We start from the raw sequence: 57671 nt of genomic DNA, 5'->3' as shown, positions 1-57671 counted from the left end.
GAAATTGTTTATGGTAATGAAGAACTCGAGTTTATTGATGCTCTACTGTATTCATTACAAATGAAGTTAGACCGTATCGTAAGTTGGGGTCAGCAAGCGATTGATCTTTGGATTGGTTATGACCGACATGTTCATAAGTTCATCCGTACCGCTATTGATATGGATAAGAACCGAGCATTTAGCCAGCGTTTACGTGATTCTGTTAAAGGTTACTTTGATGCACCTTGGTTACTGACTTATGCAGATGCTGCTCGTTTACGTGATATGCGTGATGAGGCACTGATGCTGCGTGATGATGAAGTAACCGGTATTGTTCCAGATGAAATGGAATACGAAGAATTAAGCGTGATCACAGATATTCTTGCAGAGCGTGTAGCAGAGATGCTTCAACATCATAAAGATACGGGCGAAGCGATTGAGTTAGGTACTATTCTTAAGAATTACCTAGCGACATACCCACATTCTCAGCACTTTGATCTTGCCCGCCTAGTGGTAGATCAAGCGGTGCGCCTCGGTTATTCAGAAGCCGATTTCCAAGCCGTTCAACCTGATTGGCAATCTATTAACGAATTCGGTGCGAAGGTACAAGCAAATGTCATTGACAAATATTGAAGAATTTATGCCTGAGAAGTTAGCAAAAGCAATTGCTAATCCATTATTCCCAGAGCTAGACAGTTTATTACGTTCTGGTCGTCATATAGCCAGTGAAGATTTAGATAATCATGGACTACTGTGTGAATTTGAACATGAATTAGGCCTGTTTTATCAACGTTATAACGCTGAACTAGTAAAGGCACCTGAAGGTTTTTTCTATTTACGTCCACGTTCAACGTCTTTCATTGCGCGTAGCGTATTGGCTGAAATTGACATGCTTGTTGGTAAAGTATTGTGTTTCTTATACCTAAGTCCAGAGCGTTTGGCTCACGAAGGTATCTTTACCAACCAAGAATTGTTCGATGAACTACTCGTATTAGCTGACGAACAAAAGTTGATGAAGCTAGTAACAAACCGTGCTTCTGGTTCTGATTTAGATAAAGAAAAGCTGTTTGATAAAGTTCGTACTTCACTGCGCCGTTTAAAGCGTCTAGGTATGATCATTCAAGTGGGTGAGCAAGGTAAATTTCGTATAAGTGAAGCGGTTTTCCGTTTTGGTGCCGATGTACGTACAAGCGATGACATGAAAGAAGCACAATTACGTTTAATCCGTGATGGTGAAGCGGTAGTTGTTCATCAAGAAGAAGCAAGCCAATCTAGTTTGGATCTTGATATAGATAACAACGAAAAACCGGCTGAAGAGCAACATGAATTAGAATTGGAAGGTGATCTATGAGTATGGTTGAACGTGGTAAATATCAATCACTCACCATGGTTAACTGGAACGGCTTTTTTGCCCGTACTTTTGACATTGATAATCTAGTAACCACACTTTCTGGTGGTAACGGTGCGGGTAAGTCGACCACAATGGCGGCGTTCATTACTACGCTTATTCCTGACCAGTCACTACTGCATTTCCGTAACACAACAGAAGCGGGCAGCTCTCAAGCGTCTCGTGACAAAGGTCTACACGGTAAATTAAAGCCGGGTGCATGTTATGCAGCGCTAGACATTGTTAACTCTCGTAAGCAACGTGTACTTTTTGCTGTAAAATTACAGCAAGTAGCAGGTCGTGATAAGAAAGTAGACATCAAGCCATTCATTGTTGTTGGTTTACCAAGCCATGTAAAACCAACGGATTTAATGATTGAATCTGTTTCTGAAAATCAAGCTCGTGTTCGTCAAATCAATGACGTAAAAGACATTGTTTCACAGTACGAAGGCGTTCAATTTAAAGCGTTTAATTCAGTAACCGACTATCACGCTCAAATGTTTGATTACGGTGTATTACCGAAGAAACTTCGTAACACAAGCGATCGTTCTAAGTTCTATCGTTTAATCGAAGCTTCTTTATACGGTGGTATTTCAAGTGCGATCACGCGTTCTTTACGTGATTACTTATTGCCACAAAATGGTGGTGTTAAGAAAGCGTTCCAAGATATGGAAGCAGCACTACGTGAAAACCGTATGACATTAGAAGCGATTAAGACGACTCAGTCTGATCGTGATTTATTCAAACATTTAATCACAGAATCAACGAATTACGTTGCTTCAGATTACATGCGTCATGCTAATGATCGCCGTAATAAAGTAGAACAAACATTAACGCATCGTGTTGAGTTAATGAATGCGCAACGCAGCTTAGTGGATCTATCATCTGTATTAAATAATATGCAGAGTGAATTAGAGCTTCTTACTGAATCAGAATCAGGCCTTGAGCAAGATTACCAAGCAGCGTCAGATCATCTTCAATTAGTACAAACTGCGGTTCGTCAACAAGAGAAGATTGAACGTTACTCTGAAGATCTAGAAGAGCTAACAGAGCGTCTAGAAGAACAAGTGATGGTGGTGGAAGAAGCCGCAGAACAACTTGCAATGGCTGAAGAGCAAGCACTATTAACGGAAGAAGAAGTTGATAGTCTTAAAACACAGCTTGCTGATTACCAACAAGCGTTGGATATGCAGCAAACTCGTGCACTTCAATACCAACAAGCGGTTAAAGCACTTGAAAAAGCGCAGCAATTAACAGCAAATGAGTCGTTAACTCAAGATAATGCCATTGATCTTCAAAGCGAACTAAAAGCAAAAGAAGAACTTCAAACTACCGCATTACTTGCGATTAAGCATAAATTGGATCTTTCTTCTGCGGCAGTTCAACAGTTTGAACGCGGCTTAGCATTAGTAACTTCGATTGCAGGTCATGTTGAGCGCAGCGAAGCATCAGATAAAGCAAAAGCTTTAATTGAACAAGCTCGCCAGTTCAACAATATTGCAGAGCGTGCAGAGCAACTTAAAGCACAATACAAAGATCTTGAGCGTGCAGTTCGACTACAACGCCAAGCTCAAGAACTGGCCGAAGAATACGCAAAACGTTTTAATATCACGATTGATTCTGAATTGGTTCTTGAAGAAGAGCAAGCGCGTCATGAAGAGATGCTTGAAACGGTTCAAGAACAGCAAGAAAATATCGTTGATAAACGTTCAGAGCTAAAACGCCAAGAACAACAACATCGTTCAGAAGCACACCGTTTAGAGTCTATTGCACCTAAATGGATTGCTGCGAATGACGCACTGCACAAACTGAATGATCAATGTGGTGTTGAACTGGAAGATAGCCAAATGGTTATTAGCCAAATGCAAGAAACGCTAGAAAATGAGCGTGTATTGTCGACAAACAAAGATCGCCTAGCTGCTCGTAAAGAAGAGTTAGAATCTGAAATTGAGCGTCTAGCAGCCCCTGGTGGTAGTGGTGATGCACGTCTTAAAGGTCTTGCTGATACACTAGGTGGTGTACTGCTTTCTGAGATTTATGACGATATTACGTTAAGTGATGCGCCATACTTCAGCTCACTTTACGGCCCTGCACGTCATGCTATTGTTGTTTCTGATTTATCAGGCATTAAAGATAAACTGGTTGATCTTGAAGATTGTCCGGATGATCTTTACATCATTGAAGGTGATATCGATGCGTTTGATGACAGCGTATTTGATGCAGATGAAATGGAGAATGCGGTTTGCGTTCATCTAAATGATCGCCAAATGCGTTATTCTCGTTTCCCTGAGCTACCATTGTTTGGTCGTGCAGCTCGTGAGCAACGTTTAGATACATTACGTGAAGAGCGTGAAATTGCCGTTGAAGAACACGCAAAAGCGGCATTTGATTCACAAAAACTTCAACGTTTATACCAAAGCTTTAATGGCTTCGTATCAACACACCTAGCAGTAGCGTTTGATGCTGATCCAGAAGTTGAATTGAAAAAAGCACGTGAGCAATTATCGCAAGCGAGCCGTCAGTTAACAGAATTAGTTGCGACAGAGCAGCAGCATAAATCACAAATTTTAGCGTCAAAAGAGGCATTGTCTCAATTAGCTAAAATTGCACCGCACATTAATGTTCTTGAAGATGAAACCATCACAGAGCGTTTTGAAGAGATCAGTGCTCAAGTTGAACAAGTATCAGAAGCCGAAAGTTTCCTACGTCAAAATGGCAAAGCGATTGCAGAGTTAGAAACACTGCAACGTGCGCTAGAAGTGGATCCTGAGCAATTTGATGCACTAAAAGCAGAGCATGAGCAAATCGATGCGCAGTTACAAAGCATTAAAGCCCAATTGTTTGCTATTTCTGATTTAGTAGAGCGTCGCCATCACTTCGGTTATGAAGATGCGGTTGCATTGCTTAATAAGAGCAGTGAACTAAACGAACAACTTAAAGCGAAATTAGTACAAGCAGAACAAGCGCGTACTAAAGCGAAAGAGCAACAAAAGCAATCACAAGCTCAAGCAAACCAATACAACCAAGTAATGGCTTCGCTTAAGAGTTCACATCAAGCGAAACAAGAAACGGTTCAAGAGTTTAAGCGTGAACTGCAAGAGTTTGGTGTTCATGCTGACCATAGTGCATTAGAGCGTGCTGAAGTTCGTAAGGGTGAATTGAACGAGCGTCTACACAGTTCTCGTGGCCGTAAGAGTGAGCTAGAAAAAGGCATCACATCAAACGAGCTTGAGATTAAAGGTTTAGTTAAGCAATCTCGTAAAGTTGAAAAACTGTACAAAGAGCTGCGTACGTTTGTAGTTAACGCAAAAGCGGGCTGGTGTTCAGTTCTACGCTTAGCTCGTGAGAATGATGTAGAACGTCGTCTACATAAACGTGAGCTTGCGTACTTAAGTGCAGAAGAACTGCGTTCAATGTCAGATAAATCGTTAGGTGCGCTTCGTCTAGCAGTTGCAGATAACGAAGACCTACGTGATTCGCTGCGTGCTTCTGAAGATACAAGCAAACCAGAGCGTAAGGTTCTATTCTACATTGCGGTTTATCAGCATCTTCGTGAGCGTATTCGCCAAGATATCATTCATACTGATGATCCGGTTGAAGCCATTGAAGAGATGGAAACTGAGCTTGGTCGTCTGACTGAAGAGCTAACTTCTCGTGAAAACCGTTTAGCGTTGAGCTCTGAAAGTGTTGCGAACATTATTCGTAAGACCATTCAGCGTGAGCAAAACCGTATTCGTATGTTGAACCAAGGTTTATCACAAATTGGTTTTGGTCAAGTAACGGGTGTTCGTCTAAATGTAGGTATTCGTGAAACTCACGCAACGCTACTAGCGGGTCTGTCTGAGCATCAAGCACAGCATCAAGACTTGTTTGGTAATCCTCGTTTTACGTTCTCAGAAGCAATTGCGAAACTGTTCCAACGAATTAACCCACATATAGATGTTGGCCAACGTTCACCACAAACACTAGGTGAAGAGTTACTGGATTACCGTAACTACCTTGAGCTAAACATTGAAGTAAACCGTGGTGCTGATGGTTGGTTACAAGCAGAATCAGGTGCACTATCAACTGGTGAAGCGATTGGTACAGGTCAAGCGATCTTATTAATGGTTATCCAAAGTTGGGAAGAAGAGTCTCGTCGTCTTCGTAGTAAAGACATTATGCCTTGTCGTCTATTATTCTTGGATGAAGCGGCACGTCTGGATGGGAAATCTATTGCGACGTTATTTGAATTGTGTGACCGTCTGGACATGCAGCTTCTTATCGCAGCACCAGAGAACATCAGCCCAGAGAAGGGGACAACTTATAAACTGGTTCGTAAGATCTTTAAAGATCGCGAGCACGTTCATGTGGTCGGTCTTAAAGGCTTCGGGCAAGAGTCGGCAGCAAGTCGTACTCAACAAACGCTAGAAGAAGCAGAGATTGCGGAATAGTGAGTTAAGTTTGTAAATAAATGGCAGTCAGAAATGGCTGCCATTTTTTATGCTTAATACCTAAGCAGTGATCAACTGCAGAAGTTATACTAACGGTTAGTAAATAAAATAAAGAAGAGGATATTATCAATGTGGCGAACAATTATTGTATTTTTAGCGTATTGGGTAATGGCGGCTCACTTTTTACGAGAAGGGAATGTGATTATTGTTTCTGCACTTGTAGCACTTCCTTTTACTCTGTTTTTGAATAAAGAATTTGTGTTTAGAATGCTACAAGCAGGTCTTGTTATTGGGGTCTTTGCTGTGTGGCTTCCTACTATCTACCACATCGCTGAATATCGCTTGGCAACTGAACAACCATGGGTAAGAATGGCATTGATCATGAGCACTGTTATTCTTTTTAACTTATTCTGTGTTTGGAATCTTAATACGTTAATTAAACAATTAGGGTATAAGAAATGACGGAAAATCATTTAGATAAAATGGATGGTCAGTTTGAAAATCCTTTAGTTTGGCCTTTGTTTGAAGTATTACAAGAAACAAATCAAGAATGGAAAGTTCATACGCTATCTTCGCATTTGATCGAAAAAGGCTTATTAACACAGCTTGATGAAAGCCCAGATAAAGACCTGTTTAAGCGTAATTTTTTGATCATGAATGCTCTGTATCAACTTCAAACTGAGTTGTATCCAGAGCAATGGTTGCAAGTCGAAGCCATGAACATACAGTTGTTCTCGGTGGCAGAAACAGAAGGGTCAATACAGGCAATTGATACGGTACATCCACTTCGAGAATATTATTTAGAGTGGACAAATTACCAAGTTGAAGAAGATGAGGTTAAACGCCTATTAAACGAGTTCTGGAGTAATTATCGTCGATATTTAGGCGGCTCTAGAGCTGTAGCATCAATGGATCGAATTCAAGCGTTGAAGCTGTTTGGTTTGTCAGAAAGTGCTACTGCTAAAGACATTAGAAAGCAATGGCGAAAATTGGCGATGAAGCATCACCCAGACAGAGCAAGCGGTGATGCGGATAAGTTCAGAGTGATGTGTGAAGCTTGGAACGTATTGCGTTAATATAATTACTTGTTTACGGTTTCATCAAATAGTAAACGTGCTCGCAGGCCTGGGTAATTATCACTTAGGCTTATTCTTCCATTGTGTATTTTCATAACGGTTTTAACTAGAGCAAGGCCTAAACCAAAACCATGCTCTGTTCGGCTAGGATCTAAACGCACTAATTGATCTAACGCTCGCTCTCTGTCTTTTGGTTTTATTCCCATACCATTATCAGCTACAACGACACCAAAGCAATCAACAATCACTTCAATTACCCCGCCTTCATGGGTATATTTAATCGCATTGTCGATGATATTAAACACAGCACGAAAAAGCAGGCTTGGGTTGGCGTATAAGGGGCAGGGCATCTCTATAGTCAAATATAACTTTTGTTGCTTATCTAATGCGGTAGGCTCTGCAAATTCGATAGCATCTTGAACAATTTTACTGAGTTCACACTGTTGTTTGTTAACAGGCGTTCCGCCATTTTCTAAGTGATATAACTCCATCATGCCATTGAAGGTATCAAGCAGAAGGGAGAAATCGGATTGAATATTTTCTAATTTATCCTGATGATAATCGCTTACGGTATTATCATATAAAAGATCTTCAATACGTAACTTAATGCGTCCCATTGGGGTTCTTAAATCGTGAGCAATATCTACGGTTAAGGATTTAAGTTTAGATTCACTCTGCTCCATTTGCTCTAGCATATTATTCAAATGCAAAGCCAGTAAATCAAATTCATTCATATCTGGCCCCACTTTTAAACGAACGTTACGCTCACCTAGCATCACTCGGTTCATGGTTTGATTAACAAGGTTTAATCGTTTAAGAATGTATACGGCAATTAGGATTGCGATTAAGCATAAAGCGATAAAGGGGAAAAAAGTACCCCAAATAACAGATGAATCTAATTGTTTTTTAAAGCTTAAGTAACGCTCTTGATCAATGCCAATAATTAATTCAGAACCATCAGGAAGCTCAACTGTCGTTGCCCTCATATTGGGTAAATCATTATAGGCTTGATATTGTTTTATTTGAGCAATAACAGGGTAGGACGTTGCCGACGTGTCCGTTGGTGAAGGACTAGCATGATTAGCAATATGGTAAATATAACGGTTACTTTCTTTGCTGTTATTAATGCTTTGCTGAACAGCTTCAATGCCTTCAGCACTTGCGATGGCTTGAAGTTGTGAAGTCTCGCCACGTAACCATTCATCAAGGTTTTGGCTATATAAATGCAAAGAGGTTGAATACAGTTGATACAGCAATAATGCCATCATTAAGAATAAGCCAATAGCAAACCAAATTAAGAGTTTTAAAATAGATGAACGATAGAGCTCATCACGCTTGTCTAATAACATAGCCAGCCCCACGTACCGTTTCAATCAGGTTTACTGCGCCACCGTGTTCTAGCTTTTTACGCAATTTAGCGATATGAACATCAATAACGTTGGTTTTAGGATCAAAATGATAATCCCAAGCAGCTTCAAACAATCGCATGCGAGAAACGACTTCATCGACATGCTCTACAAGAAAACGTAATAAAATAAACTCTTTATTCTGTAATGCGATAGGGACGTTGTTTATTGTGACCTTTTGAGAGCGAAGATTAATGGTTAGATTATTGATCTGTATTTCATTTAGCGTATTTTCTATTGGGCGGTTACGGCGCAAGATAATATTAATACGTGCTAGCAACTCTGCCAAAGCAAAAGGTTTAGTTAGATAGTCATCACTGCCCGCGGTCAAACCTTCAACACGCTGGTCTACGCTGTCTAGTGCGCTAAGAATAAGAACGGGTGTATTATTATCCGTCGCTCTAATTGCAGATAAGACCTTTAAACCATCAAGGTTAGGAAGCATGCGATCTAGCACAATTAACTGATATTCACAGCTGATGGCCATCATTAAGCCTTCTTTACCATCACCAGAACTATCCACAATAAAGCCTTCTTGCTCTAAAGCTTTAGCAATGAAATCTCGAGTGGTTTGATCGTCTTCTATAACCAGTATTTTCATAAATCTATCTCAACTATTTGATTAATTTAGTGTAACAAGAAAGAAGTGGAATTAGATAAATAAATAATGAAAAAGAGTTATTAAATGAAATAGGAATACATCATAAAGAGCCTTAAAGGGGGAAGAATTAAGACTCTTGAGTTGTACTCACATAACATCTGGTACGAATATTATGGAGGTTATACCAATTTAATTAAGCAATGGTTAGCTGCTTTATTAGTATGATATTAGGCTTTTAAAATTACTTTCATTTCTGCAGCAACTTTATCAACTTTTCCTAAGCCAATGATAACTTGTAAGCCACCTTTACCCATTGGAACCACACCCGCAGCACCAATTGATTTTAGTTTTGCGCTATCAGCAAGACCTGAATCTTTTACTGTTAAACGTAGGCGAGTAATACAGTTATCTACTTCTAGAATATTGTCTGCACCACCGATTGCTTCAATGTAGGCATTGGTTACATCTGTAATGTTCTCTTCTACTGAGTCATCTTTATTCATGTCTTCACCACGACCTGGAGTTAGGAAGTTAAACTTCTTAATCGCGAATCTAAAGATGGTGTAGTAAAGAACAAAGAATACAAGACCTTGTGGGATCAGCATGTACCATTTAACCGCTAATGGGTTTTGGCTTGATAGTACAAAGTCAACGAAACCTGCAGAGAAACCAAAACCAGCCATCCATTCCATGCTTGCCGCGATGAATAGAGATAGACCCGTTAAGATTGCATGAATTAGGTATAACCATGGAGCAAGGAACATGAAGCTGAATTCTAGCGGTTCAGTGATACCAGTAAAGAATGACGCCATTGCTGCTGCAAGCATGATAGAGAATACCGCAGCTTTATTGCGTTTTTCTGCACAGTGGTACATAGCAAGTGCAGCACCTGGTAGACCAAACATCATGATAGGGAAGAAACCAGCTTGGTACATGCCTGTTTGACCCGGAATACCAGTGCCGTTAGCAATAGACTGTGCGCCACCTAAGAAGTTTGGAATATCGTTAATACCAACAACATCAAACCAGAACACAGGGTAAAGCGCATGGTGCATACCAACACTTAACATTAAACGGTTAAAGAAACCAAATAGACCAGCACCTACGGCACCCATTGATTGAAGTTGAGTACCAAATGAGATTAGCGCATCAAAAATAGCAGGCCATACGTAAAGAAGTACGAATGACAAAGCCATACCAGCAATTGATGTCAAGATAGGAACAAGACGTTTACCACTAAAGAAAGCAAGTGCTTTTGGTAGCTCAACCGTAGAGTATTTGTTGTAAATTTCAGCAGAAATAATACCAACAATAATACCGATGAACTGGTTGTTGATTTTAGCGAACGCCGCAGGAACTTGATCCAAAGGGATATTTTCAAGCTGGGCTACAACCGCAGGAGAAAGAAGGGTAGTAACAACGGTAAAACAAATGAAACCAGCGAGTGCCGCCGAACCGTTTTTGTCTTTACTTAAACCAAACGCCACACCAATGGCAAATAGCATCGGCATCACATCAATGATAGCTCCCCCTGATTTAATTAAAAACGCAGCGAATACGCTGTTGGCACCCCAACCCGTTGGGTCCATCCAGTAACCAACACCCATTAATATCGCGGCAGCAGGAAGCGTAGCGACAGGAACCATCAGCGCTTTACCTACTTTTTGCATGTAACCTAATACATTCATATTGTATTCCTTAAAATTTAGTCTGTTATTTTTAAACTAAGAGAAGAATACAAAAGAGTGGGTTAACAAAAGATTGTGCCAACATTAACTATAGTTAATGTTGGCACTTTAAGAATCAAATTGTGAGTGAGATCTAATTAATTCGAGAAGTAAATTAACCCGGGTGCCCATCTACGCGTTTTGACCATAACATAGGAGCAAAATACCAAACAAATAAGCCAAATGCGATAGCCCAAAGAGCAGCAGTGATGTTGATTAACTCCATCATATATTGAGGAAACAAAATAACCCCAAATGAACGGATAAACGCCGCTAAGATGATTGCACTATAAGCCAGTCCCATAGAGGGACCTTTGTAGATTTCGCGGCCAGTATGTCCCATAGTCACGCGAGCTATCATAGCTAAAATAACGCCGCCTAATGCACCAATTGCAAATAAATGAATTCCTGTATGAGAGATAAAGTAATCGGTGCTTAAACCACGTAACAGTAAACTTAATGGGATACAAAGATAACCAGCATGAAGAGACCATACTAATGGTTCACTCAGTGTTTTATATCCTTTCCAACGGATCATTCGGATCAATTGAGCAATACCTGCAATGACCATTAAATATGGACTTACTTGCTCTGATGTTAAAGGGAAAAAGCTCAAAATAAACAGCATAGCTAATGGGATATTACATAACGCATCTAACCAAAGCATTGGTTGAGCTTTTTCAAACTGAAAGCGACGTGCAGTAAAGAAAGGAATAACGCGTGCGCCCATTACAGAAAGTAGCAGCGTAAACCACCAAAGCATGGATTCCCAAACCGCAGCAGAAGTAAATGGCGGCATGCCTTTAATTGTTGCGTAACTAGCGAAGTTCGCGGCAATTGCGACTAAAAATAACGGAATAAAGAAAAAGTTACGAACGCCTTTGGTTTTGATTACACGAAATCCAACTTCATAGGCAATAGCGAGCATGAACAGCGCTTCAATACTTGAAATTAACCAAAGTGGTGCTGAAGTCCAGAATAATACTCTTGGTAACAGCCATAATAAGACAATGAACCCGAGACGTTTATCTGAAGTTCCTTTAACACCTGTCCAATTCTGAACGGCACTTAACACAAAACCAGCAACAATCGCCATCGAAAAACCAAAAAGCATTTCATGCACGTGCCACCAAAGCGCAGGCACGTTTAGGTAGGTAGGTTGGCCTGTTTGAAATGCCCATACCCATACAGTGACAGCAATAATGGCATAGATACTACCTAATAAAAAAAATGGTCGAAATCCTAAACGGAGTATAGGTGGAATTCTTTCTTCGACAGCTTTATCTGTAATATTCATCATAAGATTTTCTCAATTCGTAAGGACAAAATAAGTATAACTGAAATAAAACCCAATAACATATATTTTTTATGCACGTTATATTTCGGGTGTATCTTTAGATTACACAATAGAGATTGTGATCTAATTGTTAAATTTTTAAGTCCTTTATCGACAAAGAGAGTACTTTAGTTAAGATGAACAGATAAAAATATAAATGGACGTATTCATGAGTCAGGAAATTTACTTTGGTACAGAGAACAAGTTTAGCTTTAAACGCAGTACTTTAAATGCAGTAACGCGTTTGCATCACTTATTAATTCCAAGTCACGCGAAGAAGATGGGGCGTAAATTACTATTAACCCCTGTAAGAACAAAACCAAAAAACTCTGAACCAGAAGGGTTAATAAAGAGTAAGTTGAACTCATCTGAAGGTGAACTTAGTCTTTATCAACTTGGCTCTGGTCCTACGTGGGTATTGGCTCATGGCTGGTCGGGGAATTCGAGTCAATTCTATCCATTAATGGAGCACATCGCTTCTCAAGGTTTTACCGCCGTTGCTTTTGATCACCCAGCTCATGGTGAGAGTGAGGGAAAACATGCTCATTTACCTGCGTTTATTGAAGGGTTAAATGCGATATTGGATTCTTGTGATGATGTGGTGGGTGTCGTCGCACATAGTATGGGAACGGCTGCGGTACTGGAATGTCATCATGTGAAGTTGGATAATGCACCTTTACTGCTAATTGCTCCAGTACTTAACTATACCGAGAATTTATTCCGTAGCATTGAGCGCTCTGGGTACTCTATTAAATTATTTAGAGCGATTGTTAGTGATATAGAAGATCAATATCAGCGTTCTATTGATAGTTTTAACCCGTATCAACGATTAACGCAAAGAGAAGCTCAGACGATTATCGTACATGATAAAGAGGATCGCTTTACCAGTTTTGACCTTTCAAAAACCGCATCAGAGCATATTAGACAGGTAGCCTTATATCCAACAACGGGCTTAGGTCATGGTCGCGTAATGGCGAGTGATGAGGCAAAGAGAGCGTTTGATGTATTAACTCAATAAGCTGTGAGATAAAACAGATGCATAGCAGGCGCAAATGCATCTGTTTTTTATTTATCTAAATAACAATCGACGCAGTGGTGTTCTATTGATCGCTAAAACAAACAAAGTAGATGCTCCAGCCGTTCCAAACACAATCACAAAATCTCTTAGTGCTAAAGTCAGTCCCATCATTCCGGTAATGTTTAAGAACACAACCACAAAGAGTAGGTGGCATACATAAATGCCAAGAACATGCTTGCTTAATGTGAAAGTGATAGGGTGATGGCCTAATGTCGGTTTGGATAACAATAGAAAAAACACGCCAATTCCAATTAACGGGGTACCGATTAAAAAGTCATGCAAGTTAAAAGGTACATCAAACTGAGTTAACCAATACGCCTCACTAAAGTGAATGGCAAAACCAGTCAGCAATAAGAGCGTAGCTTTAGTTGATGAAAGCGTGATTGCTCTTCTTCTTAATTCAAATCCAATGACTACCATTAAAGTGCTAAAGAAAGGGCCATTTCGAGTAAAAAACGGAGTCCAAACTTCAGTGAGTGTTTGATAGCTACCGCCAGCGAGGCCGTATACATATAAAATCACAGCGACAGGAACAAGCCATGTCGTTTTTTTAAAGTGAATTAATAACCCAATAATTGATACGGCGATAATGAGTGCAGGGATAAACCATAAGTGCACCATACCACCTTCAAATAAAGCGTTTAATGGGTTCTGTGTTAACCAATTCCAGTACCCCGAGCGCTCTGCTAGATAACCGCTTTCAGCAACCTTTTTCCAGTTAAAAGGCATTGCTAGGCATAAAGCACTCCATACTATCCAAATCTTAAATAACGGAGCAGAGTAAGACTGTATTGTTTTTAAAGGAGTCGCGGTTAATTTAGGTTGAATAAAATAACCGGATAAAATGAAAAAGAAAGGAACGGCAAAACGAGTGAATTGATTAAAAGCATAGCCAAAAACGGGAGTATCATCCATTAGCAGATACGTCATAAATACTTGTGAGTGCAAAGCAATAATCGCAAACATAGCAATAAGCCTTCCGAACTCTAAGCTTGCGATTTTTTGAGAGTTTTCCATTAAATGACATCCTTAATTTTTTGGGTAATCTAACAAGGACTTTTAACAAAATATATGCGTTAGATTAATTCGTGGAGCTTCTTGCACTGGATGTTTTCATAAATGGGAGAGCTTTCACATAAAATCGTTGACCTTCCCCCTAGGGGAGGCTTTAGTATTAGGTTAATTCTATATATAGGTGTATTTATAGTGCTTTCTTCTATTTCTAAATGGTTAGTGACAGGCGTTACGCTGATGGCTTTAGTGCTATCTAGCGTTGCTTACAGCTATCCAATGAAAATGGAAGGAATGACCTTGAATATGGCAATGCCTCAAAGTCAAATGTCGCCTATGAGTGACAGCATGCCTGAATGCCATTCACCAAAAGAGTCTCAAAGTAGTGACTTGGGATGTGATATGTCATCTATGTCGATGAATAATAATGACCATTGTTCAGAACAGGGTGATAACTGTTGTAAAACAATATGTACAGTAGCGGCTTATGCTTTACCAATTGGCTTGAATACTCAAATTAACTCATTAGCTTTTGCTATCAAATATGGTTTTTACAATGAACAACCCCGTTCATTATCATCTCCTTCCTTATATCGACCTCCAATAGCTTAATTCCAATTATATCTATTAAATCAATACGCTAAATAAGCTTTCTTATTTTCCGGTTTAATCATGGCACTGATCTGTCTTTACGATCATGCCGTTATTGGAATGTTTCCATGAAAAATACAGCACGTAAACACTTTACTAAAGTGTGGTTAGCCTCTGCGATCTCGTTAATGATTTCAAATCAAGTGATGGCAGAAAGTCAGCTAACACAACTTATCGAACAAGCACTCTCTTCTGATGCAAGTAGAGAGCAAATATACGCACAATCTCAAGCACTTCGATCTACAGGTATTGCGAGTTCAACGCTTGCCGATCCTACGCTAAAAGTCGGTTTTGGTGGTTTACCGGTGGACAGTTTTAAATTTGATGAAGACCCTATGACCAATATATCGGTCGGATTAATGCAAAAGTTTGGTCGAGGCTCAAGTTTAGACTTACAACAAAAGCAAACGGGGCAACAAGCCGATGTATTAGCAATGCAGGTTCAAGTTCGTGAGTTAGAAGTGGCAAATGCCATTACTCAACTTTGGATTGAGTTGGGATTCTTACAAAAAGCAGAAGCTATTTTACATGAGAATCGTCACCTACTGTCAGAGATGGAAACCTACATTAAGACCAATTATTCGATTGGTAAAAGTGAAAGTCAGGACTTGCTACAAGCTCAGCTTCAATTGAGTCGATTGGATGAAAAGTTGCAAACGAATCGTCAGTTGCAAGGCCGTATCTATGCACAACTCACAGAATGGTTGCCTAATTTATCCGAGCAAAAACCGCAAGGTATAAAAGCACTAGAGTGGTCGACATTGAATAAATTACTAAATTCAAAGGCAAATCAAGATACTGAATTTTATGACTTATTGAAGTCGAATCCAACAATAAAAATGAGTGAATTAGCGATAACCGCAACCAAAACCAAAGTGGATATTGCCGATGAATCTTATTCACCTCAATTTGGTGTAGAAGTAATGTATGCCTATCGTCAAGCGAATGGTATGGGTGGACAACCTGCGTCTGATTTGGTGAGTGCATATGTAACCATGGATATCCCGCTATTTACCGACAAACGTCAAGACCAAAACTATGCAGCTGCGCAATATCAAGTGGGCGCTGCAAAATCACAACGTGACGTATTACTTCGTCAAATGAACGCAAAAGTAAATTCGCTATTGGTTGATAAAAACAATCTTGAGCAGCGTCTTTCTCGTTATAACCATACTTTACTGCCCCAAGCAAAAGACAGAACCCAAGCCGTTGAACGTGGTTATGAAAATAATACCGCACAATTTAATGATGTGATTTCAGCAGCCAGTGATGAGTTGAGTATTGAACTAGAAAAACAACGTTTATTCAGTGATTTAGATAAAACATACAGTAACTTAGCTTTTTATCTAAATGGCTTTGATTATCACGTTTCTGCGCCACAACTTTCGCCATCAGAGCAGTAAGGAAGAGAAAATGAAACCAGTTAAAATAGCATTACTTTCAATCGTGATTGGTGGCGTTATTGGCGCTTCGGGTATGAGCTTGTACTCAGGGCATGATATGGCGGCTATGACGATGAATAACAGTTCAGAAGTCGGTGCTGAGAAAAGTGAGCCTTTATATTGGGTTGCTCCTATGGATGCAAATTATCGTCGAGATCAGCCAGGTAAATCCCCAATGGGAATGGATTTAGTGCCTGTTTATGCCGATGAAGGCCAAGGAGAGAAAGCACCAGCAGGAACGGTAACAATTGATCCAAGCGTGGTTAATAACCTTGGCGTAAAGAGTGCGTTTGTCGAGAAAACGATCTTGTCACCAAATATAGATACCGTCGGTTACATCACATTTGATGAAAGTAAATTATGGCAAGTCAACGTGCGTGCGGCGGGTTGGGTTGAGAAACTGAATATCAACGCGATTGGCGAAAAAGTAAATAAAGGCGATGTATTATTTACGCTTTACTCTCCAGAGCTAGTGAAAGCACAAGAAGAATTATTAAACGCGTATCGCACTGGCCGCAAAGGGTTAGTTAAAGGCGCAAGAGAGCGATTGCATTCTTTTGGTGTTGATAAAGCTCAAATTAATTCTATTGTTAGAAGTGGTAAAGCGAATAAAAACATAGAGATAAAAGCAACATCTAGTGGTGTTATTGCAAGTCTGAATATTCGTGAAGGAGGGTATTTATCGCCTTCTCAAGTTGTGATAAGCGCGGGGCCTTTAGAAGAGGTTTGGGTAGATGCAGAAGTTTTTGAGCGTCAGGCACATTGGTTATCGTCAGGCAATAAAGCGGTAATGACACTTGATGCTGTCCCTGGAAAAAAATGGGAAGGCGAAGTTGATTACGTTTATCCGATTTTAGATCCAAAAACACGAACCATGCGTATGCGCTTAAAATTTGATAACCAAGATGGTGCATTAAAGCCCAACATGTTCGCAAACATTACAATTCATCCTAAAACAAAAGAGGAAGTATTGACGATTCCTCGCCAAGCGGTAATACGTTCAAATGGTATGGAACGTGTTGTATTAGATGAAGGAGAAGGTAAATATCGTTCAGTTCGCATCATTGCAGGCCGTGAAGCTGAGAATAAAGTTGAAATCCTTAAGGGATTGAAAGAAAACGATAAAGTAGTTACATCAGCTCAATTCTTATTAGATTCTGAATCAAGTAAAACGGCAGAACTAAGTCGAATTAATGGACCAGAAAACAGTGTTTGGATCTCTGGGAATATCACCATGCTTATGGCTGATTTTGGTATGGTAACCTTTGCTCATAAACCCGTATCACAATGGGATTGGAAAGCGGGTGAAATGAATTTTTCGGTCGATAAAGAGATTGATTTAGTTTCTTTTCGTGAAGGTGAAGCGGTTCAGTTTCTAGTTCAAAAGATAAATGATGAATACCAACTGCTTGAGATAGAGAAAGAAGGGGAATTATTATGATCCCTGCCATTATCCGTTGGTCGATAAAAAATCGATTTTTAGTGTTGGTTGCGACGTTCGCCTTAGTCGTAGCAGGGATTTACAGTGTAAAGAATACGCCAGTAGATGCTCTGCCTGATCTTTCTGATGTACAGGTGATCATCAAAACAAGTTACCCAGGACAAGCACCACAAGTGGTGGAAGATCAGGTTACCTATCCGTTAACGACAGCCATGCTTGCGGTTCCGGGAGCTGAAACCGTTCGCGGCTATTCCTTCTTTGGTGACTCGTATGTTTATATTATTTTTAATGATGATACCGACATGTACTGGGCACGTTCGCGTGTTTTAGAGTACTTAAGTCAAGTCGCACCTAAGTTACCAGCAGAAGCAAAACCGACATTAGGTCCAGATGCGACAGGTGTGGGTTGGGTTTACAGTTATGTTTTACAAGATAAAACAGGAAAACATGATCTCGCTGAATTACGTAGTTTGCAGGATTGGTTCTTAAAGTATGAATTACAAACCGTTGATGGCGTATCGGAAGTCGCGACCGTTGGCGGAATGGTCAAGCAATATCAGGTTGAAATTGATCCTGATAAATTACGAGCTTATAACCTAACACTACAACAAATTAATAAAGCGATTAAAGACGGAAATCAAGAAGCAGGCGCCTCCGTTATTGAAGTAGCAGAAGCTGAGCATATGGTTCGCACTTCAGGTTATTTAAGCAGTATTGAAGATATTCAGTCACTGCCATTAAAAGTAACAGATAAAGGAACGCCATTGCTGCTTGGCGATATTGCAGACATTAACCTTGGACCACAAATGCGCCGTGGGATCTCCGAATTTAACGGCGAGGGTGAAGCGGTTGGTGGTGTGATCGTGATGCGATTTGGTGAGAATGCCAGTGAAGTTATTGCTAACGTGAAAGAAAAGCTTGCTCAACTTCAGAAGGGATTACCAGAAGGCGTTGAAATAAAAGCGACTTATGATCGATCAACCTTAATAGATCACGCTGTAACTAACCTATGGGAAAAATTGGCAGAAGAATTTATTGTTGTTGCAATTGTTTGCGCTCTGTTTTTATTCCATATTCGCTCATCACTGGTTATTGCATTAAGTTTACCGGTTGGAATTTTAGCCGCATTCATCGTGATGCATTGGCAAGGTATTAATGCCAATATTATGTCGTTAGGTGGTATTGCGATTGCCATTGGTGCCATGGTTGATGGTGCAATTGTAATGATAGAAAACGTACATAAGCACATAGAGAAAACCCCATTAACAGATGAAAACCGTTGGCAAGTTATCGGTAAAGCTGCGGAAGAGGTGGGAACGCCATTATTTTTCTCATTACTTATCATTACGTTAAGTTTTGTTCCTGTCTTTGCGTTAGAAGGCCAAGAAGGAAAGATGTTCTCTCCATTAGCCTTTACAAAAACTTTTGCCATGGCAGCATCAGCAGGTTTGGCTATTACCTTAGTTCCAGTATTAATGGGCTATTTTGTTCGAGGAAAGATTCTACCTGAGCATAAGAATCCAATTAATAAAACATTAGTTGCATTATATCGCCCGCTACTTAATGTGAGTTTGCGTTTTCCTAAAACGGTTTTACTTGTTGCTATCGTACTTATGGGCTCTGCGTATTATCCGATCTCTAAAATGGGCAGTGAGTTTATTCCGCCATTGGATGAGGGCGATTTAATGTACATGCCAACAACCTATCCAGGGATCTCAATTGGTAAGGCGAGAGAGTTACTACAACAAACCAATAAACTGATTAAAACCGTTCCTGAAGTTGATACGGTGTGGGGAAAAATTGGTCGAGCGGAAACCGCGACTGATCCGGCACCATTGACCATGATAGAGACGGTTATTCAGTTCAAACCAAAAGATGAATGGCGTGACGGTGTCACAACTGAATCGATCAAGAACGAGCTAGACCAATTGATTCAATTTCCCGGAATTACGAACGCATGGGTAATGCCAATCAAAACGCGTATCGATATGCTGGCGACAGGGATTAAAACCCCAATAGGAATAAAGATAGCGGGGCCAGATCTTAAAGTTATAGAGAAGATCGGCGCAGAATTAGAACCTATTTTAAACGACATTCAAGGTACAACCTCTGTTTATGCAGAACGTGTAGCTGGTGGCCGTTATGTAACCATAGATATAAAACGTCGCCAAGCAGCCCGATATGGGTTGAATATTAAAGATATACAGCAAGTTATTTCAACCGCTGTTGGTGGCATGAATGTAGGTGAAACCATTGAAGGGTTAGAGCGTTATCCGATCAATGTTCGTTATCCACAGTCGTATCGAGATTCTGTCGTTAAACTGCAAAACTTACCGCTTATTACCGCTAATGGCGCTCGAATTGCGTTAGCTGATGTGGCTGATATTCGTTATGAAGACGGCCCGCCAATGATCAAAACAGAAAATGCACGACCGAATGGTTGGGTGTTTGCTGATATTGATGGTCGAGATTTGGGCTCTTATGTTCACGAAGCTCAGCAAGTCGTTCATGAGCAATTAGATTTACCTGCAGGCTATTCATTAGGTTGGTCTGGTCAATATGAATATATGGAACGAGCTAAAGAGCGCTTAACAACGGTAGTTCCCATTACGATTGGCATTATTATGCTGCTTCTCTATCTTAGTTTTAAGCAGGTCTCTGAAGTGTTAATTATCATGGGAACATTACCGTTAGCTATGGTTGGCGGCCTGTGGCTCATGCATATTTTAAACTTTAATTTCTCTATTGCTGTTGGGGTTGGCTTTATTGCTTTAGCCGGTGTTGCGGTTGAAATAGGCGTAATTATGTTGGTGTATTTAAATCAAGCATGGAATGAAAAACAGAATAATGCTTTTGAGAAAAACAACTTACCGACTCAACAAGACTTAACACAAGCGATTGGGGAGGGGGCGGGTTTACGTGTTCGTCCTATCATGATGACTGTGCTTACTGTAATTATTGGCCTAATTCCAATTATGTATGGCTCAGGTACGGGATCTGAAGTAATGCAACGAATTGCAGCGCCAATGATTGGTGGAATGGTATCAGCATTGTTACTGACATTAGTTGTTATTCCTGCCGTATTTAAACTCTGGAAACAGCGTCAGTGTCAAAGTGATCAAATATAGCACCAATTAACTTAACCTAAAAATATCAATGGCTTATTGTTCTAAGTAATAAGCCAATTAATAAATATCTAAAAAGGAAAAGAAAATGAAAAAGACAGTATTAGCAATTGCATTATCATTAGTAGCAAGCTTGGCAATGGCTGAGATGGACCACAGTAAAATGGATCATGGTTCAATGGATATGAAAGGGATGGACATGAATCAAATGGACCATTCAAAAATGAAAATGAAAGACATGGATATGAGTAAGATGGAAGGCATGTCTATGAAGGATATGAATGCAGTAGGTATGCCAGCAACAGGGATGAAACCAAACAAAGTCGTACACGTTATCTTATCTGATGATATGAAAATCACATTCAAAAAAGAAGTGAATATTGAACCAAACGATATCGTTCAATTTGTGATCATGAATACAGGTAAGATTGATCATGAGTTTGCGATTGGTAATGAAACTGAGCAGTTAGAACATCGCGAAATGATGAAAAAAATGACATCAGGCCACGCGCATGACAGTGGTAGCACAGTAACCGTTCAGCCTGGTAAAGCTAAGCAAATTACATGGCATTTCCATGGGGATAATCACGTAGAATTTGCGTGTAATATTCCAGGGCACGCAGAAGCTGGAATGGTAAAAAAAGTAACACTATAATACCAATCGGATAATATGAAAAAGCGGTAAGGTGGGTGGCCTTACCGCTTTAGTTATTTCACTTAAGATTTACTGTTTAAATTATAATTTAAAGAAGGATAACTGCTGTTTTTGTTCTTCTGCTAATCTTGATAGTTCAGAACTTGCACTCGCGCTCTGACTAATGCCTGTTACATTTTGATTTACAAGTTCCGACATATTAACCACATTACGGTTAATGTCTTGAGTGACTTGAGATTGCTCTTCAGCCGCGGTTGCAACTTGAGTATTCATATCATTAATTGCAGTGATTGATTCTGTGATTCCAACGAGAGCATCTCCTGCTTTTGCTGTTAATTCTTTATTTAGTTCTAACATATCAAGACTTGATTGCATACTGTCATTCGCTAACCCTGACTGTTCTTGAAGTGCTTCAATGATTGTTTGGATTTCTTGAGTTGATGATTGAGTTCGAGCTGCCAGTAAACGTACCTCATCAGCAACAACTGCAAAGCCACGACCAGATTCGCCAGCGCGAGCGGCTTCAATTGCAGCATTTAATGCAAGTAAGTTAGTTTGATCTGACACGCTACGAATTACTTCAACGACATTATTGATCTGCTCAGATTGTTCTTTTAAACGATTAACAACAACAGCGGCGTCTGTTAATGCTATGGCCATTTTATCACTTGCATCCGTACTTTGAGCAAAGATATCTAAGCCTGATTTTGCCAATTCATTTGTTGTTTGCGCTGTTTGATCCGCAGCAAGGGCATTATCACTTACATTATCAGCAGTACTTGATAGTTCATTAACAGCAGAGGCAACCTGTTCAATCTCTGACAGTTCTTTTTGAGAGTTTAACTCAGCTTCATTCATTACAGCGGCAAGTTCTGTTGATGCAGAAGCAACACTCTGGTTGATATTGTATAGTTCTTCAATCGTTGTTTGAAGCTGAATTACAGTAGTGTTAATGTCTTTACTTAATTGCGCAATTTCATTATCGCCATCAACATCAGTGCGAACGGTTAAGTTACCTTCTGCTAATTTACGGATAACTAATTGAAGTTTTTGGATAGGGAGAACGATAAGGTTAGATAACCACCAAGAGATAAGTAATGACAGAATGAAAACAGACATTACAACAGTAGCTACAGTGTTTTGTACTTGTATATTTTTATCGTAGCTTTCATTCATTACTATATCTGAAAATGAATTAACTTCTTGAGAGAGATTATTAATTGCTTCTATCATATTATCGCCGGTATTACGATATTGTGTTATTAATTCATTATAATTTTCGTTAACGTCAATGCCTTTTTCTTTTTGATTAAGATAATGAACCACTTTTTTAGAAAACATAGCATAGTCATTAATTCGGGAGTTAATTTGAATGACTTCGTCTACAAAGGTTTTTCTTGCCTTTAACTCATCCAGTAGAAAATTGACATTTTTAACTCCCTTTTCTAGTTTGCTTATAAATTGAGCTCGATGCTCAATATCATAGATAGCGTATACCGCCTCTATTCGTAATGAGTAAATTTCATCATCGATTTCTACTACTTTATCTTTATAAAACACAAATGACTTGGTGTTTGCATCTATTGTAGCTTGTTCTGATTTTAAATTTGACATCGCTACCCATAAAGAAATAAAGAGTGCGATTGCGGTAAAAGCAACTGGAAGTAATATTTGGAAACGAATTGATTTATTCTTAAGCGTAAATTGCATTTTTTAACCTCTAAAGTCTAATAAGTAAGCAAAGCTATTAGCTACTTAAATGTAGTTTGTTTATATTTTTATTTTTATATCTACATCGTATGTTTTTTCTATACATATAGAACGAGTGAATAATATATAGCGTGTCGCAATTATGAAACATATACTTTAGGGTGGTGAAGTTATTTTCTCTATTTGAGTTTATTTTACGGAAACAAACTTCACTTACAGGTCGAGTTTAAGCATTAAAGTCAAGATTAAAGGAGTAACAAATAGTTACATCTGGTCTGACCTTTTAGGGGGTAATGAAAAGGTTTAAATGAAATCAGATTTAGAAGGAGGAGAAATAAAGCGATAAGAAATACCCTTACCGCTTATTTTTAGAGGAAGATTACAATTTAAAGAATGCTAGTTGCTCTTTTTGTTGTTCTGCCAATTTAGATAATTCGTTACTTGCACTCGCGCTTTGGCTAATACCAGTTACGTTCTGATTTACAAGCTCAGACATATTCACCACATTACGGTTAATATCTTGAGTTACTTGAGATTGTTCTTCGGCAGCAGTAGCAACTTGAGTGTTCATATCATTAATTGCAGTAATTGATTCAGTGATGCTAACCAACGCATCACCCGCTTTTGCAGTTAACTCTTTGTTTAATTCAAGCTTATCGATACTTGTTTGCATACTATCATTTGCTAAACCTGACTGCTCTTGTAGTGATTCAATAATAGTTTGAATCTCTTTGGTTGATTCTTGAGTACGAGCAGCAAGCAGACGAACCTCATCAGCAACCACCGCAAATCCACGTCCTGATTCACCCGCACGAGCGGCTTCAATAGCAGCATTTAAGGCTAATAAGTTAGTTTGTTCTGAAACACCACGGATCACTTCAACCACATTATTGATCTGTTCTGATTGCTCTTTTAAGCGGTTAACAACAACTGCGGCATCAGTTAGCGAGTTTGCCATGTCTTCACTTGCTTGATTACTTTGAGTGAAAATATCCAATCCTGATTGAGCTAATTTAGTTGTATCACGTGCAGTTTGATCAGCTGATAGCGCATTATCACTTACGTTATCTGCAGTGCTTGAGAGCTCATTAACAGCAGAGGCAACTTGTTCAATTTCACTTAATTCTTTTTGTGAATTGGTTTCTGAATCCGTCATTACAGCAGCAAGCTCTGTTGATGCAGCAGCTACATCTTCACTGATGCGAGATAATGCTTCAACAGTAGTCTGTAATTGAATTGCAGTAGTGTTGATGTCTTTACTTAATACGGCAATTTCATTATCGCCATCAACGTCGGCACGAACGGTTAAATCCCCTTCAGCTAAGCGACGAATAGTTAATTGAATTTTTTTAATTGGGTTCACGATAAGGCCTGATAGCCACCATGCAGTGATCATCGATATAATAAAGACTGCTAAAATAGTTAACCCTGCTGTGATTTTAACCTGAGTGTTTTTCTCATAGCTTTCTTTCATTGCGATATCAGAAAACTCATTTACACGTTGAGAAAGGGCATTGATAGAAGAAACCATGCTATTACCAATATTACGATATTGTGAGATAAGAGCATCGTAACTTTGAGAAACGGCTTGGCCACTTTCTTTTTTATTTAGGTATCCAATAACTTTATGTGAAAACTGAACGTAGTTATTAATGTTAGTGCGAACTAGGTTAACTTCTTTAGCAAACGTTTTTCTTGCTTCTAACTCATCAAGTAATGCATTGATGTCATTCACTTTGTTTCGCAATTCAGTCGTGAATTTCTCACGACGTTCCGTATCGTAAATTGCATAAACAGCGCTTATACGTAGGGGGTAGACTTCATCATCCACTTTTGCAAGTTGGTCTTTATAGAAAACAAAGGAGTCAGTATTGCTTGCTATTATATCTTGTTCTTTTTCAAGGCTAGAGGCGGTAAAACCTAAAGAAATGAACAGCGCTAGTGCAGTAAGAATAACGGGTAGTAAAACTTGAATACGTATTGACGTATTTTTTAAAGAAAATTGCATTAAAGCCTCTTGAATTTGAGAAAGTGAGAAATTCCATTCATTAAGTCTCAAATTCTAGACTTTTGTCACACTTTTGTCGATGGTAAATGTAAATTAATATAATTAATATTGTCTTTAAATATGCATTTACCGGTTGCATTATTGTTTTAAGTAATAATATTGCTGGCAATAGAGGAAAGTTCCCTTAATTTTCTGCCATTTCGATTTCATAGATTTCATCAGCAATATCTTGTGTTTTTCGCTCAATAATCGTTTGAGCATCAGCCAATCCTTGATTATAAAAAACCGGACCCGCTTGCTTAATTATAAAATCCAATAAGAATTCACCATCAAATTGCCCCAGTTCAGTGTCTAGTTCTTGTTCAAAATAATCTTGGAACTTTTGTACAAGCTCATCACGTTTATTTTTAGGTATCGTTATTGTGCTCATGGTATTCCCTTAATTTTGATTGTCTGTTTGAATTTTATTAATCGCTTGATTATACATAACCCATGCAATGAGCCCAGCGAGAGTATTACCAACAAGTGCGCCCATAAAAATACCATGTAAGCCAAATAAACTTGAGCCTAGCCATATCATGGGTAAAAAACAGACGAATAAACGAAGGATTGAAATCGTCAATGCGCGCATAGACACACCAAGGGCGTTGCAGGTTGACACCATTAACATGCAGATACCTAAAGAGCCAAGGCTGACGGGTACCCATAATAGATAATGGTAAATAACATCAATGACATTGCTGTCGGTACTTAGCAGACTTGCGAGTGGCTTAGCAATGATAAACAGAAGAACTGCAAGGCCAATCTGCCAGCTGAGAACAAACTTAGCCGCGATTTTGATTAGCTTTTGAATCTCGTCGAACTGTTTAGCCCCTAACATTCTCCCAACCATTGGTGGAATTGACATAGTAAGTGCAAGTACGACAACAATAGAAAAAAATTCGATACGAGAGGCCATAGCCCAACCCGCAACGGCAGCTGCCCCAAAGCCGGCGATAATTTTTGTGGCCATCATAGAGGAGAGTGGTGGTAATAATTGACTCATCATTGCGGGTGCCATTACGGCATTTAATTCTTTAATGGATTGCAGGATATTAAGATCGTGCCATGAAAAAGAGATCCAATTACGCTTAAAAATAGGGGGCAAAATGATACAAAAACCAATAGTGAAAGAGACTATCGTTGCCCAAGCAGCACCGTTTAAGCCTAAGTTAAATTGAAAGATGAAAATAGGATCAAGGATCATATTTAGGATACTGGTCGCCATCATCATTAAGCCCGGTAGTTTAGTATCACCGTTGGCACGACACACACTGTAAGCAAAGTAGATCATAGCTCCTGCCCAGCAACTTGCTAACCATACTGGCCAATAACTATCGATTATGGGAAAGACACTGGTTTCTGCGCCTAGTAGATCAAGTAATAAACCTCGAGAGAACCAAATGAGCAGGCACATGATAAATACCATTGCGGCGCCCAGCGAGAGAACTAATCCGGCAAGTTGCTTGGCTTTTTTTATTTGTTGAGCGCCTAATACTCGTGCGATTACCGCAGTTGTCGCAATACCTAACCCGACTTGTAAACCAATAATGACCATCTGTAATGGCATGGTAAATCCCTGGGCAGCAAGAGGAAGTATGCCCAGTTGGCCGATAAAGGCACTATCGACAAGTTGAAAGCTCATTAAAGAAAGAACACCAAACGTCATTGGCCATGTCATATGAAAAAGTTGTTTTGAGAGAGAAGGACTTGGCATGATTAAAGGGTGCTCTAAAAGTATTGGTCGGCTATTGTACTGATTATAGAGCAAGACTCAAATGCATGAGTGAGAATAGAAGAAGCGTTTATGTCATAGCCGTATTTCTTAATCATAAATCAAGAAGCTACGGCTATATTTTTGAGGGATTTCTACGTTTTTAGATGCTAGGAAGTAAGGATTCAGGCATTAATGCATTGTATTTTGCTTCAAGTAATAAGGTATTAGCTTTAGCTATGTCTGGTGCAAAGTAGCGGTCTTTATCATAAAAATCGACACGTTCACGCAGCATGCTTTTGGCTTCTTCAATACGTTCTGAACTCTTATTTGGTGCTCTAAAGTCTAGACCTTGTGCAGATGCCAATAGCTCTACGGCTAATATTCCACGCGTATTTTCCGCCATATCCCCTAGGCGACGGCCAGCAAAAGTTGCCATTGATACGTGATCTTCTTGGTTGGCTGAGGTTGGTAAACTGTCGATAGAAGCAGGGTGAGCTAATGTTTTGTTTTCACTGGCTAGTGCAGCCGCGGTAACCTGAGCAATCATAAAACCTGAGTTTACACCGCCATTATCAACTAAAAATGGAGGAAGTTTACTTAATCCGCTGTCGATAAGAAGCGCCATTCTACGCTCTGATAAACTGCCTATTTCAGCAATGGCGAGAGCAAGGTTATCTGCTACCATAGCAACAGGTTCAGCATGGAAATTACCACCAGAGATAATATCACCATCATCAGCAAAGACTAATGGATTATCTGACACTGAGTTGGCTTCTACTTCTAGTGTGTCTGCCGAATTTCTTATCTGCTGTAAACAAGCACCCATCACTTGGGGTTGGCAGCGTAATGAATAGGGGTCTTGTACTCGTTCACAGCATTGATGAGAAAGACCAATCTCACTATTTTGACCTAATAAATGACGATAACCTAAAGCGGCATCCATTTGGCTGCGATGACCACGCACACGGTGAATTCGTGGATCAAACGGCTTACGGCTGCCAAGTGCGGCTTCTACAGACATGGCACCACATACGGTGGCTGCAGCATAAAGATCTTCAGCCGCAAATAAGCCTTCTAAAGCAAAGGCAGTAGAGGCCTGAGTTCCGTTGAGAAGTGCTAATCCTTCTTTTGGTGCGAGTGTTATTGGCTCTAATCCTGCTATTTCTAGGGCTTCTTGTCCTGAAATTACTTCGCCTTTATAACGAGCTTCACCTTCGCCTAGTAAAACGGTACTCATGTGCGCTAAAGGAGCAAGATCACCAGAAGCACCCACAGATCCTTTTTTAGGAATGCACGGATAAACCTCTGAATTGACCAATTGTATTAATGCATTAACGACGGATGGGCGAATACCAGAATAACCACGTGAAAGACTGTTTATTTTGAGTACAATCATTAAGCGTACGGTGGCATCATTCATGAACTCACCGATGCCAGCTGCATGGGAGAGAACAATACTACTCTGTAGAGTTTCTAAATCTTCTTCAGCAATTCGAGTGTTTGCCAACAGGCCAAAACCAGTGTTAATGCCATAGACGGTTTTATCTTCACGGATCACTTGAGCAACCACTTCGGCACTGGTCAGCATATCGGGCAATGCATCTGGACTTAATGACAGCTGAGTCGGTTGACGGCTCACTTCACGTAATTGTTTTAGAGATAACTTGCCTGGAATAATTTCTAATGAATACATAGTTCGTTTCTCGTTATGGTTGTGATACCAACTCGTGTCGCTAGGTTGGTATTCTTTATAATTATTTTGAATACAGAGTTTATTGCTACTTATTTTGGTTCAGATAGCATCGGTAAATCTAAGTTTTGCTTTTTGGCGCAATTAATCGCGATGTCATAACCCGCATCCGCATGACGCATGACGCCGGTGGCAGGATCATTATGAAGTACTCGACCAACACGTTCTGCCGCATCATCACTGCCATCACACACAATCACCATGCCTGAATGTTGAGAGAACCCCATACCCACACCACCGCCGTGATGCAGAGATACCCAAGTAGCGCCCGAAGCCGTATTTAATAGGGCATTTAATAGTGGCCAATCAGATACTGCGTCAGAGCCATCCATCATGCCTTCGGTTTCACGGTTTGGACTGGCAACCGAGCCTGAATCAAGATGATCTCGACCAATGACAATCGGTGCTTTTAGCTCTCCATTTTTTACCATTTCATTAAAGGCTTTACCGAGACGTGCACGATCTTTTAAACCAACCCAACAAATACGTGCAGGTAATCCTTGGAATTGAATACGTTCTCGAGCCATATCAAGCCAGTTGTGTAGATGTGGATTATCAGGAATGAGTTCTTTTACTTTTTGATCGGTCTTATAGATGTCTTCTGGATCGCCAGAAAGGGCAGCCCAACGGAAAGGACCAATCCCTTCACAGAATAGCGGACGAATATAAGCAGGTACAAAACCCGGAAAATCAAAGGCATTAGCGATACCTTCTTCTAAGGCCATTTGACGAATATTATTACCGTAATCGACAGTTGCAGAGCCTGTTTTTTGTAAATCCAGCATGGCTTGAACTTGAATTGCCATTGATTTTTTAGCCGCTGATACAACAACTGATTCATCTTTTAAACGCATTTCAGCAGCATGCTCCATTGACCAACCCTGAGGAAGATAGCCGTTGAGAGGATCGTGTGCAGAGGTTTGATCGGTTGTTACATCAGGCACAATGCCGCGTTGAACAATTTCTGCATAAACATCAGCGGCATTTCCCAGTAAACCTACTGAGATTGGTGTTGCTGTCTGCTTTGCATCCTCAATAATGGCAAGGGCTTCATCTAATGTGGTGGCTTTACGATCAACATACCCAGTACGGAGACGATAATCGATACGAGATTCATCACACTCTACCGCAAGCATTGAAAAGCCAGCCATGGTTGCCGCAAGCGGTTGTGCGCCACCCATACCTCCAAGTCCACCAGTAAGAACCCAACGCCCTTGAGCCTTGCCATCAAAATGTTGCTTTGCCATTGCAACAAAGGTTTCATAAGTCCCTTGAACGATGCCTTGAGAGCCAATGTAGATCCAACTGCCAGCCGTCATTTGACCGTACATCATCAAGCCTTGTTTATCGAGTTCGTTAAAGTGTTCCCAATTGGCCCAATGAGGAACCAAGTTGGAATTGGCAATTAACACGCGTGGGGCATTAGTGTGAGTTTTAAACACACCAACAGGCTTTCCTGATTGCACCATCAAGGTTTCATCGTCTTCAAGGCGAGTCAGCACTTCCACAATTTTGTCGTAGCATTGCCAATTTCGCGCAGCACGACCAATACCACCATACACAACCAGAGCATGAGGGTGCTCTGCTACATCAGGATGTAAGTTATTCATTAACATACGAAGTGGGGCTTCGGTTAGCCAAGATTTAGCGGTGAGTGTTGTACCTGTTGGGGCAATAATAGTACGAGTCTCATCCAATCTAGGGTTAGATGGCGATGCATGTGTCATTGTTGCTCTCCTTGCGAGTTAATAGATCTAAAAATAAAAGCATTACGCTTTCATTCCATGAGTAATAGTCCAAGCGAGCCTTGCTGCTAAGCGTGCTGTTTGATTATCAATATCAAAATTAGGGTTAAATTCAGCCATATCAGCTAAGAGTAATTTAGACTTACCGTGATGATTTTTAGCCTTTAAAATATGGCAGATTAGAGGCTCAATGATCTCAAGCGAAACACCACGAACAGCAGGTGCGCTCACTCCGGGAGCCGTTGATGCAGGGAAAACGTCGATATCTATCGTGAGATAAAGGTAGTCATTTTGGTCAATAAAATTGGATAACCCCTGTTGGATTATCGGAAAATTAGCGTGCGTCATTTCTGTATCATCAAAATAGAGTACACCCAGATCATCCGCTTTTTGGTAAAGGGCTTGAGTATTACTGCCTCGGTTTAATCCTAAGCAGGCGTAATTAAATGGCCACCCATTCGTTTTACAATATTGAGCGATTTGATGAAAAGGAGTGCCTGAGGTGCCAAGCTGCTGTTCTGATGATCCTTCAGATAAGTGTTCTTTTTGTGGTGGGTTTCGTAGATCAAAGTGCGCATCAAAGTTAATAATTCCAATGCGTGGTGGCGTTTTTTGTTGCTTTAATTCAGTGATATTTTTTAAATGACGCGCAATGCCTTGAAAAGAACCCCATGCAACTTCATGACCGCCACCAAAAACAATCACTTGGTTATGGTTAGAAAGGGCATGTTCAACACTATCACCAAGTTGATGTTGTGCTATTTCAAGTTCTGCATCATCACAGCAGACATCACCCCCATCAAAAATGGCTTTATTATGATGCCAAGCTAAATTGGTTAAGGCGCGTCGAATGATTTGAGGAGCAGAATAAGCACCAATACGACCTTTGTTACGATAAACACCTTCATCACAAGCAAAACCAAGCAACATGATCCCATCTGTGCTTGAACTCGTTGCTGCTGTAATTTTTTGATGCCAACGTAAACCGAGTTCACCATCTTCAAGATCGACTCTGCCTGTCCAACTTGCCATGTCGATTAAGGTATTATTTTTCATAAGTGTCCCTATTATAAAAAACGTTACCATCAACCACCCGTGCAATAAGATCGGGAACGCCTAATCGATAGGAGAGTTCAGCAGGAGAGTCCAATTGCCAAAGTGCAAAATCGGCATCCATACCCACTTCAATCGTTCCGCGTGAGGCTTGCAATCCAAGAGCTTGAGCAGCATTGCAAGTTACGCCCCGTAAGGATTCTTCAGGTGTTAATTTAAATAAAGTGCAAGCCATATTCATCATGGTTCGAAGTGAAGCTATAGGTGATGTACCGGGGTTGAAATCAGTGGCAATGGCCATGGGAACTTGATGTTTACGCAGTAATTCAATCGGTGGGAGTTTGGTTTCTCGCAAGAAATAAAAGGCACCAGGTAAAAGAGTTGCTACGGTATTATTCTGTGCTAATGCTTTGACCCCATCTTCATCAAGGTATTCAATATGATCAACCGAAGAGGCGCCCATTGAAGCGGCTAATGCACTGCCGCCAAGATTCGATAACTGCTCAGTATGGCCTTTGATTTTTAGACCGTGCTCTAATGCAGCATTGAATACCCGCTCACACTGTTTAACCGAAAACCCAATCCCTTCACAAAAGACATCAACATGATCCGCCAATTTTTGTTTGGCAACGTGAGGAATAACAGTGTCACAAATTAAGTGAATGTAATCATCAGGGCGATCTTTATATTCGGGAGGAAGGGCATGAGCAGCAAGCAGAGTGGCAGAGACTTTTATATCTGGTAATTCAGCAATGCGTTTGGCTACTCTAAGCATTTTGACTTCATCATCAAGCGTTAAGCCATAGCCTGATTTAATCTCAATGGTAGTGACGCCGTCACGTTTTAGGCCTTCTAAGCGTTGTAATGCTGAATGGTAAAGTTCATCTTCTGTTGCTTCGCGAGTGGCATAGACGGTAGATAAAATCCCACCCCCTTGTTTTGCTATTTCTTCGTAAGGTACACCTTGTAACCGTTGCTCAAACTCATTGGCTCTATTGCCAGCAAAGACGAGGTGGGTATGGCAATCAATTAAACCAGGAGTGACTAAAGCATTCGCACAATCAGTGACATCAGGATGACCATGTAAAATATCAGAGCATGACTTACCAACATATTCAATCTTGCCATTAGTCACACCAATCATTGCATTTTCGATTATTTGATAACCGTCATTCGTGTTGGGTTTATTAGTTTTTAATGTGACAAGATTCAGATTGGTAAAGACTCTATCCATGATGACAACCTCAATAGAATAAATATGTATATACAAATAAATAGTCTTTTTTGAAATAAAATACAAGATGGTATGTAATGAAGTTGTGATCAAAAATTAAATTCAGTTCTTTTAATGCCTAATTTTGAGGGTAAACCCAGTTTACCTCCAATATGCTTCTACGGCTGATGTGTCTTTTTGTGCGGTGTCATCAAGTGGCAATTTAATATTAATTTAATCGGTATATTAGGCCTAAATTAATTCAGAAAGAGTAATAAGAAATGTCACATCACTTTAAAGATTATCGCGCATCACTTGAACGTTCATTTGCACATTCAGTTTCATACCTAGAGTCTTTAGATGAGCGACCTGTAGCTAAAGAAGTTACATCGCAAGATTTACGTAATTTAATTGGAGGGGAATTACCACTTCACACATCTGCACCAGAGAAAGTGATTGATGAAATGGCGGCGGCCTTAGATGCAGGCCTTATTGCTTCTGGAGGCCCTCGCTTTTTTGGATATGCAATAGGTGGAACTTTTCCTGCATCGCTTGCTGCTGATTGGCTAGTAAGTGCTTGGGATCAAAATGTGCCATATTATGTATCAAGCCCTGCAATGGCAGTAGCTGAAGAGACAGCCGCTGAATGGATGGTTGAGTTGTTAGGGCTTACCAAAGGCTCTGCTGTTGGTTTTACATCAGGTGCTCAGGAGGCAATTTATACCTCATTGATTACCGCTCGAAACTCTCTTTTAGCTAAAGAAGATTGGGATGTTGCTACTAAAGGATTATATGGTTCTCCTCGCATTACGGTGGTAACAAGTGATCAGATACATTCAACAATCAAGCGTGCATTATCAATGATTGGCCTAGGTATTGAAGATATTATTAAGGTACCAACAGATAAGAACTTACGTATTATTCCTAGTGAATTAAGCCGTGTTTTAGCCGAATGTGATGGACCAACACTGGTTTGTGCACAGGCTGGTTGTATCGATTCTGGGGCTTTTGACCCGTTTGATGATATTGCGGATGCGGTTGCTAATCATCAAAATGCTTGGCTACATGTGGATGGCGCAATTGGTCTTTGGGCTGCGGCAAGTGATAAACAAAAACACTTATTAAAAGGTATTGAACGAGCAGATTCAATCGATACTGACGGACATAAATGGTTTAATATGCCATATGATTGCGGCATGGTCATTGTGAAAGATCCTGCAAAAATAACCTCAGCAATGGGGGGAAGCAACATGGGAGATTATCTAAATGACGCGATGGAAAAACCAGATAGAAATGCAATTAACTTTGGTATTTCGGCATCAAGACGTGCTCGTGGATTACCTGTATATGCTGCATTTAAATCGTTAGGCAAAGAAGGGATTGTTAAACATTTAGATAATTGCAGTGATTTAGCTAAGCATATGGCAGGGATTCTTTCAGAAGTTGAGGGAATTACTATTTTGAACGATGTAGTTTCTAACCGGTTTTCTGCTCAATTTGGTATTGGTGATGATGATTATAGAAATGCACTTACTGACCGTGTAGTACACCGTCTACAAGAGGAAGGGTATCTTTACCCATCGACTTCTGGCTATAAAGGATTGAAAACAATGCTATTCTCTGTACTTAATTACCATACATCAGAAGAGGATATTATTAAGTCGGCGGAAAAAATAATTCAAGCATATAATATTGAAAAAGCATTAATCTAGTTTAATAAAAAGCGCTGAGAAATTCAGCGTTTTTTAGTTTTAGCTTAGCCGTTAATCTGTTTATACTTTGCTACGAGAAGTTAGCTTATATCGGTCACCAGGATGATATAAAAGAGCAACGCTAATTAATTTATTTTCACTCCAAGTGCGTCTATTAAGTAATAAGCAAGGCGTTTTATTATCCATGCTTAAGAGCTTAGAAACATGATCATTTGGGATGATGGCTTCAACAGAATGTTCAATATCACTTAAAGGACAAATTTGGACTAAATATTCATTGGGTGTTTGAATACTAAAATCTTGTTTTAAATAATCGGTCACAAATAATGGATTAACCCAGCGTTCTTCTAATTGAATGGGAACGTCATTTTCGTAATGAACAATTTGAGTAAAATAGACCGCAGTTTCGTTACGAACTCCAATTTTTAGTGCAACATTATCTCTAGCAATAACTTCCTCTTTTTTTATTACTTTACTACTGTACTGATGACCTCGTTGACGCACCTCAACCGCGATATTGCGGATTTCCATTAATGGTGATTCGGCTTTTTTATGGCAAACAAAGGTTCCTAAGCGCGGTGTTCGTTTGAGTAGTCCATCAGTGACTAACTCTTTAATTGCTTTGTTTGCTGTCATGCGACTTACTGAAAACTCATCAGCTAGCTCTATTTCTGTAGGGATCTTATACCCGACAGGCCAAGTGCGTGTTTGAATTTTTTCATTAAGGTATTGCTTAATCTGTAGATAGCGTGGCTGTGACATAAGATTTACTTTTCAAATTGACTATACAAATAAAAGCAATTTTTAGACTAAGTTGCAAGGGCATTGCGCTTTATTTTATGTTTTATACGGAGTAGCTAACGATAAGTAGATGAAAACTAGAATTATCAAGAGTACACTTCAGGCCGTATAATTCTAAGAATAAAATGGTAAAAACAACATATGCACTTATTAGATAGATTGAGTATTCGTCTTTATCATGATGAAAGACTGAAACAATATGCAGGTGATCATGCCAGATCATTAGGTTGGAATTCGACTGAATCTCAATTTCTACGTTTTAAAACCATAGCTAAAGCCGTTAATTTTGATGGTAAACGTGTATTAGATTTAGGCTGTGGTTACGGTGATTTTAAAACCTTTCTTGATATGAGTTGCTGTGTAGAGTCTTATACCGGTGTTGATCAGCAGGGGAGTTTCATTAAACAAGCAAAAAAACATTTTGAGCATCAACATAATTGCGTGTTTATTAAAGGGGATTTTTCATCAACTACGTTGCCAACGGCAGATATTGTTGTGGCAAGTGGCTCTCTTAACTATCGTTCTCGTAACAAAACCTACCATGCAAAAGTAATTAGAACGATGTATGAGAAGGCAGAGGAGGCCGTTGTTTTTAATTTATTAAACCGTCATCATTTTAAAGAGACCAACTTACTCGAAGCGCATGATCCGCAGCAGGTTCTTAATTATTGTTTAAGCTTGTGCCCTAGTTGTGAACTGATAGATGACTATGCCGATGAAGATTTTACAATCGTCATGCGTAAATTAGGTTAAGTTAGGTTTATCGAAAATTAGAAACAAAAAATGGCGGATCAAAGTGATCCGCCATTTTTATTATATGATATTGAATTTTTAAGCTGATAAATGATTATTTAAAATCTAACAGTTCAACTTCAAAAATTAATACAGAGCCAGGTTGGATAGAGCCTGCTGAACGATTACCGTAAGCTAAATCGCTAGGGATAAAGAAACGCATCTTTTGGCCAACAACCATTAATTGAACACCTTCAGTCCAACCTTTGATTACTTGATTTAAACCAAACTCAATTGGTTCACCACGCTCAACAGAGCTGTCAAATACGTTTCCATCGATAGTTGTACCGTGGTAATGAACTTTAACTTTGCTTTTAGCTGTAGGGTGCTCTGTGCCTGTGCCTTCTTCAAGTACTAGGTATTGAAGACCAGAAGCGGTAGTTTGAACGCCTTCTTTTGTTGCATTTTCTGCTAAGAAAGCCTTCCCAAGTTCGATATTGGCTTTTGCTGCTTTTGGATTGTTTACAAAGTGCTGAAACAGCATGTAACCAAGAACGATAACAGCAATAGTGATGATAATTTTAGACACGTTATTTCCTTATATTGGTATTAAATCAATTATTTTTCTAGTAGGTAACGGATAGTTTCAGCGATTTTCTTAGGATCATCATGACCGCCAATTAATACGTTGTATTTACCGTTAACCACAAAAGTAGGAACAGAGCTAATACCTGATTGCTCAGAAAGCAGTTTAGCAGTATCTACCTTTTTAATAAGAATATCGCGTTGCTCTTCATTGAAATCGTATGGGCTAATTAGGCCGCGCGAGGTAAAGGCTTTAGAATATGCTTCTTGTTGCTCTGTTAATGTTGTGCCTTCACCCATTTGTGTTGCTGCGAATAAGTCTTCCATAAACGCATGATCGGGTGCGCCGTCTACTTGCATTTCTGCAGCGTAGTAGAACATAGCAGCAACATGTGCTGATTGGTTAAATGTGATGTGCATTTTACCAATGTCAGTACCTGCTTCTTGGCTAATTACAGGTAAGAAGTTTTCCATGTTACGGCAGTGACCGCAAGATAGGGCAAATACTTCAGTTACTGGTGCTAATGAGTCGTTTTGTAAAGTCGTTGAAAGTACTTCGTATTGAACGCCTTCTTTTGGCTCGTTAGTGTCACCACAAGCTGTCAGAAAAAGGGCAGAAGAAAGGACAAGCAATAATGGTTTGATGATAGATTTCATGTTGATTCTCATTGATTATGATTTCGAATGAAAATAGCATGAAATGAAGTAAGTAGAAATAAAATAGGACAACAAATGTTGTCCTATTTTGGTAAATATGTGTAAAGAATTTATATAATTAGACTTTACGCACTTGGATGATCATTCCCATTAGAGGATGGTCAATATAATGAGTTTCGCCACTTCGCATTTTACGTCTTTCTTCCATGCGATAAGATTTTAAAAATTCTTTAACTTCGGTTTCTGGTGTTACGTCTTCTAAGTGACCTAACTGAACATCCGCATTTGGATCTTCAATTGCTGTCGTTTCAGTAGACAGTTCTGCGGTTTCCGTGGTTGTTACTTCGTCAGAAGAAGTAGAGGTTGTTTCTGTAAGAACTTCTTTTTCTTCTTTTGGGGTGTTGACAATAAATTCGTGTTGACCAGGAACTTTAAGATCTAAAATGGTATTTACGTATAGGTAATGCTGAACGTAAACCTGCATTGTGCCATCTAATTCAAGAAGAGGACCTGAAGTTGACGCTGTTGTATCAGATTCAATAGTTTCCGATTCTTCAATAAGCGCAGGTTTTGGTGCGTCTAAAGGAACCAGTGATAAATCAGCGTTTGCATCTTCAATAGTTCGGCCATCAGCAACAAAGCGATCAGAAAAATCCTGACCTGCTTGAATGTGGAAAATAGGAGAACGAGATGAGCCTGAATCACCTTGGCGCCAAGCAACATGTACTAACGGTTTAAATCCAGCGTGATTTTGCAGTTTAGTATAAGCTTCATTTAGTTTGTAGTAACCAGAAGGAAGTAGTGACGCACCATTACTGCTCATCATTTTTTTATCGCGGTATGAGAAAGCACGCTCTAGGTTAATAGGGGCGAGAATATCAGGCCATGCTTCTTGGTAAGAAGATGGTTCAACATTGCGTTTAAAAATGATGACTTCAATGTCAAATTGACGAGCAAAAGAAGGCCAACTTGCTAGTAAAATCAACGCGTAAATTATTTTTTTCATTCAAACTCCAGTGAGATGGTTCTATAAAGTCTTAGTTATCCATAACCAAGACTAAACATTAGTATTTTCTTATTATGTAAATCTAATAGTTAGATTCTATTTTCGTAAAACAATTTGAGCAAGTCCATTACGTATTTAATTCGCACTTGTCTCTCAGTTAAGTCTTTTATAAATTTGACCTTAGTTGGACCATCAAGAGCAAAGCCTGTTGGATCTTTTTGCAATAATGACACAAGGAACATAGGGTTTATGTCAGCGGTAGGTTCAAATTCAATATAACCACCATTTCCATGCGCTTCTAATTTCTTCACTTTCAATGATGCTGCTAACATTTTAACTTCAGAAGTGACTAATAGTGTCTGAGTTGCTTCAGGTAATCCGCCAAAGCGGTCAATGATTTCTACTTTAAGCTCATCAAGTTCACCATTATTCGATACGCTAGCAATACGCTTATACAAAGATAATCGTGTGTTTACATCTGGAATGTAGTCTTCAGGAATTAATGAGGGTAGGCGAAGTTCAACTTCAGTTTGCTCACGAAGAAGATCATCCAATGATGGCTCTTTACCTTCTTTTAATGCTTCAACTGCTTGTTCTAGCATTTCCATATACAGAGTAAAACCAACAGATTGAATTTGACCACTTTGGCCATCACCCAATAATTCACCAGCTCCGCGGATTTCTAAATCGTGAGTTGCAAGAGTAAAGCCTGCACCTAAATCTTCCAGTGAGGCGATTGCATCTAAACGTTTTCTTGCATCTTTACTTAATGCTTTTGGATGTGGTGTCAGTAAATACGCATACGCTTGGTGGTGTGAACGGCCGACACGACCACGTAATTGGTGTAATTGTGCTAAACCGAGCTTATCAGCACGATCCATAATAATGGTGTTGGCAGTTGGAACATCAATACCGGTTTCAATAATCGTTGTACACACAAGAACATTGAAGCGTTGATGATAAAAATCACCCATGATACGTTCCAATTCTCGTTCACGCATTTGACCATGCGCTAAGGTAACTCGGGCTTCTGGGATCAGCTTTTCGATCTCTTCTGCTGCATTTTGAATTGTTTCAACATTATTATGTAGAACATAAACCTGGCCACCACGTTTGATCTCACGAAGAATCGCTTCTTTGATCACGTCATCCGCTTTTTCACGTACAAAGGTTTTAATCGCCAATCGACGAGCCGGTGGTGTTGCGATGATTGATAAATCACGCATGCCGCTCATTGCCATATTTAAGGTTCTTGGTATTGGCGTTGCGGTTAGCGTTAGAATATCTACGTCTGAACGCATCGCTTTTACTTTTTCTTTTTGACGGACACCAAAGCGATGCTCTTCATCCACAATTAGTAAGCCAAGATCTTCAAACTTGATGCTGTCTTGCAGTAATTTATGAGTACCGATTAAAATATCGACTTTACCTTCCGCTGTGGCAGCTAAAATCTCTTTTTGTTCTTTGGCTGACTTAAAGCGAGACAGTACTTCAACGCGAATAGGGAAGTTAGCAAAGCGATCTCGGAAATTCTCAAAATGCTGCTGAGCAAGTAGGGTTGTTGGTACTAATACCGCGACTTGCTTCTCATTATGCGTCGCTAAAAATGCAGCACGCATTGCAACTTCTGTCTTACCAAAACCCACATCACCACATACTAGGCGATCCATGGCTTTAGCTTGACACATATCCGACAACACATCGTTAATGGCGATTTCTTGGTCATGCGTTTCTTCAAACGGGAAACTGGCTCTAAAGTCGGCGTAAGCGTCGCGATCTTGTTTAAAAGAAAAACCCGGTTTAATCGCACGCTTTGCGTAAACATCAAGCAGTTCTGCTGCAACATCTCTTACTTTTTCTGCTGCTTTACGACGTGCTTTGCTCCATGCGTCACTGCCTAATTTACTGATTGGTGCAGTCTCATCTGCCCCTGCTGAATAGCGACTTATCAGGTTTAATGACGACACTGGAACGTATAATTTGGTTTCGTTTAGGTATTCCAACATCATGTATTCCGCTGGCATGTCACCAACATCTAATGTTTGAAGTCCCATATAACGACCAATACCGTGATCAACGTGAACCACTGGCTGACCAATTTTTAGTTCAGCGAGATTACGGATCAGTGTATTGCTGTTAATTGATTTATTGTCACCGCGGCGGCGGCGTTGTATTACTCGCTCACCTAATAAGTCACTTTCACAGATAAAGGCAACGCATGGATTTTGAAGAATAAAGCCTCGTTCAGCAGAACCAATCACTAACGTTGCTTTATTTTTATGGCCAACGGCGTCTTTCATTGAATCACAAATGGCAGGTTTTAATTTAATACGAGCTAATAATTCAAGAAGGGCTTCACGACGACCTTCAGATTCAACAGAGAAAATAACCTGACCACTGAATTTCTCATAAAACTGACGAAACTGTGCAAATGGTTCTTTATTTTGGTGCTGAATTGCAATTTCTGGCAGTTCTAATAAATCAGGATTAAAACGGCCGGCTTTTTCAATCTCAGGCTCTTTTGCCAGTTTTACACGCGGATATTGTTTGAATAAGCCAAACATATCAGAGGTATTTAACCAAAGTTCATTTACCGGCAACAGCGGACGAAGTGGGTCCACTCGACGTTGATCGTAACGGTACTCGGCATCGGCCAAGAAATCATTGGCTGATTTTTCTATATCACCAATAGTAACCAGTAATGTGTTATCTGGTAGGTAGTCGAACAACGTTTCGGTTTCATCAAAAAACAGTGGTTGCCAGTACTCAATACCTGCAGGCCAAGCACCTTTACTGATTTGCTGATAAACAGACTCTGGCTCACGGCGAGCATCAAAGCGTTGACGCCAGCGAATACGGAAATCTTCTATCGCGACATCATCGGTTGGGAATTCATGAGCAGGAAGCAGGTTTATAGATTTTACTTCTTCAATCGTACGTTGGTTTTCAGGATCAAACTGACGAATGGTGTCAATTTCATCATCGAAAAAATCAATACGGTAAGGGTGCGCATTACCCATTGGGAATAAATCAAGAATAGAACCACGGCTAGCATATTCACCATGACTCATGACTTGGTCAACGTGTAAGTAACCGGATTTTTCTAGCTGCAATTTTAGCTTATCAAACGATAGGCGATCACCTACCTTTACGACTAATGCGTGTTTGTGTAGGAAAGATTGCGGTGATTGACGTTGTAATAAGGTACTAACAGGAACAATTAGCGTCCCATCTTTTTGCTGAGGCAAATGATATAGGCGCGATAAACGGTCAGAAATAATGTCCTGATGCGGAGAAAAGCTGTCGTAAGGAAGGGTTTCCCAATCAGGAAAAACCTCTACTGAACGTTGGCTAAATTGGTTGATTTCATTTTGTAAACGAAATGCCAACTGCGGTTCAGTAACCGCAACCACGACAGGGCCAGTGTGTTGTTGCTCAATCTCTGCAATCGCAAGCGCTAGAGAAGAGCCCGTAAGATTACCAATTGAGCGTGTATCATTGGCTTTGGTTGGTAACGGTAATGACAGTAAGTTTTTTATAGGCATCAGGATATTCAGTTATTAGGTTAAGTTGCGTTCTTGAGCTCGAAGTTTAAGCACTTTCTGTTGTTGAAAGAGTGCGGCTTTGATTAATAAATCTTGGTCGATATCACGAAGTAGGTCGTAAGCCATTTCAATGAGGTAGCCAGTTTCTGTTTCTGTGCATTGAGTTACTTTAGCATAACAGTAAATTGCTGCTGGTGGATGCTCAAGAAAAAGTTTTACTTTGGCTTTTTGATCTATATTCAGTGCGTTTTTGCTTTCGAAAGTAAATTTACTCGCTCCAAAGCTTACGGTTTTTTGGCGATAAGCTTCATCGTCTTGTTGAATTAACAAATAAGACAGTAGTAGATTCAGTTTTTGATTTTGATTGTTTAAATAATTAGCAAGGCGTTTGCCATCATCTAACTTTAGAAAAGAAAGCTCATTCTCAGAAACATCGTCAAGTGAGCTGCATTCTTGAGCAACTCGAAATGGTGCAGGTATTTCACGTTCAAACGTTTCCATGTTTGGTAGTGCAGCATCGTTCGACAGAGGTTCAACATTGATGGTTAAATCGTAGTGAACCGAAAAGTATTCATTATGTGACATAAACGTCCCTCTATTATTATTTCTTGATTATGGCGAAGTCACTGGATATCAGCAAGTGTTTAATCGGTAACAATGATGAACAAAAGAGCAAAAAAAGGAATAAATACCAGTATTTTACGTGATAGACTGTATTCATTATTATAGCTTCAAAAAGCATGATTGAGAGAATTTATGTTTCATCCAGTATCAGTATTTATAGGGTTACGATATTTAAGAGGACGCTCTGGCGATAGATTCAGTCGTTTTATCTCTTACATGTCTACTGCGGGGATCACTATTGGGGTACTGTCCTTAGTGACGGTATTGTCTGTGATGAATGGGTTTGAAGGCCAATTAAAAGATAGAATTCTTGGCGTATTACCTCAAGCGGTAGTATCGACTATCGAAGGTCAGTTAACCCCTTTAGAAGACGATCGTAATTACGTAACAAGTTTGCCTCATGTTACTCAAGTCACGCCTGTGGTTCGTGGTGAAGCGATTATTCAAAGCGCAAAAGGGTTGAGCGCGGGTATGCTTGTTGGTATTGATCCTAATGAATATGACCCTATTGCTTATGAATTAATTTCAGGCAATGTGCGTCAACTTAAAGCCGGAGAATACGGTATTTTCCTTGGTTCAAAATTAGCGCGAGAGTTAAGCGTTCGTTATGGTGACACCGTACGTATTATGGTAACGAATGCAAGCCAATACACTCCACTAGGGCGTATTCCAAGTCAACGTAACTTTAAAGTTGTCGGTGTATTTAATACGGGATCTGATGTTGATGGCCAATTAATGGTTGCGAACATTCAAGATACCGCTCGTTTGATGAAATTGAAAAAAGGTAATATTACAGGGTGGCGCTTATTCTTTGAAGACCCATTTCAAGTGACAGAGTTAGCTAAATTACCGTTAGAAAAAAATATGACGTGGAGTGATTGGCGCGATCAACGCGGAGAGTTATTCCAAGCAGTAAAAATGGAAAAAAACATGATGGGCTTAATGCTTGGTCTTATTGTCGCTATTGCGGCGTTTAATATCATTTCCGCACTGATTATGGTGGTAATGGAAAAACAAGCCGAAGTTGCGATACTAAAAACACAGGGCATGACGAGTAACCAAGTACTCTCTATCTTTATGGTTCAAGGGGCAAGCAGTGGCGTTATTGGAGCCATTGTTGGTGGTACGTTAGGTGCATTATTTGCTAGTAATATTAATGTTATTCTTTCTACGCTTGGATTATCGTTATTTACTGTTGGTGGATCTTTGCCAGCACAGGTTGAACCATTACAAGTGTGCGTAGTCATTATTCTAGCAATTTTATTAAGTTTATTAGCGACCGTATTCCCATCTTATCGAGCAGCAGTCGTACAACCAGCAGAGGCATTAAGATATGAGTAATCCATTATTAATTTGTCAGGGTATTCGCAAGGTTTACCAAGAAGGCACGATGGAAACTGAAGTGCTTAAAGGGGTTGATTTTCAAATTAATGAAAGTGAATTAGTTGCCATTGTTGGTTCATCTGGTTCTGGTAAAAGTACATTACTGCACATTCTTGGCGCACTTGATGAGCCAACAGCAGGAACGGTACATTTTCAACAAAATGAACTGACAAAATTGAGTGCGAATAAGCAAGCAAAAATCCGTAATCAACATATTGGATTTGTGTATCAATTTCATCACCTTCTGTCTGACTTTAGCGCGTTAGAGAATGTGGCGATGCCGTTGTTAATTGGTGGTGTTCATAAGAAAGAAGCGGCACTACGTGCAACAGAATTACTTGAGAAAGTAGGTTTAGCTCATCGTATTGAACACCGTCCTTCAGAACTGTCAGGTGGTGAGCGTCAACGAGTGGCGATTGCTCGTGCGTTAGTCAACAAACCTGCTTTAGTGCTTGCTGATGAACCAACAGGTAACTTGGATCATAAAACCGCATTAGATATTTACAATTTAATGCGCGAACTGAATCAAGAGTCAGGTACTGCATTCTTAGTGGTCACACACGATAATGAATTGGCGGCTAAATTAGATAAACAACTAAGCATGCAAGATGGCCGCTTTATTACTGAAACGGTTCGCTCTACATTAAACAAAGAGCAGGAGGCGTAATGTTTTCACCGCTTTCTCTTTTTATTGGTGGCCGCTTTGCACGAGCTAAACAGCGCAACAAGATGGTGTCGTTTATTTCGATTTCATCCACGCTTGGTATTGCTATTGGTGTTGCAGTGATCATCATTGGTCTCTCTGCAATGAATGGTTTTGAGCGTGAATTACAAAATCGAGTGCTTTCGGTAATTCCACATGCTGAGCTTGAAGGGGTTAAAAACCCAGTATCTGATTGGCAAACCATGATGTTCCAAGCTAAGAAACACCCAAAGGTTACTGGTGCTGCACCCTATGTGCGATTTACCGCCTTACTTGAGCGAGGCAGTAAATTAAAAGCGGTTGAAGTTAGAGGTGTAGAGCCTTTATTAGAAGGGGCGGTTTCTAAGTTACCTGAGTATATTGATAACGAGGCATGGAAGGCGTTCGAAGCCAATAAACAAAGTGTTATCTTAGGCAAGGGCGTTGCGGATACATTAAATGTAAAGGTCGGAGATTGGATCACCGCGATGATCCCAGATGAAAATCCAAGTAAGCAGCTCCGCTCTCCAAAACGTCAACGCTTGCAAGTGGTTGGACTATTGTCTTTAGGTGGGCAGGTCGATCATGGTTTAGCGATTATTCCTCTAAAAGATGCGCAGCAGTATATTAATCTAGGTGACAGTGTCACAGGTGTATCATTACAAGTTAGTAGCGTTTTAGATGCTCAAAATATTGTCCGTGAGGTAGGGGGAACATTAACGGAATATGTTTACTTACGCAGCTGGGTTCAGAAATACGGTTACTTATACCGAGACATTCAATTGGTTCGTTCAATCATGTACCTTGTTATGGTGCTCGTTATTGGCGTGGCGTGTTTTAATATCGTATCAACTCTCATGATGGCAGTGAAAGATCGCTCTGGTGACATTGCTATTTTAAGAACCATGGGTGCAAATGACGGTTTAATTAAACGTATCTTTGTATGCCAAGGGATATTCTCAGGTGTGACAGGCAGTTTAGCTGGTTCAGCGTTAGGTTCATTTGTAGCACTAAACTTAACACCTATGATTAAAGGGTTAGAATCACTGATTGGTCATCAGTTTTTATCTGGTGATATTTATTTTGTTGATTTCTTACCCTCAGAGCTAGTTTGGAGTGATGTCGCTATTGTGACAGCGACGGCGATATTTTTAAGTGCTATCGCGACTTGGTATCCTGCAAGAAAGGCAAGTCAGTTACATCCTGCAGCGGTGTTGAGCTCTAAGTAACACCCACAGATAGATAGTTATATTCATCAGGCCCCTAACTAATTAGGGGCCTTTTTTATGTAAAGTAAAAATACCGACTATAATATATAAAATGTGAGTGTTTTATTGATATTAATAGATTGGGATAAAAAGAATACCCCCTTGTCTTTAGAGGTAATACTATGAATACAAATATTAATGGTAGAGTTCATGGTTATATTATTGGTGATGATATCCCTATAGATAATAAAGAAGGTCAGTTTATTCATGTTAATGATTATGAAGAATTAACATTATCAGAACCATCGATTTGTATATTATCTCTTTCTCCAGCTGCGCAAAATAAAGCCTTATTACATTTACATAGTAGGCAGTCTATTTGGAACTGCCAAGTCTACGTTCTGCAAGAGAGTACATTAAGTCCATATTTATCAGATGGAATTTTAGAACCTAATAAGGTTGTCGATAAGTGGGATATACATCAGGAAAAATTAGCCTTAATAAAAGAAGAACCGCTTGATAAATTACTTGCATGGCTGTGGCTAGGATCTCAACGACGATTGGCACCGCTTTGTCAGAGTGAAAGACAAGATCTATATTATTACCCGTTAATGCAATGCTATTCAGGAGAAGACAATAGCCCTTATACATATTTTCAGTTAGAGGAAAAACGAGGGTATTTAGATCGAGAAAAGACGATAGATAAAGTGAGGTTATGCTCCTATTGTCATAGTGGGCATTTAAACTATATTGAGACCTGTCCTGATTGCAAAAGCACTAATATCGAAGAAATGGTCTCTTTGCACTGTTTTACTTGTGGACATATAGCTGAAGAAAATCAATTTACGCAACAAGATAAACTCGCTTGTCCGAATTGTTTAACTCAATTACGCCATATTGGCGTTGATTATGATCGGCCTTTAGAACGATACAAATGTGAAGAATGCAAATTGCTATTTTCTGAATCAGTCGTACGCGCTCGCTGTTTATCTTGTTCTTTGGTTAATGAGACTAATGAATTAATCGCTCGAAAAATTAATCAATTTAGAGTAGGAGAACAAGTTAAAAGCTTAATGATGTATGGCCGAAGACCGTTAGAACAAGAGCTAAAATTAAATGGGCTCATAGATCAGAAATCGTTTCATAACTTATTAAGTTGGGTAAATAAGCTTGCGATAAGGCATCAACAGAGCCATTTATTGTTAGGAGTAAAGCTATCAGGCATTGAGGAATACTCTCAACAGTTTGGTGAAATAAAACGGCTGCAATTGATTGAAGAAATATCGAATCATTTTAATCGACTACTGCGCGATACAGATATTTGTTGTCATTATAGTTCTGAAATAATGTTGCTATTGATGCCAATGACTCCAATTGATTCTTACTCCATTATAGAAAGTAAAATTGCGAAAATAGCCAATGATATAGAGTCAGAATTGCTAACACTGAATGTGTATTTATGGCAACTGCCTAGTACTTCATTAAGCGATAATGCACCCTCTTGGTTAGCTCAGTTGATTAAGGGTAACTCGCATGAATGAATTTCAATATATTTTGCATACACTTACCGGAACGCTAGGGACTTATTTTGAATTAATTCTTACTTTTCTTCCTATCATGCTAGCTATTGAAGTCCCCTTGTTGCTTTTTGTATTTATTGGGGTGTTATTTTGGTCAAGAGAAGCAAGTAATACCTATTTAAGTTCAACACCATCAATGAGTTTTATTATTACCTGCTATGGAGAAGGTGATGAGATTACTAAGACGATTGATACCTTAGTTGAGCAAAGATATTTGGGTTTGATTGAAATTCTGATTGTGATTGATGGTGCAGAGCAGAATGTATCAACTTACCGTGCTGCTATTAAAGGGCAAAAACGTCATCACTTAAGAAAAGATAGAGCGATAAAAGTATTACCAAAATGGCAGCGTGGAGGAAGAGTATCTACATTGAATGCCGGTTTGTCTGAAGCTAAGTACGATCTGGTTGTTAATGTAGATGGTGATACCTCTTTTGATAATAATATGGCGTGTCAATTAGCCATGTCATTTTCGGATCCTAATGTCGTCGCTTGCGGTGGGGCGTTAAGAGTTCGAAATAGACAAGATAGTTTTTGGACAAGAATGCAGTCACTTGAGTACATGATGTCGATGCAAACAAGTAAAACAGGGATGGCAACGTGGGGCCTGCTTAATAATATATCAGGCGCATTTGGGGCATTCAAAAAACCAATGCTAAAACAAATAGGTGGATGGGATACGCATACCGCTGAAGATCTCGACCTTACTTTTCGCCTAAAGCAATATAAAAAACGCTATCCTGATATGCGACTTAATTTTTCTCCACAAGCAATTGGTCATACTGATGTCCCTTCAACGCTACACTCTTTACTGTTACAAAGGTTACGTTGGGATGGTGATTTGTTATTTCTGTACTTACGTAAGCACCGAAGAGGGTTAGATCCTAATTTATTAGGGTGGGGAAGCTTCTTATATATTTTAGTTTATGGGGTACTTCAAACTGTGTTGTTACCTCTAATTATGACACTTTTTAATGTCTATCTTTTTTTATTTTATCCGACAACAGTCGTACTCGCGGTATTAAGTTGTTTGTATGTCATTTATTTTTTGTTCATTTCACTTACCTTTATTGTCTATTTAGCATTAATTTCAGAAAGAGTAAAAGAAGATAGAGAGATGGTGCTTTGGCTATTTATCTATCCATTCTATGCATTGTTTATGAGAGTCGTTACCGCCTTTGCGATGATTAATGAAGTGGTTAGGAGGGGCCATGAAGAGTCAAGTATGGCTCCATGGTGGGTACTTAAACGAGGTAAAAGGTTTTAACGATTATGAAAGTTAAATTTTACTTAGAGAAAAACCAAAAACCGACGACAGAACATGGTATGAAGGTGGTATATGGTACCGCTAAACGAGGAGGGTATCGCTTTCGCTGGTATTTGATTTTAGCGATTATATTAAGTCCTATTTTTCTTATAATTTACACTTATGCTAAACAATATCTATTCATTACTGCTCCTGGAGTGATAACTACGGGGCCAGTAGTCATTACTGCGTCTCAAAATGGAATAGTTAAAAAGATAGCCGTAGACGAAAATGAATTTGTACTTGAGGAGCAATTGCTTATACAACTTAAAGCTCCCGTTTTAGAGGAAGAAGTTACTTTTGTTAAAGAGGAATTATTACGATTAAATGAGGCGAAAGAAGGAAGGGATGAAGAGGATTTATCACCTTACTACGCAGCAATTACGGCAGCTAAGCATAACTTACGAAAAGTCACTAAAATTAAATTGAATTACGACCAATATGCTCAGGAAGGAAAGGTTTCACAAGTAGACTATGCGGCTATTATTGGGATTTATAATACCTCACAGAGTTCATTAACAAGTGCCTACATAGCTTTGAATCAAGCTAAAATTGCTCAAAAACAAAGAGAGTTAGCTGGTGGTATTGCTCAAGTCACAAGAACATTAAACCAAAGTCTAACAACAAAAATGAACCAATTAGAAGCATTAGCAATTAAGGCTCCTTATATGGGGCTTGTTATCGATATTAATGCACTTGAAGGGCAGCGAGTAAGTATCGGAGACCCGCTTGTAACGATTTCTCCTGATGTAGCCCCATTTGTGATCAGTTATTTAGAGCCTAAGTATATAGACAAAGCCAAATTAGGAACCTTAGTGAGTGTTGTGCTTCCTAGTGGACAGAAAGTGAAAGCAAGGGTAGCGCAATCAATAGGATTAACGTCTAAGTTGCCAGCACAATTAGCCAAACCTTTTGAAGGAGCAAAGGCATTACTAAAGGTGAAAATTACCTTTTTAGGCGGGCTACTAGAGAGCGAATGGGTAGAAGGGATGCCAGTGGAGATTTATTTTTAATTTAGAATAAAAAATCGATAGATTATATAAATTGGGGATTTATACCCTTTTACTTTGTGTGGTTACTCTATTGTTCGGTTTTACCTATTGATATAATAATTAAAATTGATTAGAAATCCGTAAAGATTTTCTCTATTATACAGCTTACTTTGCTGTGTATCGGATAGAGAAATAATGACAATTTCGGACAACAATACCATCGTAATTTTTGGAGCTTCGGGGGATCTTACTTTCCGCAAGCTTATTCCTGCTTTGTATCATCTGTACGCGAGTAATCAACTTTCAGAATCTTTTTCAATCTTAGGCGTGAGCCGCTCTCAATATGACGATGAGACGTATCGTGAAAAGATGAAAAAATCACTGCAAGAGATGGAAAAAACAGATCCAGAAACGCTTATTGCATTTTGTGAGCATTTGCATTATCAAGCGGTAAATACCTCAGATGTTGATGATTACAGTAAACTGGCTGTTAAGTTAGACTTATTGGCTGACAAATACCAACTTGAGCAACAGAATACGCTTTTCTATCTAGCAACTCCGCCAAGCCTTTACGGTGTTATTCCAGCTTGCTTAGCAACTCATGGTCTTAACGATGAATCTAATGGCTGGAAGCGTCTGATTATTGAAAAACCATTCGGATATGATCTTGAATCAGCACAAAGCCTTGATAAAGAAATTCATAACCATTTTCAAGAACACCAAATTTACCGCATTGACCATTACCTAGGTAAAGAAACCGTTCAAAACCTACTTGTTCTTCGTTTTTCGAATGCGATGTTTGAACCGTTATGGAACCGTAATTTTATTGATTATGTTGAAATCACTGGTGCAGAATTCCTTGGTGTTGAAGAACGTGGTGGCTATTACGATGGTTCTGGAGCCGTTCGTGATATGTTCCAAAACCATTTGCTACAAGTATTAGCAATGGTAGGCATGGAACCACCGGCTCAAATTAACGCCGATTCGATTCGTGATGAAGTGGTTAAAGTTCTTCAATGTCTTAAACCGCTTGAAGAAGATGATTTGCGTAAAAACCTTGTGTTAGGTCAATACACGGCATCTGATGTACGTGGTCAACAGCTAGCGGGTTACCGTGAAGAACATGGTGTTTCCGATGATTCTCGAACAGAAACTTACATCGGTTTAAAAGCTTATATCAATAACTGGCGTTGGAATGGTGTTCCTTTCTATGTTCGTACTGGTAAGCGTTTACCGACTCGAGTAACAGAGATTGTTATTCACTTTAAACAAACACCACACCCAGTCTTTGGCCAGAATGCCCCTGAAAATAAATTGATTATCCGTATTCAACCGGATGAAGGCATCCAAATGAGCTTTGGCTTAAAAGAGCCGGGCGCAGGGTTTAAAGCAAAAGAAGTTAAGATGAACTTCTCATACGCAGACTTGCATGAAACTCAAATGCTTACGGCATACGAGCGTTTATTGCTTGATGCCTTAAATGGCGACGCAACGTTATTTGCTCGTACTGATGCAGTGGAAGCCTGTTGGAGATATGTGCAGCCTATTTTAGACTTCAAACAAGACCCTCAATCCTTATTTGGGTATGCGTGTGGTACGTGGGGACCACAAGAGGCCGATGAGCTGCTACAAAGAGATGATCGCGCATGGCGTTTCCCATGCAAAAATTTAACAGATACGGATTACTGCGAATTATGATCAATCACAAAATTTTTGCTACACCAGAATTGGTTGTTGAAAGCTTAGCAAATGAAATGAAATCGTACAGTGAGCAGGGCCAACCTGTTCATATCTCACTGTCTGGTGGCAGTACACCAAAAATGTTGTTTCAGCTATTAGCTCAAGCACTATATGCTGAAGGTATTCAATGGAATAACCTTCACTTTTGGTGGGGCGACGAACGTTGTGTTGCACCAGACGACGCTGAAAGCAATTTTGGTGAAGCGAATGAATTACTTTTTAGCAAAGTAAATTTACCAGTAGAAAACATCCACCGCATCCGTGGTGAAGATGAACCAAAAGCAGAAGCAGAGCGTTTTGCAAAAGAGATGGCAGATGTCATCCCAACTGAAAACGGTACTCCAGTATTCGATTGGATCCTGTTAGGTGTTGGTGCAGATGGTCACACAGCTTCACTATTCCCAGGTGCAACAGACTACCAAGATGAGAACTTATCTGTATTAGCTTCTCACCCAGAGTCTGGCCAAATCCGTGTTTCTAAAACAGCAAAAGTTTTAGAGGCAGCAAAACGAATCAGCTACCTAGTGCTTGGTGCAGGTAAGGTTGAAATCGTTAAAGAAATTCATACAACTCCTGCTTCAGAGTTGCCTTACCCGGCAGCGAAAATCCAGTCTAAGACTGGTGAAACAGAGTGGTTCCTAGATTCAAATGCAGCAAGTGCTATCGCGTAATCGCAGATAGCCGCAAGGAGATAAAATAATGAAAGGTGATATCGGTGTAATCGGCCTAGCAGTAATGGGTCAGAACCTTATCCTAAACATGAACGACCACGGCTTCAAAGTTGTGGCTCACAACCGTACTGCTGCTAAAGTAGACGAGTTCCTAGAAGGCCCTGCTAAAGGAACTAACATTGTTGGTGCTTACACTCTAGAAGAGCTAGTTGAAAAACTTGAAGCACCACGTAAAGTAATGCTTATGGTACGTGCTGGTGATGTTGTAGATACGTTTATCGATAAGCTTGTACCACTTCTAGACAAAGGTGACATCATCATTGATGGTGGTAACACTAACTTCCCAGACACAAACCGTCGTGTTGCTGCTCTTCGCGAGAAAGGCATTCACTTCATCGGTACGGGTGTTTCTGGTGGTGAAGAAGGCGCTCGTTTTGGTCCTTCTATCATGCCTGGTGGTTCTCCTGAAGCTTGGGAAGCGGTTAAGCCTATCTTCCAAGGTATCTCTGCGAAAACTGACGCGGGTGAGCCTTGTTGTGATTGGGTTGGTAACGACGGTGCAGGTCACTTCGTTAAGATGGTTCACAATGGCATCGAATACGGTGACATGCAACTTATCACTGAAGCATACCAGTTCATGAAAGATGGCCTAGGTATGAACCACGACGAAATGCAGGCTGTATTTGCAGAGTGGAACAAAACTGAGCTAGACAGCTACCTAGTTGAAATCACTGCTGACATCCTTGGCTACAAAGATGAAGACGGTGAAGCGCTAGTTGAGAAGATCCTAGACACTGCTGGCCAAAAAGGTACGGGCAAATGGACAGGTATCAACGCACTAGACATGGGTATCCCACTGACTCTAATCACTGAATCTGTATTCTCTCGTTGCCTATCTGCACTTAAAGATCAACGTGTTGAAGCTGAGAAACTGTTCGGCAAAACTGTAGCTCCAGTTGAAGGCGACAAGCAAGAGTGGGTTGATGCAATTCGTCAGGCTCTACTTGCTTCTAAGATCATCTCTTATGCTCAAGGTTTCATGCTAATGCGTGAAGCGTCGAACGAAAATGGCTGGGATCTAAATTACGGTAACGTTGCTCTAATGTGGCGTGGCGGTTGTATCATCCGTTCTGCATTCCTAGGTAACATTCGTGATGCTTATGAAGCAAACCCAGAGATCGCATTCTTAGGTTCAGATGCTTACTTCAAAGGTATCTTAGATAACTGCATGGGCGCTTGGCGTAAAGTTGCAGCTAAGTCTATGGAATCAGGCATCCCAATGCCATGTATGACTTCTGCACTAACGTTCCTAGACGGCTACACTACAGCTCGTCTTCCAGCGAACCTTCTACAAGCTCAACGTGACTACTTCGGTGCTCACACTTATGAGCGTACTGACCGTCCACGTGGTGAATTCTTCCACACAAACTGGACTGGTACAGGTGGTGACACAGCTTCTACAACTTATGACGTATAATCATAACGTTGATAGATAATAAAAAAGCCCTTAACTTATAATGAGTTAAGGGCTTTTTTTTATTTGAATGAAAGAGCTATTATTAAGATTGTTTGATAATTAAATAATGTGCTTTCTGCGGTATCTTTTTACACAGTAGCCACTAATAAAGCTGCCAATCGCAATCGTTAATGTAATCACTGGTGCAGCCATAAGAGCCATTGTGATGTATTTAGCTAATTTCTCAGGCAAGAATGAAAGTGAATAACCAAAGCCAGTTAATAGAAGAATCCAGATAATCGCACTCATCCAAGCAAAATAATGGAAGCGTGATGCTTTTTGCATTCTTAACCCCATCATTAACGGAAGAAGAGGGCGCACAACTGGAATAAAGCGAGCGACGAACAGTGCAATTAGACCATGCTTAGCAAGTAAGGAATCTACCGTTTGTAAACGATGAGCAGGAACCGCATTGATCCACTTTTGAATCATTGGGAACTTATGTAACCAACGGCCTTGAATAAAGGCAAGTTGACTACCTATCGCCGCCGCCATAATGAGACCAGCCACAATCACAGGGTAACTGATCACATTTGCTGCGGCCAGTGAACCTGCAAGGATTACTACACTGTCACAAGGAAGAGGTGCCGCAGGTATAAAGGCGCTTTCTAACCAAATAAATAAAATTAAACAAAAGTAAATCATCGTCATACTTGCTGGATTTTGTAGTACGGTGAAATCTTGTTGCCAAAGAGCCGTTAAAATCGAAACAAATGAGTCAAACATCGTCATTCTCCAGACGAAATTCAAGTAGTTAACTTGTTGAATAAGATACATGAGAATAAGGTAAGTGATTGATAAAGTCACTATAAAAATTCACTGTCATAAAAACTTCATGAAAAATTCATAAAACTATGTTTTAAGGTGTTTTCTTGCTTATGAAATGAGCGAAAAATCAGGTGTTATATAAATATTATTACCTCTTCTAAGAGGTGAAAGTGATAAATGGAGCAATAAAATTATAAACCATAGATTAAAATAGTTATTATTCAAATAATAAGGTTTTAGTTAATTATAATTTAGGTGGTGAAAATATAATAAATATGAGTTGTGAAAGTATATTTAAAAAAATATATTTTACCATCTATTGAGTTTTTATCTAACCCATTGTTTTATATGTTATTTATTCAAGTGTTGGGTTGTTTGAATTATGTTGTAAGATAAACGTTTGTTATAATTTGCTTGGTTTTTGGATTGATGTATATTTCTAGTGAAATCTAATTCTCACCACTTATACCTATAACTTATGGGAGAATTTTATTTATTAATTGCTTAGTTTCAATGGGTTACTTATTGAAATTAAGCACTGAACTATTATGTTAATGACTTATTTGGTATTTATTATGAATAAAATACACCTTGCTGCTTTAATTTTTGGTTTGTTTTCAGCTTCATCTTTAGCAAATATGACGCCTTATGTAGGTGTTAATTTAGGTATAGGGGGTATAGAGGCTCCTGATGCTGATATCGATGGAATGAACTATTCGCAAGAGTCGGGGAAGTTTGCTTGGGGGCTTAATTCGGGGGTTTTATTTAATACTGAAATGAATAATAAATTTCAGTATGGTGCTGAAGTTAGCTACTCATCATATGCAACAAATGAAACAAAAATTGAAAATCTAAAATTTGACTATGATGGTTATAACATCGCAGCTTTAGGTGTAACTAAATATAACTTTAATAAAAAGTGGAGTGTATTTGGAAAGGCGGGTGCAGCTTATACTGTTCAAGAGCTTTCAAGTAATGCGAGTAATTTTAATAAAAAAGAATCAAAAGTATTACCAAAAATTGCATTAGGAGGGGCATATAATGTGACTGATAATATGGCACTTAATGTAAGTTTTGAGCATGTTTTTGGTGATGATCTTGCTGAATTCACGAATAAGGCAAATCGTTATCAATTATCAGACTATACCAATGTTGGTTCTGTGACAACGATGTATATTGGTGCTAGTTATTCATTTTAGCATGCAGTAATTACTTATATGTTATAACCCATACATAGCAATATGTCGTTTATTTATGCCCTTCTTAAAGTAAAGGAGGGCATCGTTAAAGCCGCACTCATTGGCTTTGTAGTTTTTAAGTATGAAATTTGTATTATTAATTGTAATAGCCATACGCACAATTGCTTATTCTTTAGCCATTAATTGGTAGGTAATAACATTACAGTGTAACTTTTAATTATTATTGTTGCGTATGTGTATTTGTTTTGTGTTAGCTATGTGGCGGGGTTTTTATTATTCCCACTATGTTAACTTAGGCAAGTATAAGATGTTGACATTAAATGGAAATAAGTATATCTATACTTATTATTGACGAGGTACTTATTAAGTAAGGTTTTTATGCTTTTTAAACTTAATGAAATCTATTGGAACCCAAAAACTAAAAAACTGTATAATTCATTAGAAGATGCAAGAAATGATTTGAATGAATACGGCTCAACTACTCCTTTAGTATCAGATATACTTAATTTATTAATTAAGGAATACCCTTTAGTTTGTAATAACGAGTATATTAAAAATGAACTTTGGGGTACTCAGTGGATATCTAATGAAAGCATACCTCAATTAATAAAACGAACCAGAGTTGCAATCCGGGATTCAGAAAGAGAAGTTATTGAAAATGTGAAAGGAACGGGTTATAAGATTAACAATCTACAAGTAATTGATTATAAAGAAAAAGTTTTAGATGCTGAATGTGAAGTAATTAAAGATAATGTAGAAAAAGTTAAGTTGAAATCTGATGGTAATATCAAACAAAAACAATTTTCAATATTTTTGTTTTCAATTTTCGCATTTGTTTTTTCGATGTCATCACTAATTTATTGCATAGAGAAACATGTTTTTTATGAATTGGTCCCTTTAAGTGAAATAGTCGAAGTGAAAGGTTTTGATTTTATAAAGTTATCAGATAATAAGTACATTTTAAAAACGAAAAATCAGGAATGCGAATTCAATCTGACTAAAAAAATAGCTCGATGTAAAGTATGAGAAATAAAATATCAAAAATATTATTATTAATATCTGCCATTAACTTTCTAATTATAATAGTTTGGCATAATGTTTATAGGGTAGATCTTAGTGGAACCATTACGATTAATGATTATGTTAAGTACACTAGATATATAAAGTATTTAGATTCGGTAGAAGTGTTAACAACATATTCGAGTGATGACTGTTCTGTCTCTATAAGCAGTGACACAAGTGAGTTCGTTGTTAATTATGACTTATCTCAGGGGCAAGTTTATGCCCATGATGGCAGTAATTATTACATATTAAACATATATTCATTAGGAGACTATTGCTTTGTTACTTTACCTGCAGGAAGTAAAAGTTTAAAGAAAATCGGATTTTTTTGTACCCATAGCAATTAAAAGAAATAATCAATTAGTAATTTTTATATATAGACTGTTAATAAATCTTCATTTATAGGGAATGTAATTGTCTATAATTTGTCTTTCAAAGAAATTAATGTAAATTCTCCCCTGTATCGATGCGCTAAATCCATAGCTAGCATTATTGTGTAATTATACTTTTTGTTCAGGGTATTTTCTTGATTTCTAAATGTTCATTTTTATATCAACCAAAGATTCAACATGGGAATGTGATTGGCGCAGAAGCGTTGCTAAGGATCCCTGGCGTATCAAACATAGAAAACTATATTTCATTAATTACCAACAAGCCCTTGTTTGATTACTCTGTTATAAAGAAAGTACTATTGGAAAGACGTTCGTATTATGAATACCTTGGCATCAGCTTTCCAGTATCTATAAATATTTCAATTCAAAGTTTAGAATCTGACTTCTTTGTTGAAAAAGTCTCTAAACTTTTAGTGAACGAATCTGATATTACTTTTGAAATAACGGAAAATGATAACTATTTGTCATTAAATTGTGTGAAAAATGCGATGGGGAAATTTAAGTCTTTAGGCGTTAAATTCTCTCTCGATGACTTTGGGAAAGGGTTTTCTGACATTGAACATGTTTTAGCATTAGATTTAGATGAAATAAAAATAGATGGCTCTTTAGTTAAAAATATAGAGAATAACTTTTATCACTATAGACATCTTAAGTACATACTAGATGAACTGTCTGACATTCGTGATTTTCATATTGTCATAGAAAGAGTTGAAACTAATAAGCAATTAGATTTAATTGAGTCATATGGTAAAGAGTTATCATATCAAGGCTTTTTATTCTCCAAGCCAGTGAAAATATTTGACTTAAAAATCACTGGGAACCAAGGCGAAGTTGTAAAATCAATTGATGATAAGTTAGTTTTAGAGAAATTAGTTTATGATTTAATAAGAAATGATGACGATAAAATATGTGAGAGCATCATTAATG

At 39.1% G+C, this 57671-nt stretch carries 45 protein-coding genes (2 of these 45 running past the window's edge); 25 read left to right on the top strand and 20 right to left on the bottom strand.

Translation table 11 applies throughout. From position 1 onward, the window contains the following. From mukF to PVK63_RS13580, 5 genes are all read left to right on the top strand, one after another. A protein-coding gene (mukF, locus tag PVK63_RS13600; RefSeq protein ID WP_130048907.1) for a chromosome partition protein MukF crosses the window boundary here: on the top strand, positions 1-612 show its 3' portion. 726 nt of this gene lie to the left of the window's left edge; only the last 612 of its 1338 coding nucleotides appear in the window; its start codon lies beyond the left edge, outside the window; its stop codon occupies positions 610-612. Then, positions 593-1330 (top strand): chromosome partition protein MukE, encoded by a 738-nt coding sequence (mukE, locus tag PVK63_RS13595; RefSeq protein ID WP_130087530.1) that lies wholly within the window; start codon positions 593-595, stop codon positions 1328-1330. Before mukF ends, mukE begins: the two co-directional genes overlap by 20 nt. A gap of 2 nt (positions 1331-1332) precedes the next feature. Continuing rightward, positions 1333-5799, top strand: a complete 4467-nt coding sequence (mukB, locus tag PVK63_RS13590; RefSeq protein ID WP_130087658.1) for a chromosome partition protein MukB — start codon at positions 1333-1335, stop codon at positions 5797-5799. Positions 5800-5928: 129 nt separating this feature from the next. Beyond that, positions 5929-6261 (top strand): hypothetical protein, encoded by a 333-nt coding sequence (locus tag PVK63_RS13585; protein WP_130087532.1) that lies wholly within the window; start codon positions 5929-5931, stop codon positions 6259-6261. Then, entirely contained in the window at positions 6258-6875 is a 618-nt protein-coding gene (locus PVK63_RS13580) for a DNA-J related domain-containing protein (protein WP_130087534.1), read from the top strand. The genes PVK63_RS13585 and PVK63_RS13580 overlap by 4 nt, the downstream gene beginning before the upstream one ends. A gap of 5 nt (positions 6876-6880) precedes the next feature. On the opposite strand, the gene PVK63_RS13575 is transcribed toward PVK63_RS13580, so the two are convergent. The 4 genes from PVK63_RS13575 to PVK63_RS13560 form a co-directional block, all read right to left on the bottom strand. Continuing rightward, positions 6881-8224, bottom strand: coding sequence for a sensor histidine kinase (locus PVK63_RS13575; protein ID WP_130087536.1), 1344 nt, complete (start codon positions 8222-8224; stop codon positions 6881-6883). Further along, complete coding sequence (locus PVK63_RS13570) at positions 8205-8882, bottom strand: response regulator transcription factor (protein WP_130087538.1); 678 nt, start codon at positions 8880-8882, stop codon at positions 8205-8207. Before PVK63_RS13570 ends, PVK63_RS13575 begins: the two co-directional genes overlap by 20 nt. A gap of 227 nt (positions 8883-9109) precedes the next feature. Next, a complete protein-coding gene (nagE, locus tag PVK63_RS13565) occupies positions 9110-10570 on the bottom strand; it encodes an N-acetylglucosamine-specific PTS transporter subunit IIBC (protein ID WP_130087540.1) in 1461 nt (486 codons plus the stop codon). A gap of 154 nt (positions 10571-10724) precedes the next feature. Then, entirely contained in the window at positions 10725-11909 is a 1185-nt protein-coding gene (locus PVK63_RS13560; protein WP_130087542.1) for an NnrS family protein, read from the bottom strand. Between the two features lie 205 nt (positions 11910-12114). On the opposite strand from PVK63_RS13560, the gene PVK63_RS13555 reads away from it, so the two are divergent. Continuing rightward, entirely contained in the window at positions 12115-12963 is an 849-nt protein-coding gene (locus tag PVK63_RS13555) for an alpha/beta fold hydrolase (protein ID WP_130087544.1), read from the top strand. A 51-nt stretch (positions 12964-13014) separates the two neighbouring features. Here PVK63_RS13555 and PVK63_RS13550 read toward each other — a convergent pair whose 3' ends face one another. Continuing rightward, entirely contained in the window at positions 13015-14040 is a 1026-nt protein-coding gene (locus tag PVK63_RS13550; protein ID WP_130087546.1) for an acyltransferase, read from the bottom strand. Positions 14041-14229: 189 nt separating this feature from the next. Between PVK63_RS13550 and PVK63_RS13545 the strand changes: the two genes are divergently transcribed. The 5 genes from PVK63_RS13545 (at position 14230) to copI (ending at position 21348) form a co-directional block, all read left to right on the top strand. Next, positions 14230-14646 (top strand): hypothetical protein, encoded by a 417-nt coding sequence (locus PVK63_RS13545; protein WP_130087548.1) that lies wholly within the window; start codon positions 14230-14232, stop codon positions 14644-14646. Between the two features lie 107 nt (positions 14647-14753). Next, on the top strand, positions 14754-16088 hold the full coding sequence (locus tag PVK63_RS13540) for a TolC family protein (RefSeq protein WP_130087550.1): 1335 nt from the start codon (positions 14754-14756) through the stop codon (positions 16086-16088). 10 nt (positions 16089-16098) lie between these two features. Next, the gene (locus tag PVK63_RS13535; RefSeq protein WP_130087551.1) at positions 16099-17568 is read left to right on the top strand and encodes an efflux RND transporter periplasmic adaptor subunit; all 1470 of its coding nucleotides are present in this window, start codon (positions 16099-16101) and stop codon (positions 17566-17568) included. Next, a complete protein-coding gene (locus PVK63_RS13530; RefSeq protein WP_130087553.1) occupies positions 17565-20696 on the top strand; it encodes an efflux RND transporter permease subunit in 3132 nt (1043 codons plus the stop codon). The genes PVK63_RS13535 and PVK63_RS13530 overlap by 4 nt, the downstream gene beginning before the upstream one ends. 85 nt (positions 20697-20781) lie before the next feature. Further along, on the top strand, positions 20782-21348 hold the full coding sequence (gene copI, locus PVK63_RS13525; protein WP_130087555.1) for a copper-resistant cuproprotein CopI: 567 nt from the start codon (positions 20782-20784) through the stop codon (positions 21346-21348). Between the two features lie 81 nt (positions 21349-21429). Here copI and PVK63_RS13520 read toward each other — a convergent pair whose 3' ends face one another. The 8 genes from PVK63_RS13520 to hutI form a co-directional block, all read right to left on the bottom strand. Then, the gene (locus PVK63_RS13520) at positions 21430-23058 is read right to left on the bottom strand and encodes a methyl-accepting chemotaxis protein (protein WP_130087557.1); all 1629 of its coding nucleotides are present in this window, start codon (positions 23056-23058) and stop codon (positions 21430-21432) included. A 379-nt stretch (positions 23059-23437) separates the two neighbouring features. Continuing rightward, positions 23438-25066 (bottom strand): methyl-accepting chemotaxis protein, encoded by a 1629-nt coding sequence (locus tag PVK63_RS13515; RefSeq protein ID WP_274440563.1) that lies wholly within the window; start codon positions 25064-25066, stop codon positions 23438-23440. Between the two features lie 184 nt (positions 25067-25250). Continuing rightward, on the bottom strand, positions 25251-25496 hold the full coding sequence (locus PVK63_RS13510; protein WP_130045822.1) for a DUF2164 domain-containing protein: 246 nt from the start codon (positions 25494-25496) through the stop codon (positions 25251-25253). 9 nt (positions 25497-25505) lie between these two features. Beyond that, entirely contained in the window at positions 25506-26822 is a 1317-nt protein-coding gene (locus PVK63_RS13505) for an MATE family efflux transporter (protein ID WP_274440566.1), read from the bottom strand. 160 nt (positions 26823-26982) lie between these two features. Beyond that, complete coding sequence (gene hutH / locus PVK63_RS13500) at positions 26983-28515, bottom strand: histidine ammonia-lyase (RefSeq protein ID WP_274440568.1); 1533 nt, start codon at positions 28513-28515, stop codon at positions 26983-26985. Positions 28516-28604: 89 nt separating this feature from the next. Then, positions 28605-30299, bottom strand: coding sequence for a urocanate hydratase (gene hutU / locus PVK63_RS13495; RefSeq protein WP_130087567.1), 1695 nt, complete (start codon positions 30297-30299; stop codon positions 28605-28607). A gap of 42 nt (positions 30300-30341) precedes the next feature. Next, entirely contained in the window at positions 30342-31373 is a 1032-nt protein-coding gene (gene hutG, locus PVK63_RS13490; RefSeq protein WP_130087569.1) for a formimidoylglutamase, read from the bottom strand. Beyond that, positions 31363-32604, bottom strand: coding sequence for an imidazolonepropionase (gene hutI, locus PVK63_RS13485; protein ID WP_130087571.1), 1242 nt, complete (start codon positions 32602-32604; stop codon positions 31363-31365). Before hutI ends, hutG begins: the two co-directional genes overlap by 11 nt. Before the next feature lie 260 nt (positions 32605-32864). On the opposite strand from hutI, the gene PVK63_RS13480 reads away from it, so the two are divergent. Beyond that, positions 32865-34295, top strand: coding sequence for a pyridoxal phosphate-dependent decarboxylase family protein (locus PVK63_RS13480; RefSeq protein ID WP_130087573.1), 1431 nt, complete (start codon positions 32865-32867; stop codon positions 34293-34295). Positions 34296-34355: 60 nt separating this feature from the next. Here PVK63_RS13480 and hutC read toward each other — a convergent pair whose 3' ends face one another. After that, positions 34356-35057, bottom strand: coding sequence for a histidine utilization repressor (gene hutC, locus PVK63_RS13475; protein ID WP_130087575.1), 702 nt, complete (start codon positions 35055-35057; stop codon positions 34356-34358). Between the two features lie 180 nt (positions 35058-35237). Here hutC and PVK63_RS13470 point away from each other — a divergent pair, with 180 nt between their 5' ends. Beyond that, positions 35238-35849: a class I SAM-dependent methyltransferase gene (locus PVK63_RS13470; RefSeq protein WP_130087577.1), complete on the top strand. Its 612-nt coding sequence runs from the start codon at positions 35238-35240 to the stop codon at positions 35847-35849. Between the two features lie 94 nt (positions 35850-35943). Here PVK63_RS13470 and PVK63_RS13465 read toward each other — a convergent pair whose 3' ends face one another. The 5 genes from PVK63_RS13465 to PVK63_RS13445 form a co-directional block, all read right to left on the bottom strand. Next, positions 35944-36417 carry an FKBP-type peptidyl-prolyl cis-trans isomerase gene (locus tag PVK63_RS13465; RefSeq protein WP_130048149.1) on the bottom strand — a complete coding sequence of 158 codons (474 nt, stop codon included), beginning with the start codon at positions 36415-36417 and terminating at the stop codon, positions 35944-35946. Positions 36418-36446: 29 nt separating this feature from the next. After that, a complete protein-coding gene (locus PVK63_RS13460) occupies positions 36447-37070 on the bottom strand; it encodes a thiol:disulfide interchange protein DsbA/DsbL (protein WP_165371203.1) in 624 nt (207 codons plus the stop codon). Between the two features lie 118 nt (positions 37071-37188). After that, the gene (locus PVK63_RS13455; protein ID WP_130087581.1) at positions 37189-38076 is read right to left on the bottom strand and encodes a peptidoglycan binding protein CsiV; all 888 of its coding nucleotides are present in this window, start codon (positions 38074-38076) and stop codon (positions 37189-37191) included. An 89-nt stretch (positions 38077-38165) separates the two neighbouring features. After that, entirely contained in the window at positions 38166-41621 is a 3456-nt protein-coding gene (mfd, locus tag PVK63_RS13450) for a transcription-repair coupling factor (RefSeq protein ID WP_274440572.1), read from the bottom strand. A gap of 15 nt (positions 41622-41636) precedes the next feature. Beyond that, entirely contained in the window at positions 41637-42206 is a 570-nt protein-coding gene (locus PVK63_RS13445) for a PilZ domain-containing protein (RefSeq protein WP_130045833.1), read from the bottom strand. A 171-nt stretch (positions 42207-42377) separates the two neighbouring features. Between PVK63_RS13445 and lolC the strand changes: the two genes are divergently transcribed. From lolC to gnd, 9 genes are all read left to right on the top strand, one after another. Further along, positions 42378-43586: a lipoprotein-releasing ABC transporter permease subunit LolC gene (gene lolC / locus PVK63_RS13440; protein ID WP_274440574.1), complete on the top strand. Its 1209-nt coding sequence runs from the start codon at positions 42378-42380 to the stop codon at positions 43584-43586. After that, positions 43579-44295 carry a lipoprotein-releasing ABC transporter ATP-binding protein LolD gene (gene lolD / locus PVK63_RS13435; RefSeq protein WP_130048145.1) on the top strand — a complete coding sequence of 239 codons (717 nt, stop codon included), beginning with the start codon at positions 43579-43581 and terminating at the stop codon, positions 44293-44295. The genes lolC and lolD overlap by 8 nt, the downstream gene beginning before the upstream one ends. Beyond that, positions 44295-45539 carry a lipoprotein-releasing ABC transporter permease subunit LolE gene (gene lolE, locus PVK63_RS13430; protein WP_274440577.1) on the top strand — a complete coding sequence of 415 codons (1245 nt, stop codon included), beginning with the start codon at positions 44295-44297 and terminating at the stop codon, positions 45537-45539. The genes lolD and lolE overlap by 1 nt, the downstream gene beginning before the upstream one ends. Before the next feature lie 161 nt (positions 45540-45700). Next, the gene (locus tag PVK63_RS13425) at positions 45701-47059 is read left to right on the top strand and encodes a GGDEF domain-containing protein (RefSeq protein WP_130087589.1); all 1359 of its coding nucleotides are present in this window, start codon (positions 45701-45703) and stop codon (positions 47057-47059) included. Further along, positions 47052-48365: a glycosyltransferase family 2 protein gene (locus tag PVK63_RS13420; RefSeq protein ID WP_274440579.1), complete on the top strand. Its 1314-nt coding sequence runs from the start codon at positions 47052-47054 to the stop codon at positions 48363-48365. The genes PVK63_RS13425 and PVK63_RS13420 overlap by 8 nt, the downstream gene beginning before the upstream one ends. Positions 48366-48370: 5 nt before the next feature. Beyond that, complete coding sequence (locus PVK63_RS13415) at positions 48371-49417, top strand: HlyD family secretion protein (protein ID WP_274440580.1); 1047 nt, start codon at positions 48371-48373, stop codon at positions 49415-49417. 174 nt (positions 49418-49591) lie between these two features. Beyond that, on the top strand, positions 49592-51094 hold the full coding sequence (gene zwf, locus PVK63_RS13410; protein ID WP_274440581.1) for a glucose-6-phosphate dehydrogenase: 1503 nt from the start codon (positions 49592-49594) through the stop codon (positions 51092-51094). Then, positions 51091-51807, top strand: a complete 717-nt coding sequence (pgl, locus tag PVK63_RS13405) for a 6-phosphogluconolactonase (RefSeq protein ID WP_274440582.1) — start codon at positions 51091-51093, stop codon at positions 51805-51807. Before zwf ends, pgl begins: the two co-directional genes overlap by 4 nt. A gap of 28 nt (positions 51808-51835) precedes the next feature. After that, positions 51836-53284, top strand: coding sequence for a decarboxylating NADP(+)-dependent phosphogluconate dehydrogenase (gene gnd, locus PVK63_RS13400; protein ID WP_130048142.1), 1449 nt, complete (start codon positions 51836-51838; stop codon positions 53282-53284). Between the two features lie 99 nt (positions 53285-53383). On the opposite strand, the gene PVK63_RS13395 is transcribed toward gnd, so the two are convergent. Next, positions 53384-54049 carry a DedA family protein gene (locus PVK63_RS13395; RefSeq protein ID WP_130087593.1) on the bottom strand — a complete coding sequence of 222 codons (666 nt, stop codon included), beginning with the start codon at positions 54047-54049 and terminating at the stop codon, positions 53384-53386. A gap of 617 nt (positions 54050-54666) precedes the next feature. On the opposite strand from PVK63_RS13395, the gene PVK63_RS13390 reads away from it, so the two are divergent. From PVK63_RS13390 to PVK63_RS13380, 3 genes are all read left to right on the top strand, one after another. After that, complete coding sequence (locus PVK63_RS13390) at positions 54667-55290, top strand: outer membrane protein (protein WP_274440583.1); 624 nt, start codon at positions 54667-54669, stop codon at positions 55288-55290. A gap of 378 nt (positions 55291-55668) precedes the next feature. Further along, positions 55669-56316 (top strand): winged helix-turn-helix domain-containing protein, encoded by a 648-nt coding sequence (locus PVK63_RS13385; protein ID WP_130087595.1) that lies wholly within the window; start codon positions 55669-55671, stop codon positions 56314-56316. A 562-nt stretch (positions 56317-56878) separates the two neighbouring features. Then, on the top strand, positions 56879-57671 hold the beginning of the coding sequence (locus PVK63_RS13380; RefSeq protein WP_130048139.1) for a bifunctional diguanylate cyclase/phosphodiesterase. Its footprint extends 890 nt past the window's final position; 793 of the gene's 1683 nt are visible here — the first part of the coding sequence; it begins with the start codon at positions 56879-56881; its stop codon lies off the right edge, out of view.

The sequence above is a fragment of the Aliivibrio sp. S2TY2 genome (assembly GCF_028765525.1).
Classification (GTDB): domain Bacteria; phylum Pseudomonadota; class Gammaproteobacteria; order Enterobacterales; family Vibrionaceae; genus Aliivibrio; species Aliivibrio finisterrensis_A.
The sequence above is the reverse complement of the archived record's forward strand: the minus strand, read 5'-3'. Positions and strand labels throughout refer to the sequence as shown.

What these genes read in the sequence shown, in the direction of transcription:
- PVK63_RS13425 (WP_130087589.1), top strand. Translation starts at nt 45,701, where the DNA reads ATGAATACAAATATTAATGGTAGAGTTCATGGTTATATTATTGGTGAT.
- PVK63_RS13395 (WP_130087593.1), bottom strand. Translation starts at nt 54,049, where the DNA reads ATGTTTGACTCATTTGTTTCGATTTTAACGGCTCTTTGGCAACAAGAT.
- nagE (WP_130087540.1), bottom strand. Translation starts at nt 10,570, where the DNA reads ATGAATGTATTAGGTTACATGCAAAAAGTAGGTAAAGCGCTGATGGTT.
- hutH (WP_274440568.1), bottom strand. Translation starts at nt 28,515, where the DNA reads ATGTATTCATTAGAAATTATTCCAGGCAAGTTATCTCTAAAACAATTA.
- zwf (WP_274440581.1), top strand. Translation starts at nt 49,592, where the DNA reads ATGACAATTTCGGACAACAATACCATCGTAATTTTTGGAGCTTCGGGG.
- PVK63_RS13575 (WP_130087536.1), bottom strand. Translation starts at nt 8,224, where the DNA reads ATGTTATTAGACAAGCGTGATGAGCTCTATCGTTCATCTATTTTAAAA.
- PVK63_RS13510 (WP_130045822.1), bottom strand. Translation starts at nt 25,496, where the DNA reads ATGAGCACAATAACGATACCTAAAAATAAACGTGATGAGCTTGTACAA.
- copI (WP_130087555.1), top strand. Translation starts at nt 20,782, where the DNA reads ATGAAAAAGACAGTATTAGCAATTGCATTATCATTAGTAGCAAGCTTG.
- PVK63_RS13555 (WP_130087544.1), top strand. Translation starts at nt 12,115, where the DNA reads ATGAGTCAGGAAATTTACTTTGGTACAGAGAACAAGTTTAGCTTTAAA.
- hutU (WP_130087567.1), bottom strand. Translation starts at nt 30,299, where the DNA reads ATGACACATGCATCGCCATCTAACCCTAGATTGGATGAGACTCGTACT.
- PVK63_RS13480 (WP_130087573.1), top strand. Translation starts at nt 32,865, where the DNA reads ATGTCACATCACTTTAAAGATTATCGCGCATCACTTGAACGTTCATTT.
- PVK63_RS13455 (WP_130087581.1), bottom strand. Translation starts at nt 38,076, where the DNA reads ATGAAAAAAATAATTTACGCGTTGATTTTACTAGCAAGTTGGCCTTCT.
- PVK63_RS13505 (WP_274440566.1), bottom strand. Translation starts at nt 26,822, where the DNA reads ATGCCAAGTCCTTCTCTCTCAAAACAACTTTTTCATATGACATGGCCA.
- mukB (WP_130087658.1), top strand. Translation starts at nt 1,333, where the DNA reads ATGGTTGAACGTGGTAAATATCAATCACTCACCATGGTTAACTGGAAC.
- lolE (WP_274440577.1), top strand. Translation starts at nt 44,295, where the DNA reads ATGTTTTCACCGCTTTCTCTTTTTATTGGTGGCCGCTTTGCACGAGCT.
- PVK63_RS13460 (WP_165371203.1), bottom strand. Translation starts at nt 37,070, where the DNA reads ATGAAATCTATCATCAAACCATTATTGCTTGTCCTTTCTTCTGCCCTT.
- PVK63_RS13445 (WP_130045833.1), bottom strand. Translation starts at nt 42,206, where the DNA reads ATGTCACATAATGAATACTTTTCGGTTCACTACGATTTAACCATCAAT.
- PVK63_RS13585 (WP_130087532.1), top strand. Translation starts at nt 5,929, where the DNA reads ATGTGGCGAACAATTATTGTATTTTTAGCGTATTGGGTAATGGCGGCT.
- PVK63_RS13515 (WP_274440563.1), bottom strand. Translation starts at nt 25,066, where the DNA reads ATGCAATTTTCTTTAAAAAATACGTCAATACGTATTCAAGTTTTACTA.
- PVK63_RS13580 (WP_130087534.1), top strand. Translation starts at nt 6,258, where the DNA reads ATGACGGAAAATCATTTAGATAAAATGGATGGTCAGTTTGAAAATCCT.
- PVK63_RS13415 (WP_274440580.1), top strand. Translation starts at nt 48,371, where the DNA reads ATGAAAGTTAAATTTTACTTAGAGAAAAACCAAAAACCGACGACAGAA.
- mukE (WP_130087530.1), top strand. Translation starts at nt 593, where the DNA reads ATGTCATTGACAAATATTGAAGAATTTATGCCTGAGAAGTTAGCAAAA.
- lolD (WP_130048145.1), top strand. Translation starts at nt 43,579, where the DNA reads ATGAGTAATCCATTATTAATTTGTCAGGGTATTCGCAAGGTTTACCAA.
- mfd (WP_274440572.1), bottom strand. Translation starts at nt 41,621, where the DNA reads ATGCCTATAAAAAACTTACTGTCATTACCGTTACCAACCAAAGCCAAT.
- PVK63_RS13570 (WP_130087538.1), bottom strand. Translation starts at nt 8,882, where the DNA reads ATGAAAATACTGGTTATAGAAGACGATCAAACCACTCGAGATTTCATT.
- lolC (WP_274440574.1), top strand. Translation starts at nt 42,378, where the DNA reads ATGTTTCATCCAGTATCAGTATTTATAGGGTTACGATATTTAAGAGGA.
- hutI (WP_130087571.1), bottom strand. Translation starts at nt 32,604, where the DNA reads ATGGATAGAGTCTTTACCAATCTGAATCTTGTCACATTAAAAACTAAT.
- PVK63_RS13520 (WP_130087557.1), bottom strand. Translation starts at nt 23,058, where the DNA reads ATGCAATTTACGCTTAAGAATAAATCAATTCGTTTCCAAATATTACTT.
- PVK63_RS13385 (WP_130087595.1), top strand. Translation starts at nt 55,669, where the DNA reads ATGCTTTTTAAACTTAATGAAATCTATTGGAACCCAAAAACTAAAAAA.
- hutG (WP_130087569.1), bottom strand. Translation starts at nt 31,373, where the DNA reads ATGAAAAATAATACCTTAATCGACATGGCAAGTTGGACAGGCAGAGTC.
- PVK63_RS13550 (WP_130087546.1), bottom strand. Translation starts at nt 14,040, where the DNA reads ATGGAAAACTCTCAAAAAATCGCAAGCTTAGAGTTCGGAAGGCTTATT.
- PVK63_RS13560 (WP_130087542.1), bottom strand. Translation starts at nt 11,909, where the DNA reads ATGATGAATATTACAGATAAAGCTGTCGAAGAAAGAATTCCACCTATA.
- PVK63_RS13470 (WP_130087577.1), top strand. Translation starts at nt 35,238, where the DNA reads ATGCACTTATTAGATAGATTGAGTATTCGTCTTTATCATGATGAAAGA.
- PVK63_RS13540 (WP_130087550.1), top strand. Translation starts at nt 14,754, where the DNA reads ATGAAAAATACAGCACGTAAACACTTTACTAAAGTGTGGTTAGCCTCT.
- hutC (WP_130087575.1), bottom strand. Translation starts at nt 35,057, where the DNA reads ATGTCACAGCCACGCTATCTACAGATTAAGCAATACCTTAATGAAAAA.
- gnd (WP_130048142.1), top strand. Translation starts at nt 51,836, where the DNA reads ATGAAAGGTGATATCGGTGTAATCGGCCTAGCAGTAATGGGTCAGAAC.
- PVK63_RS13390 (WP_274440583.1), top strand. Translation starts at nt 54,667, where the DNA reads ATGAATAAAATACACCTTGCTGCTTTAATTTTTGGTTTGTTTTCAGCT.
- pgl (WP_274440582.1), top strand. Translation starts at nt 51,091, where the DNA reads ATGATCAATCACAAAATTTTTGCTACACCAGAATTGGTTGTTGAAAGC.
- PVK63_RS13535 (WP_130087551.1), top strand. Translation starts at nt 16,099, where the DNA reads ATGAAACCAGTTAAAATAGCATTACTTTCAATCGTGATTGGTGGCGTT.
- PVK63_RS13420 (WP_274440579.1), top strand. Translation starts at nt 47,052, where the DNA reads ATGAATGAATTTCAATATATTTTGCATACACTTACCGGAACGCTAGGG.
- PVK63_RS13530 (WP_130087553.1), top strand. Translation starts at nt 17,565, where the DNA reads ATGATCCCTGCCATTATCCGTTGGTCGATAAAAAATCGATTTTTAGTG.